Below are 57,671 nucleotides of genomic sequence, written 5' to 3'. Positions count from 1 at the left end.
CCGGCAGCGGTTGCAGGAATGCCCGCTATGGTCGCGCCACCAGTGAAATCGGTCCAGTCGCCGTCGCGCTTGAGGTCGACGCCGATGCCGCTGATTTCCGTGCTTCCCGAAGTGACCGCATCGGCCTTGATGGTGCCCGAGATCGCCGGCGCCTTGAGATAATTGGCGACGAGCGCATTGATGGCGATCGCTTTGGCCGTCACCTCGCCACGCGCGACCGACGTGCTTTTGGCATCGATGGCAATGGACGGTGCATCGCCGTCCTTGGCGAACAGGATGGTGCCGTTGATGTCGCCGGTCACCGCCTGGCCGGCGAGCGCGGCCAACTGGTCGATGGCAGGTGCGGCGAGCGTCAGCGTGCCCAGGGGCATGAACTTGTCGTCGAGCGCCAGGTCGCCTGAGACCTTGTTGTCGCCCAGCGATACCAGGAAGCCATTGATCGAACGCTTGCCCTCGCTGGTCACCAGGGCCGCCTTGATGTCGAGCGGCTGGTCGTTGACGGCGCCGGTCAGCGAGACGTTGGCGGAAGGGTTCGTTATGTCGGCCTTGCCGCTCGCGCTCAGCTTGATGGCCTTCACCGTGCGGCCCGAAGCGGTCAGGCTGTCGCTGTTGGCGGTTACGGTGAAATCCGGCGCGGTCATCGCGCCGCTTGCCGACAGCGCGAAATCGACCCCGCCGGCAACCGGCACGCCGACCGTCGGCGACAACACCGAGACATCGCCCAATTTGCCCTTGATGTCGGCCTGGATGTCAGTGCCTTGCATGCTGGCCGTACCGCTGGCGCTGAGCGATCCTGAAGTGAGTTCGATGGAATTCGCGGCGAAAGATCCCTGCGGATCGCGCGATGCCGTGGCCGAGAACTTCACCCGCCCGCCGAGTACCGAGGCGATCTGCTGGGGAAACGCGGTCGCCACGGCATCGGCATTCATTTTGAGCTGCATCGACATGTCGGCGAGTGCCACTGTCGCCGTCAGCGAGGCATTGACCGCATCGGAGCGCAGCGTACCCTGATCGATGGCAATAACGGCGTCCTTGCTGATCGAACCGGCCAGATCGACATTGACCTTGCCGGTGATCAGCGGCGCCAACGTCGCGACGTCGGTGTTCAGGCCGCCCGCCTCCAGCTTGACGGCAACCGGGCCGGCGCGGTTCTGGATATCGAAACCATCGGAATGGATTTGCGCCGCCAGATCGTCCAGCCGCGTGCCGCCGGCGACGATCGAAACGAAGGAGGCGCCGATGTCGACGATCGGCGCCTTGCCGTCGCCGAAGGCGCGCGCGGTGGCGTTCTTGATCGCGAGCGTGATCGGCTGCGCCTTGCTGCCGACGCTGATCACCACGGGCGGGCCCTTGGCAGCGAGTTCGACCGACAGGTCGCTGGCGCCGGCAGGATCGGCAATGCCGGACGCGGTGCCGTGCACCGCATCGCTCTCGATGCTGGCCCGGTCGATGCTGATGCCGCCCACCGACGTGGCGGTGCCCGCGACATCGAAGCTGGTCTTGCCGGCAAACAACGGCTTCAGGTTTTCCGGCAGGAAGCGGGCAAAATCGCCGTCGCCCTTTGCCTCGACATGATTGCCCTTGTCGGTGAGCTGGTGACGGCCGGTGAGCTGGGTGACGATCCGATGGTCGACGAGGAAGGTGCCGACACCGCTCCAGTTGGCAAGCGGCCCACTGCCCGAAACCACGATATCGACTGGTGGCGCATCCGGCAGCTTGAGCAGGTTGGCAATGATGCCGCCGGCCGGCTCCGACGCCTTGAGGTCGAGGTCCAGCTTGTTATCGGCGGGTGCGAAATGGATCTTGGCGTCGACATTGCCCTGTTTGCCGTCGTGACGGGTGACATTGAGCACCGTCTGGACCGCCAGTGGCGCGGCATCGGCCTTGAGCATTCCCTTGGCCGCGAGCTCGGCGATGCCGCTGCCGGCCAGTTGCTGGCCAAGCGCGATTTCCGGCAGCTCGATCTGCTTGATGTCGATGGAGACCGGCAGCGTCGTCGTGCCGCTCTGCGCGGGCGGCTGCGTACCGGCCACCGGCAGGCGTGCCAGTTCGACGCGATCGGCGGCGATGCGATCGGCGCTGAAGCTTTTGGACAAAAGCGCGGTCGGCGACCAGTCGACGGCCACCTTGCGCGCCACCAGCCAGGCTCCCTCACGGTCCTCAAGCACGACATGGTCGACGCTGAGATTACCCGACCAGATGCCGTCGATGCCGCTGACGGTGACCTTGCGGTCGTCGCTCGAAGCCAGCCGCGAAATGATGCCGGCGAGGTTGTCGCGCCCGCGCTCGGTCTTGGTCAGCACGACCAGCGCGCCGATCGCACCCGCGACCACGATCAGCAGCGTGTAAAGGACAATGCGAAGGATGCGCCAGACCGTTTTCATCGTCAGAACGCCTGTCCGATGCCGGCATAGATGCCGAAATGCGGATCACCTGGGTCGCGGTTGAGCGGCACGGCCGCATCGATGCGCAGCGGCCCGAACGGCGTGACGTAGCGCAGGCCGACACCGGCGCCGACCTTGACGTCGGAAAAGTTGGGAACCGACTTGGTCGACACGGTGCCGGCATCGACGAACGGCACGATGCCGATCGTGTCGGTGACGGCGATGCGCATCTCGACCGAAGTCTCGAAGAAGGACAGGCCGCCGATCGGCTGGCCGGTGAAGTCCTTCGGGCCGATGCCCTGATAGGCATAGCCGCGCACCGAACCGCCGCCGCCGGAATAAAAACGCCGGTCGGCCGGGACGTTCTGCAGCCCGGTACCGACGATCGAGCCTACCGCGACACGTTCGGCCAGCACGAACTTCGAGGCCGTGTCCAGCGATTGATAGGCCGACCCTTCGCCCTTCAGCTTGAGGAAGGCCGCACCGCTCAAAATGTCGTAGCTCGGCTCGGCATAGGCCAGCAAACGGAAGCCGGTGGTCGGATTGAGCCGGTTGTCTCTGTTGTCATAGACATACTGCAGCGGAATGCTGGCGATCAGGTATTTGTGCTTGCCGAAGGCGTCGTGAATGCGCGAATAATCGAGCGCGACCTCGGCCGACACGGTCTGCTTCTTGTCGAGTTCATAAGACAGGCCGGTGCTGCCCTTGACCGAGAAATGGTCGTAGGCGTCGGGATGTTCCAGCACCGTCTTGACGCTGGCGAAAAACTTCGACGCCGGCCCAATGACGCCGGGTTTCTCGAACATGATGCCGGCGTTGTAGTTCAGTTCGGACAGATTGTTGCTGCCGATGCCGCTGATGGCACCGTCGATGCGCAGCTTTTCGGCACGGCCAAACAGGTTGCGATGGCCCCAGTAGCCCTCCAGGCCAAGCCCCTCGGTGTTCGAGAATGTGCCGCCCAGCCCGAAATAACGCGGCTTGCGCTCGCTAACCTGGACGCCGATCGGGATGTTGCCGTCGGCGTCGAGCTTGTCGGCTTCCTTGAAGGTGACACTGTTGAATACCTCCAGCGCCAGCAGCCTGTCGCGCGCGTCGCTGATCTCCTGCGGCGAGTACTGCCTGCCGCGCTTCAGCCCGGTCATGTATTCGGTGAAGTCGCGGTCGACCTTCTCGGTGCCTTCCACCGTGGTCGCGCCATAGCCGGCTACCGGGCCGGCCGCGACCGTCAGCGTCACGTCGAGCGTCGAGGTGGCATGGTCGGCGACGATCTGCCGGCCGGTCACCTTGGCCAGCGGCCTGCCCTGCTCCTTCAGCGTCCGCACGATCAGCGCCTCGGCCTTGAGCACCGCGCCCGATCCGGCGTCGCCGCCTGATATCAGCCCATAATCGGCGCTCATCAGCCCCGCCGCGTCGCCTTCCAGCCTGATGTTGCCGAGCGTGAATTTGGGGCCGGCCGAGATGGTGATCGCCACCGGAATGGGCTGCGGCCCCTTAAATTCGGCGTCCGGCGGCAATTCGTCGAGCGGCTTGCCGTCAATGGTGACGGTGACGACGCCTTCATAACGGGCATCGGCATAAAGGGCGGCGACCAGCTGTTCACGGTCGCTGCGTGCCTTGGCCATCAGCCCGAGCGAGCCCGAAACCGGCCGGTCCTCGTCGCCTTTCAGCGCCGAGGGGTTTTCGAGCTTCTTGACCAGGTCCTTGTCGGCATCGGGCGCGGAGATGGTCACCGCATAGCGCAGGGGATCGACAATGTCGGCGTCCTCGTCGCTGGACGACCCCCACAGCTTGATGCCGAAAAGCTCGAATGCGGCCGCCGGCCTCGATTCGCAAAGCAGCGCCATCGAGCACATCATGGCCAAAAGCAGGGCGCGCGGAAGCACGCGCCCTGGCGCGATCCCTCCTGACATCTGCTCTTCATACGCCGGCATTAAGACAACCTAGTTCGTAAAACTAAAATTGGAATGAAGTTCTGAAGCGCTCGTAAAGGGGCCACAATCCAATTGTCTGAAATAGGACGGGCTTGGAATTCACACCTTCTGCGTTTCCGCAAGAAAGCGTGATCCCCTTTCCCATGGAGGTTACTGTCCGCATACCGGTCCTTGGCCGGAAAATAAACCGTTGGCAGGCGGCACCTGCCGCGTTCGCGCGTTGACAAGCCCGACTGAAGCTTGATCATGCCCGGACGTCTGCAATTGTCTGGAGGGTGTAATGGCAATGCGCGCGGCTCGTGGTCTGTCGATTCTCGTCCTTTTTTTCCTTGCCTGGGGTAGCGTCGCGCAAGCGGCCGAGGCCCGGCGGATCGCGACGACGGACAATTCCGATTATTTCGGCTTCGATCTCCGGTCCGACCAGAACGTCACGCTCGACCAGTGCAAGACGACATGCCTCGGCGATCCGGCCTGCCGCGCCTTCACCTACAACACCAAGGCAAAATGGTGCTTTCTCAAATCCGACTATAACCAGTTGAAATCCTTCACCGGCGCGGTCGCCGGCAAGGTCGTCAACATGGACGGCGATCCCGACATCGGCGCGCCGCCGGAACTCGCCTTCTTTCCCAACTGGATGGCCGACCAGGCCCAGCAATACCGCAACAAGCTGCTCGGCCCGGCCTTCGACAAGCCGACAGAGGGCATGGCGGCGCTGACCAATGCCGCCGAACAGGCCGTGTTGACCGGCGACCATCGCTCCGCCATGCAGAAATACGAGGCCGCGGTCTCGGTCATGCCTGACGATGGCCAGCTCTGGCTCAAGCTGGCGCGCGAAACGCTGGCCGTGCAGCCTGCGGCCAACACCTCCGAAGCCTCGACTTTGCCGGCAAACGGCACGTCGGCCGCCTTCAACGCCTATAAGCTGCTGCGCACCACCAAGACGCGCGCCGAAGTGCTGGCGCTGCTCGGCAACGGTCTCGACAAGCGCGATCTCTACCGGCCGGCGCTGCAGGCCTATGAGGCCAGCCTTGCGCTGGAAAGCTCGCCCGCGGTCCAGGCCGACTATGCCGATCTGAAAGCCCGCAAAGGATTCCGCGTTGTCGATCACAGCATCGATGCCGACACCAGCGCGCCGCGCATCTGCGCGCAATTCTCCGAGGAACTGGTCAAGACCGGCGTCGACTACGCGCAGTTCGTCACCGTCGACAACGCGCCGCCCAAGGGCGTCGAGGCCAAGGACAAGCAGATCTGCGTCGAGGGCCTGGAGCATGGCCAGCATTACGACGTCACCTTCCGCGCCGGCCTGCCGGCGGCGATCGGCGAAGTGACCGCCGCCCCCGTGGTGCTGTCGATCTACGTACAGGACCGCGCGCCGTCCGCCCGCTTCACCGGCGACAGCTTCGTGCTGCCGGCCGGCGCGCGCCGCGGCATCCCGGTCGTCACCGTCAACATGAACGCCGCCGAAATGAAGCTCTACCGCATCGGCGACCGTTCGCTGGCGCAGCTTCTGTCGGGCTACCAGTTCCTGCACCAGCTCGACGGCTATGACATCTCCAACATTTCCGAGCAGATGGGCGCACCGGTCTGGCAGGGCCAGCTCGACATCGGCAATGACCTCAACAAGGAAGTCACCACCTCCTTCCCGGTCGACGAAGCGCTGCCGCAGCGTAAGCCCGGCGTCTATGTGCTGACCGCCCAGCCCGTCAACGACAAGAGCGACGACTACGGTTCGCTGGCCACGCAGTGGTTCGTCGTCTCCGACATCGGCCTGTCGACCTATACCGGCCAGGACGGGCTCAATGTCTTTGCCCGTTCGCTGGGCAGCGCCAAGCCGATTGCCGGCGCCGAACTGACGCTGGTCGCCAGGAACAACGAGGTTCTCGGCACCGCGACGTCGGATGCCGACGGCCACGCCGTCTTCAACCCCGGCCTGACGCGCGGTGACGGCGGCATGGTGCCGGCCGTGCTGATGGCCAAGCAGGGCGATAATGATTTCGTCTTCCTCGACATGGCCAAGGCCGGCTTCGACCTTTCCGACCGTGGCGTCACCGGACGCGCGGCACCAGGCGCGCTCGACGTCTATGCCTGGACCGAGCGCGGCATCTACCGCGCCGGCGAGGACGTCCATGTCGCCGCCCTTGCCCGCGATGGTGCGAGCAAGGCGGTCGAGAACCTGCCGCTGACCTTCATCTTCTCGCGCCCCGATGGCGTCGAGGACCGCCGCATCGTCAGTGACGGCGCCTCGGCCGGCGGCCATGCCGTCGACCTGCCGCTCGAACCCAACGCCATGCGCGGCACATGGTCGGTGTCGATCCACACCGATCCCAAGCAGCCGGCGGTGGCCAGCCAGATGTTCCTGGTCGAGGACTTCGTGCCGGATCGCATCGAATTCGACATGAAAGCCGACAAGCAGGAGATTGCGCGGGGCGAAACCGCCAACATCGACATTGACGGCCGCTTCCTCTATGGCGCGCCGGCGGCGGGCCTTGCGCTGGAAGGGGAGTTGACGCTGTCGACCTCTCGTGACTGGGACCGCTTTCCCAACTTTTCCTTCGGCCTCGCCGACGAGCAGTCGGCGGAGCCGACGGTCACGCCGCTCACCGACCTGCCGGTGGTCGGCGATGACGGCAAGGCGACCTTCCCTGTTACCGTCGACCAGTTGCCCTCGACCACCAAGCTGGTCGACGGCAAGGTGACGGTGCGCATGCGCGAAACCGGCGGCCGCGCCATCGAGCGCTCGCTCAACATCGGCATCCGCCCGCAAGGCCATATGATCGGCATCCGACCGGACTTCGCCGATGGCGAAGTGCCGCAGGGCGGCACCGCCAAGTTCAGCCTGATCGCCGTCGATCCCAACGGCAAGCGCGAGGCGCTGAAAGGCGCGCAATGGACACTGGTCAAGGTCGAACGCAATTACCAGTGGTACCGCTCCAACAACTCCTGGAACTACGAGCCGGTCTCCTTCACCAAGTCGATTTCCAACGGCCAGGTCGACCTCGGCGCCGACGGCGACGCCACCGTCTCCGTGCCGGTCGATTGGGGCCAGTACCGGCTCGAGGTCGAGACATCCGATCCTGAGGGGCCGGCGACCAGCTACGAGTTCGACGCCGGCTGGTATGTCGCCTCGACGACCACCGAAACGCCTGATGGCCTGGAGATCGCGCTCGACAAGGACAATTACGCCGCGGGCGAAGTGGCGAAGCTGAAAATCTCGCCGCATTTTGCCGGCGAACTCCTGATCAACATCGGTTCCGACAAGCTGTTGAAGACCATAACGGCGACCGTACCGGCAGGCGGCAGCACCGTCGATATCCCCGTCGGTGACGATTGGGGTGCCGGCGCCTATGTCACGGCAACCCTGTTCCGGCCGGGCGATGCGCAGGAAACGCGCATGCCGGCCCGCGCCATCGGCGTGAAGTGGCTGACGGTCGATCCGGGCGCCAAGAAGCTCGCCATCACGCTGACGCCGCCCGACAAGACCGTACCGCGCCAGCAGCTGTCGATCCCGGTTTCCGTGGCCGGAGTGCAGCCGGGCACGAACGCCTATGTCATGGTTGCCGCCGTCGATGTCGGCATCCTCAATTTGACCAACTACAAGGCGCCGGATCCGGAGAACTGGTTCTTCGGCCAGCGCATGCTCGGCATGGAGATCCGCGACATCTACGGCCGCCTGATCGATGGCTCGCTGGGCACCACCGGCAAGCTCCGGACCGGCGGCGACGGCGCCAACATGCAGGCGCAGGGCAGCCCGCCCACCGAAAAGCTGGTCGCCTTCTTCTCCGGCATCGTCCAGCTCGATGCCGACGGCACGGCGCGGATCGACTTCGATATCCCGCAGTTCAATGGCACCGTGCGCGTCATGGCCGTCGCCTGGACCAAGGAAGCGGTCGGCCATGCCCAGGCGGACGTGATCGTGCGCGATCCCATAGTGATTACCGCCGGCCTGCCGCGCTTCCTGGCGCCTGGCGACAATGCCGTCATGCGCCTCGACGTGGCCGACACCGACGGCCCGGCCGGCGACTACGCGCTGTCGATCGATACGACGGGCGACCTGTCGACGGGCGACAAGCCCCTGCCCCAGAAGCTGACGCTCGCCCAGGGCAAGCGCCAGACGCTGACCGTGCCGCTGATCGCCAGCACGGCGGGCAATGCCTCGCTCACCATCAAGCTGGCGCACGCCGACGGCACCAAGGTCGAGCAGACGCTCTATGTGCCGGTGCGCCCGGCGCAATTGCCGGTCACCACGCGCCTTGTGGTCGACCTCAAGGGCAATGGCGGCGCGCTGCGCGTCGACAAGGAACTCTTGGCGGCCAGCCTGCTCGACGGCGCTTCGGTCAGTGTCGGCGTTTCGCAGGCGGCAGCCTTCGACGTGCCCTCGCTGCTGATGACACTTGATCGCTACCCCTATGGCTGCGCCGAGCAGACCACCAGCCGCGCCATGCCGCTTCTCTACGTCAACGAGATGGCATCCGGCGTCGGCATGGAAAGCGACCCTGACCTGCACGGCCGCGTCCAGGACGCAATCTACAAGGTCCTGAGCTACCAGTCCTCGAGCGGCAGCTTCGGCCTGTGGGGCCCGGGCTCCGGCGACCCGTGGCTCGACGCCTATGTCAGCGAATTCCTGACCAGGGCGCGGGAGCAGAAATACGACGTGCCGGCTCTGGCGATGAACCAGGCCCTCAACAACCTGCAGAACTCGCTCGGCTACGACCAGAGCGTACAGGACCGCGGCAGCGAGATCGCCTACGCCCTCTATGTGCTCGCCCGCAACAAGAAGGCCTCGATCGGCGATCTGCGCTATTACGCCGACACCCAGCTCGAAGCCTTCTCGAGCCCGATGGCCGTTGCCCAATTGGCGGCGAGCCTGGCGCTCTACGGCGACACGCAGCGTTCAGAGGCGACGTTCAAGACCGCGCTGCAGCTCGCCAAGTCGAGCACGGAGTACGACTGGTACCGCTCCGACTACGGTTCGGCGTTGCGTGACGGCGCGGCGATGCTGTCGCTGGCGGCGGAATCGAAGCCGGTATCGACCATCGTGCCCGAGCTGATCAAACTGGTGACCAGGGAACGCGCCGAAGCCCGCTGGACCAGCACCCAGGACGATTCCTGGATGCTGCTGGCGGCGCGCGCGCTGAAGGAGGGCAACGACTCCATCGCGCTCACCGTCAATGGCGCGCCGCATTCCGGCGGCTATTCCAACCAGGTCAACGGCTCCGAACTGGTCGACAGCCCGCTGGAAATCGCCAACACCGGCAAGACCCCGCTGCAGGCCGTCGTCACCACCGTGGCGTCGCCGATCCAGCCCTTGCCGGCCGGCGGTGACGGCTTCACCATCAGCCGCACCTACTACAAGCTCGACGGCACTGAAGCCAATGTGACCGAGGCAACCCAGAACGAACGCTATGTCGTCGTGCTCAAGGTCACCGAGCAGAACAGCTGGCCGTCGCGCCTGCTGGTCACCGACCTGTTGCCGGCCGGCTTCGAGATCGACAATCCAGGCCTGGTCTCCAGCGCCCAGTTGACGAACTTCTCCTGGCTGGCACAGACCGACGCCGCGCATCTGGAATTCCGCGACGATCGCTTCGTCGCGGCATTCAACCCGGCCGATGGCGACCACGACCACAATCTGACGCTTGCCTATGTCGTGCGCGCCGTGACGCCGGGCACCTACGCCCATCCGGCGGCAACGGTGGAGGACATGTACCGCCCGCAATATTCGGCCCGTACAGCTACCGGCATGATGGAGATCAAGGCACCGTAAGGTGCCTTGGCGGAAATGAACGTGAGGTTCGCGCCGCCCCTCATTGCCCTGCCGGGCATTTCTCCCCGTATAGAGACGGGGAGAAAGAAGCCTGCACCAAAGCTTTCGCCAGCTTTAAACGTCGCAGGAAAGGCGCCAATGCATGCCACAGCTCCCTTCTCCCCGTCACTAAACGGGGAGAAGGTGGCGGCAGCCGGATGAGGGGCGGCGCCATGCTTTCCAAGAAACTCCTCCGTCGCGCTGCCATCGCGGTTGCCTCCCTTGCCGCCTTCTTCACGATTGCCGCCGCCACCCTCTGGCAACTCGACCGCGCCTTCCCGCCCCCGCTTCCTGAAAGGCTCACCGTCTCCACCGAAGTCCAGGACCGCGACGGCCAGCTGTTGCGCGCCTTTGCCACGCCGGACGGCTACTGGCGGCTGGAAACCCGGCTCGACCAGGTCGACAAGCAGTTCGTCGACATGCTGGTCACCTATGAGGACAAGCGCTTCTGGGACCATGACGGGGTCGACGTGCTGGCGCTGGCGCGCGCCGCCGGCCAGTTCGCAACCAGCGGCCACATCGTCTCCGGCGGCTCGACCCTGTCGATGCAGCTTGCCCGCCTGATCGAGCCACGCGAGAGCCGCAGCCTCGGCTCCAAGCTCAAGCAGATGCTGCGCGCCGTCCAGATCGAGCGGCGGTTGTCGAAGCGCGAGATCCTCGAACGCTATCTCACACTGGCGCCCTATGGCGGCAATCTGGAGGGCGTGCGCGCCGCTTCGCTCGCCTATTTCGGCAAGGAGCCAAATCGGCTCACCGTTTCCGAAGCCGCGCTTCTGGTGGCCCTCCCGCAACTGCCGGAAAAACGCCGCCCTGACCGCAACCTGCAGATCGCCCACGCAGCTCGCGACCGTGTGCTCACCCGCATGGTCTCATCAGGCCTGATCGGCGAACGCGAGGCGGCACGCGCGGCGCTTGACGATGTGTTGGGCCTGCGCCGGCGCTTGCCGGCGCTCGCCCCGCATGCCTCTTACGCGATGCTGCCCAAGGCCGTCCCCGGCCAGCCGCTCAAGCTGACGATTCGCAAAAGCGTTCAGCAAGGACTGGAACAGGTGGCCCGCGACGCCGCCACCAGGCTCGGGCCGCGTCTGTCGGTCGCCATGGTGCTGGCCGATGCCCGCACCGGCGACATTCTGGGCGAAGTCGGCTCGGCCAATTTCTTCGATTCCAGCCGTTCCGGCTGGATCGACATGACCAAGGTCGTGCGCTCGCCCGGCTCGACGCTGAAGCCGTTCATCTATGGCCTCGCCTTCGAACAGGGACTGGTGGCGCAGGAGACGCTGATCGAGGACAGCCCGGTCGATTTCAGCGGCTACAGACCCAAGAATTTCGACATGGGCTATCAGGGCGATGTCTCGATCCGCCAGGCGCTGCAATTGTCGCTCAACGTCCCGGCGATCCGGGTGCTCGACGCGGTCGGTCCGGCGCGGCTGACGGCGCGCTTCCGCCAGGCGGGCGTCAACCCAATCCTGCCGGTCAATGAGGCGCCGGGGCTGGCCATCGGGCTTGGTGGCGTCGGCGTCACGCTGCGCGACCTCGTCCAGCTCTATACGGGGCTCGCCAATGGCGGCAAGACGCACTCGCTGCGCGACGGCACCGAACCGGCCAATGCCGTGAGTTCGACCACCACCATCCTCAGCGACCAGGCCAATTGGCAGATCATCGACATCCTCTCCGGAGTAAAACCGCCGGAAGGTGCCTTGCAGCGCGGCATCGCCTACAAGACCGGAACCTCCTACGGCTACCGCGACGCCTGGTCGGTGGGCTTCGATGGCCGCTATGTGCTGGGCGTCTGGGTCGGCAGGCCCGATGCCGGCGCGGTGCCGGGCCTCTCCGGCTATGTCTCGGCCGCCCCGATCCTGTTCGAAGGCTTTGTCCGCTCGGGCCTCGCCACCGTACCGCTGCCAGGCAAACCGCCCGGTGCCTTCACACCCAAGCGCGAGGACCTGCCTGTGACGCTCGCCCGCTTCGGCGCCGGCGCGGATGGCCTGGTGCAGGCGACGCCGACCGAACCGGCGCCGAGCATCATCTTCCCGCCGGACGGCGCCCGCGTCGATCTCTCCACCAACTCGGCCGACGCCTCGCCGCTGGTGCTGAAATTGCAAGGCGGCCGCGCCCCGTTCCGCTGGCTGGCCAATGGCAAGCCCCTCATCGGCCTCGACCGCCGCCGCACCGCGACCTGGCTGCCCGACGGCGCGGGCTATTCGACGCTCACCGTCATCGACGCCGCAGGACGGGCTGCCAGTGTGAAGGTCTTCGTCCAGTGAAAGCGATCCTTGAATAGAATGCGCCAGGCGATTCAGCGCATTGGCTTTTGTGCGCTGATGATTGCCGGCTCGGCCCTGCCGGCGCCTGCCGATCCCCTCCCCGCGGGTTTCGTTCGCCTCGCCGATGTCGCCCCATCGATCCGCCAGGACATTCGCTACGCCAACGCCGACAATTTTCTGCACCGCAAGGTGAATGGCTATGACGCGCCGGTCTGCATTTTGACCCGGGAGGCCGCCGAGGCACTTTCCAGAGTCCAGCGGGCGATCGCCACCAGGGGCCTGACGCTGGTCGTCTTCGACTGCTATCGCCCTGCCCGCGCCGTTGCCGACATGGGTGAATGGACGGCCGCGGGTGGACCGCCGGACCCGCAATGGTATCCGAAGGTCAAGCGTGGCGATCTCATCGCCAAGGGCTATGTCGGCGAACTGTCCAATCATTCGCGCGGCTCGACCGTCGATGTTGCCATCGCGCCTGTCGACAGTACGCCCGTGCCGAAACCGGCCTGCGGCGCGATCGATGCCGACACCCTCGATTTCGGCACCGGCTTCGATTGTTTCGACCCGATGAGCGAGACCGCGCGTCGCCCGCTCGGCGCCAAAGCTGCGGCAAACCGAAAGCTGCTCGTCGATGCCATGCGTGCTGGCGGGTTCAAGAACTACGCGCGCGAATGGTGGCATTTTGCGCTGGCCCGCGAGCCATTTCAAAAGCAGCGCTTCGATTTCCCGGTGACCGCCGAGTAACCTGCCCAACCAGCCTTGCCCAACCAGCCTTGCCCGGCAACCGCGCATCCCTAGATAGGCCGGATGGTGGGCCGACTCCGGCGCGGAGCGACCGCGAGGAAAATATTTCTCATAACAGCGACAAGTCGTCGAAGATTTTCTTCAGGAGAACAAAAAAGGCAACATTCAATGCATCTTATTTCTATCAATTCGCTAGATTTGGCGCGGGTTCAACGGAGGCAGAAATGACCAAACCTCATTTCAGGAAACTGCTCGGCGCACTGGTCGCCACATCTATCCAGTTCGGCACGCTCGGTTTCGCATTTGCCGACACCACCATTCTCAATGTGTCCTACGATCCGACGCGCGAGCTCTACAAGGCCTATGACGAGGCCTTCGCCGCGCATTGGAAGGCGGAGACCGGCGAGACGGTGACCATCCAGCAGTCGCATGGCGGATCGGGTGCCCAGGCCCGCGCGGTGATCGATGGCCTCGACGCCGATGTGGTGACGCTGGCGCTCGAAGGCGACATCAACGCCATCGTCTCCAAGTCAAAGAAGATCAATCCAGACTGGCGCACCAAATTCGAAAACAATTCGGCGCCCTACACTTCGACGATCATCTTCCTTGTCCGCAAGGGCAATCCCAAGGGCATCCACGACTGGAACGACCTCGTCAAGGACGGCGTCCAGGTGATCACGCCCAACCCCAAAACCTCGGGCGGCGCACGCTGGAACTATCTCGCGGCCTGGGCCTATGCCAACGCCAATGATGGCGGCGATGAAGCCAAGACCAAGGACTTCGTCGGCAAGCTCTACGCCAATGCTCCCGTGCTCGACACCGGCGCGCGCGGCTCGACCGTGACCTTCGCGCAAAAAGGCCTGGGTGACGTGCTGATCGCCTGGGAAAACGACGCCTATCTGGCGCTCGACGAGTTCGGCGCCGACAATTTCGACATCGTTTATCCGCCGACCTCCATCCTGGCCGAGCCACCGGTGGCCGTGGTCGACGCCAATGTCGACGCCAAGGGCACACGCAAGGTGGCCGAGGCCTATCTGAGCTACCTCTATTCCAAGGAAGGCCAGACCATCATCGCCAAGAACCATTATAGGCCGTCCAAGCCCGAACTGGTTCCGCCCGAGGATCTCGCCAAGCTGCCGCCGATCAAGCTGATCACCATCGACGATCCGCTTTTCGGCGGCTGGAAGAAAGCGCAGCCTTATCATTTCGGCGACGGTGGTATATTCGACCAGATCTACAAGCCGGCCCAGTGAGCTAAACCTAGATCGGGACGACATGACCACAGCACCCGCGCGGGCGGGGTGGCGGTTCAGACAGCCGAGCGTCATTCCGGGTTTCGGATTGACGCTCGGCTTCTCGCTTGCCTACCTCACCCTCATCATCCTCATCCCCCTATCCGGGCTGATCTGGCGTTCGGCCGCTCTCGGCTGGGTCGATTTCTGGGCCATCGCCACCGATCGCCGCACGATCAACGCCCTTCGAATCAGCTTCGGCACGGCGTTCATCGCGGCTGTCGTCAATGTCCTCTTCGGCACGCTCGTCGCCTGGGTGCTGGTGCGCTACCGTTTTCCCGGCCGCCGCATCGTCGACGCCATGGTCGACCTGCCCTTCGCGCTGCCGACGGCGGTGGCCGGCATCGCGCTGACCACGCTTTACGCGCCGAATGGCTGGATCGGCAAATTGCTGATGCCGCTCGGCATCAAGGTCGCCTACACGCCGCTCGGCATCGTCATTGCGCTGATCTTCATCGGCCTGCCCTTCGTCGTGCGAACCGTGCAGCCGATCATGGAAGAGATCGACAAGGAAGTGGAGGAAGCCGCCGCCACCCTCGGCGCCAGCCGCTTCCAGATCATCACCCGCGTGCTCTTTCCCGGCCTGGCGCCGGCCATCATCACGGGCTTCTCGCTGGCCTTCGCGCGCGGCGTCGGCGAATACGGCTCGGTCATCTTCATCGCCGGCAACCTGCCCTACAAATCCGAGATCGCGCCGCTTCTGATCGTCATCCGGCTCGAGGAATACAATTACCCGGCGGCGACCGCGATCGCCGCGATCATGCTGGCGCTGTCGTTCATCATGCTGTTGATCGTCAATCTGGTGCAGACATGGAGCCGCAAGCGCTATGGCTGATCCCGAGATCAAATCATACGAACCGTATCATGAGAGCCGCTCGGCGGCGGTGACCGAGAGCCGGCCGGCACGCGCCGTGCTGATGGCCATCGTCTTCGTCTTTCTCGCCGTCTTCCTGCTGCTGCCGCTGATCATCGTTTTCAAGGAAGCTTTCGCCAAAGGCGTTGGCACCTACCTGCAATCGCTAAGCGATGCCGACACGCGTTCGGCGATCCGCCTGACCTTGCTGGTGGCCGCGATCTCGGTCCCGCTCAACATCGTCTTCGGCATCTCGGCCGCCTGGGCGATCGCCAAGTTCGAGTTCAAGGGCAAGGCCTTCCTGACCACGCTGATCGACCTGCCCTTCTCGGTCTCGCCGGTCATTTCGGGTCTGGTCTACGTGCTTCTCTTCGGTGCTCAAGGGTTGCTCGGCGAGTGGCTGAAGGCACATGGCATCCAGATCCTGTTCGCCGTGCCGGGCATTGTGCTGGCCACCGTCTTTGTCACCTTCCCCTTCGTCGCCCGCGAACTTATTCCGCTCATGCAGGAACAGGGCAATGGCGACGAGGAGGCGGCGCTGTCGCTTGGCGCCAATGGCTGGCAGGCCTTCTGGTACGTGACCTTGCCTAACGTCAAATGGGGCCTGCTCTACGGCGTCCTTTTGTGCAATGCGCGCGCCATGGGCGAGTTCGGCGCGGTTTCGGTGGTGTCGGGCCACATACGCGGCCTGACCAACACCATGCCGCTGCATGTCGAAATCCTCTACAACGAGTACAACGCCGTCGGCGCCTTTGCCGTTGCTTCCTTGCTTGCCGGGCTGGCGCTCGTCACGCTGGTCTTGAAAACACTGCTCGAGATGCGCTACGGCGCCGAACTCGCCGCGACGCGCGGACATTAGAAGGTTCATTGCATGGAAGTTCGCGTTGCCAACGTGCGCAAGGAGTTCGAGCGGTTTCCGGCGCTCCACGATGTCTCGCTCGACATCAAGTCGGGCGAACTGATCGCGCTGCTCGGACCGTCCGGCTCCGGCAAGACGACGCTGCTCAGGCTGATCGCCGGACTGGAGCGCCCGACGCGTGGGAAAATCTTCTTTGGTGACGAGGACGCTTCGCAGAAATCGATCCAGGAGCGCAACGTAGGCTTCGTCTTCCAGCACTACGCGCTGTTCCGCCACATGACGGTGGCCGACAATATCCGCTTCGGCCTCAAGGTGCGGCACGGGCCGACGCGGCCGTCGACCCCCGAAATCCGCCGCCGCGCCTCCGAGCTTCTCGATCTTGTCCAGCTTTCAGGGCTGGAGAAGCGCTATCCGGCGCAGCTTTCGGGCGGCCAGCGCCAGCGTGTGGCGCTCGCCCGCGCCATGGCCATCGAACCCAAGGTGCTGCTGCTCGACGAGCCGTTCGGCGCGCTCGATGCGCAGGTGCGCCGGGAACTGCGTCGCTGGCTGCGCGAAATCCATGACCGCACCGGCCACACCACCGTCTTCGTGACCCACGACCAGGAAGAGGCTTTGGAGCTTGCCGACCGCGTCGTGGTGATGAGCCAGGGGCGCATCGAACAGGTCGGCACCGCCGACGACATCTACGACACGCCGAACTCGCCTTTCGTCTACGGCTTCATCGGTGAATCCAGCTCCCTTCCCGTCAAGGTCGAGAATGGCGAGATCTGGCTGGCCGACCGTCCGATCGGATTGTCGGCGCCGCATGCGCCCGAGGGCGACGCGATGCTCTACTTCCGGCCGCATGACGTCGAACTGCTGGACGGCTGCAGCGGCTGCATCGCCGGCACCGTGGCCGCCAGCCGCCGCGTCGCCGGCACAAGGCGCGTCGAGCTCGAGATCGGCGGCGAACGCCAGCGGGTCGAGATCGAACTGCCGGTCGATCATCCGGCGGCGCAGAAGAGCCGCGTGGCGTTCCGGCCGGGGCGCTGGAAGCTGTTTCCGGCTGCGTAGCGATAGGACCGCCGTCAATCCCTATCCCGGTCGAGGGCGGCCGCCTACCCTTTCACCAGGCCTTTCAACGACAGCACCAATGTCATGGGATTTTTCGGGGAAGCCGCAAAGCCATGGCGCTCATAAAAGGCTTTCGCTTCGTCCGATATCGCATGAACAAAAATTCCGCGTATCCCGAGGATCGTCGCGGCTTGACCGGCGCGCAGGACGGCATCTTGCAGAAGCGCTGCACCCAGTCCCTTCCCTTGCCAGCCTGTGCCCACCGCGAGACGCCCGAGCACGACCATTGGAATGGGATCCGGCATGTTGCGCCGAACAATGCCGGGCGCTTCCGCCAGGTCAAGCCCGCCCGAAGACAGGCAGTAGTAGCCGACAACGCGTATGCCTTCCGCGACCACATAAGTACGAGATGCGCCATTGACCTGGTTGGCCCGCGCGCGGCGGCGAAGCCATTGGTCGAGACTTTCCGTTCCGCTTTGGAAAGGTTCGAGATCGTGGTTCTCGGCCAGCGGCGTGGGCGCCGACAGCATCAGTCCTGCCATGGCTTGGGCACGTTCATAAGACGCGCAAAACCTTCCCCGCTTGGCGGTTCATCGAGGATGTCGAGATAGTGCCGGTAACTCTCGGCATCCACCTTGATCAGTGTTTGGTCGAGGAGCGTATCCTCGGCCGCGCGGTAGGCGGCATCGATCATGAAATCGGAACGGGTTTTCCCGCGTAGCTTCGCGGCGCGGTCAATCAGTATGCGCATATCCTCGCGAATGCGCAGATTGACAGGCTTAGCGTGAGTTTCGGCTGCGGCTTTCGCCATGGAGGGCTCCTTTCCTTCACCATAACATGCCGCATACACAATGTGTATCTATTTGTCCTTTCCATTGGGAAAAGGTTGACGTGAACCGAGCTCCAATATGATGCCGCTCAAAAGAAAAACCTAGGATCAGCCTGTCTAGGAAACGGTTTTCTAGCAACGAGTGCCAAGCCCTGAATCTATGCCTCGCCGCCCCTTTGTACCCTCGCTATGCTCGAACGATAAAACATTACATCCGGAGCCATTTCATGAAGCGATTTTTCCTCGGCGTTGCCGTCGCAGCCGGCCTCATCCTCGCATCCTCCCAGGCTTGGTCGGCCGACAAGCTGCTCAACGCCTCCTATGACGTCGGCCGCGAACTCTTCGTGCAGGTCAACAAGGCCTTTATCGCCAAGCATCCGGGCGTCAGCGTCGACCAGTCCCATGCCGGCACCTCGGCGCAGGCGCGCGCCATCGCCGAAGGCCTCGGGGCCGACGTCGTCACCTTCAACCAGGTCACCGATGTCGACTTCCTGGTCAAGAAGGGCCTCGTCTCGACCGACTGGCAGAAGGATTTTCCAGACAACGCCTCGCCCTTCTATTCGCTGCCTTCGTTTCTCGTCCGCGCGGGCAATCCAAAGCACATCAAGGACTGGAGCGACCTGGTGCGCGACGACGTGCAGGTAATCTTCCCCAATCCGAAGACGTCGGGCAATGCGCGCTACACCTATCTGGCGGCCACCGCCTACGCCAAGGAAGCCTTCAAGGGCGACGACGCCAAGGTGAAGGAGTTCATCACCAAGCTGTTCAACAACGTGCCGATCTTCGACACCGGCGGGCGCGCCGCGACAACCACCTTCGTGCAGCGCGAGATCGGCGACGTGCTGATCACCTTCGAATCCGAGACGCGCGGCATCCGCAAGGAATATGGCGACGACAAGTTCGAGCAGGTCACCCCTTCGGTCAGCCTGCTGGCGGAATTCCCGGTGGCGATCGTCGACAAGGTCGCCGACGAACACGGCACGCGCGACCTGGCCAAGAGCTATCTCGACTTCCTCTATACGCCCGAGGGCCAGGGCATCGCCGCCGAGAATGGCCTGCGCGCACGCGACGCGGCTGTCGCGGCCAAATACAAGGCCGATTTTCCGGACGTGCGCCTGCTGACGGTAGAAGACGTCTTCGGCGGGTGGGACAAGGTCCAAAAAGAGCATTTCGCCGCCGGCGGCCTGCTCGACCAAGCTTATGGCAGCCGGTAAGTCTCCACGGCCCAACAATAAGATCAAGGAAAGCCGGCCCGGGGCCGGCTTTCCTTGTTTAGGCGATAAGGCAAATCCGACGCCCTCGTGCAAAACGTTACAAACAATCAACGCGTCTGTGCCAAACATGCCTTTGCAATGGCTTGTTTTCGCGAACGGCAGCGTGTGGAAGCAATGCCGTCATCATTTGCACACAAACAGCCGCCAGATGCGGGGTGGTTGGGGCTTCAACGGGTTGACTCGGGCATGCTGACGAAAAAAGGCAAATACGGCCTCAAGGCCCTCGTTCATCTTTCCAATCTTCCGGTTGGCCAATTGGCCTTCGTCAACGACATCGCCGTCGCCAACAACATCCCGAAGAAATTCCTCGACGCCATACTCGGCGAATTGCGCAACGCCGGCTTCGTCCAGAGCCGCAAGGGCAAGGAAGGCGGCTATCGCCTCGCCCGCCCCGCTTCCGAGATCAAGATCGGCCATGTCGTGCGTGTGCTGGACGGTCCGCTGGCGCCGATACCTTGCGCCAGCCGCACGCAGTACCAGCGCTGCGAGGATTGCGACGAAGCGACCTGCCAGGTCCGGCACATGATGCTGGAAGTGCGCCAGGCGATCGCCGAGGTGCTGGACAACCGCAGCCTCGCCGCCATGCGCGATGCCGACAACGACGATTTTCCGGTCGAGTTGACATCCCAGATCTAGAGCCGGGCGAATGAGGCTGTCGAGGTTCACGAAATCCCGAAAAGTCCCCCGCAAGCCATCGGCAGCCAGCTTCCGCACCGAGATCATCGCCGACGTCTTTGTCCCCGAATATGCCGAGGACGTGCGGTTCTTCAGCCGCAAGCAGCTTAACGCCGGCAAGCTCCGCCGCTTCTCCACCAGGGATCTTCGCGAAAGCCTGGCCGCCCTCTTCTACCTGGCGGTCGCGGCGGTGCTGCCGGTGCGCTGGTGGTCGCCGATCTGCGATTGGGCGTCGCGGTTTCGCCTGAAGCGTCATATGCGCAAGGATTTCCCCGGATATGCCGCCGCAACCCGCGCGGTGCTCGGCAGCGACATCGATGCGCGCAAGCTGTTCGAGGCATTGCTCGCGGCGCGCCATCGCCGCCGCATGCAGCTTGCCGCGCATCTGGTCGCCCGTCGCTGGACGCCGGCGATCCGGCTGGAAGGGCTTGAGGACTTGCAGGCCGCTTTGCAACGCGGCCATGGCGCGATCCTCTGGTGCGATCAGTTCACCGCCCAGACAATGATCGGCAAGCGCGCCATGCATGAGGCCGGCATCGAAGCGCATCAGGTCAGCGTCAACACGCATGGCGTTTCCGAGACGGCATTCGGCCAGCGCTTTCTCAATCCGCCAATGGTTCGTGTCGAGAACCGGTTCCTGAAAAGCCGGATCGTCTTCGACCGTGACGACGCCTATCAGGTCACCATCCGCATTCAGAAGATGCTGAGGCAGAACGGCGTCGTGATGATGACCAACACAATCCACGCCGGCTCGACCTTCACCGAAACCGCGCTTGGCGAAAGCGGCTGGACGCACCTTGCCTCGGCACCGGCGAATTTCGCCGCGCGCGGCAAGACGGCCCTGTTTGCGATGTCGACCTTCGAGGTCGTTCCCTTCCGGGAATATCGCGCCGTCTTGAGCCCCGAGCTGGTGCCGGCGGTACCGGCGCTCCAGGCAGCGGACACAATCAGGGACGGAGCCAAGAACATGGCCCTGCAGGCACACTACATCCTGCTCAAACGCGACCGCCTGCTGCAGGCGCTGAAAGAGTGCCCCGAGCAGATGATGTCCTGGTCGCGCCATGAGCGGTTGACGGAAGCCCAGGACGGCATCGGCATCAGCGCCGAAGAAGGCTCATGACGGGCGTATCAAGCGCATTGCCTGGGCGACGAGTTCGTCGACCGGCCGTGTCGCGTCGAGCGTCAATGCCCGCTCGTCTTGCCCCGGCGGCTCAAGGATGGCGAACTGGCTGTCCACCAGGCTTGCCGGCATGAAATGGCCCTTGCGGTTGCCAACGCGCCGCCGCGCGGTGGCGGGATCGATCTCCAGATAGAGGAAGACGATATCAGGGCAAAAACCGCGCAGGCGCTCGCGATAACCGCGCTTCAGCGCCGAGCAGGCGGCGACCACACCTTGCCGCTTGCCGATCGATGCCTGGATCTGCTCGCCGATCGCGTCGAGCCAGCCTTCGCGCAGTTGATCGGTGAGCGGCTCGCCGCGTGCCATGCGGGCGACGTTTTCGGGCGGATGCAGCCTGTCGCCCTCGATGAAGACGGCACCGAGCGCGGTGGCCAGCGCGATGCCGACGGCTGACTTGCCGCAGCCGGCGACACCCATCACCACGATGGCCGCTGGCGCCAAACCGGAAGCGCCCGTCGGCGCCTGCGCTGCGTTTTCGTCCACCGTCAGCGGCTCGCCGGTGCGCGGCCATAAAGCAGGAGCATGGCGACGATGACGACGCCATAGATGATCTGCCGTCCCGCCTCCGGCATCTGCATGACCGAGAGGATGGATTGCAACAGCGTGATCAGGATCACGCCGGCGACGGTGCCGAGATAGGAGCCGCGCCCGCCCAGGATCGAGGTGCCGCCCAGCACCACGGCTGCGATCGACGGTAGCAGATAGGCATCGCCCATCGACTGCGCCGCCTTGGAGGCGTAGCCGGCCAGCAGCACGCCGCCGAAGGCGGAGAGCCCTCCGGAGACAGCGAAGGCGATCATCACCACGCGTCTCGTGTCGATGCCGGAGAGATAGGCGGCACGCTCGCGGTTGCCGATGCCATAGACCGCGCGGCCGAAGCCGGTGCGCGTCAGCACGAACACCATCGCGATCCCTATAAGCGCCCAGATGATGACGGCGTTGGGGACGCCCGGAATGGTGAAGCCGGTGGCCAGGTAGCGCATGGCGCCGGTCGCCGAATCCTGTGGCGAGAAGCCGCCGGTATAGACCACCATCAGCCCTTGCGCGACGGCATTGGTGGCGAGCGTGATGATCATTGAGGGAATGCGCAAATAGGCCACGCCGATGCCGTTGACGATGCCGATCAGCACGCCGCAGAAGATGCCGAACGGGATCGCCAGCACCACCCCGGCCGGACCGTAGGCGGCCGCCGCGCAGGCCATCATCGCGCCCGCCGCCACCGACCACGGCACCGACAGGTCGATCTGGCCGAGCAGGATGACCAGCATCATGCCGGTGGCGATGACGCCGAGGAACGAGGCCACCTTGAGCTGCTGCAGGAGATATTCAGGCGACAGGAAGCTGCGTGAATAAAGACTGCCGACCAACAGCAGCACCACGATGCAGGCAAAGGCGGTCAGCACCGCCGGGTCGGCGCGGCGAATGAATTTCGGCATGCGGCCGGCAATGCCGCCCAAGGTCGTCTCGCTCACAGGAACCACTCCAGCCGGTTGCGGACCCGAAACAGGGCGAAGGCGCCGAGGCTGACGGCGACCAGCAGGATAACGCCCTGGAACAGCGGCTGCCAGAGCGGATCGAAGTCGAACACGAACAACAGGTCGCCAATGGTGCGGAAGGCAAGGGCGCCGAAGATGGCGCCGATGGCGCTTCCCTTGCCGCCGAACAGCGACACACCACCCAGCACGACAGCCGCGATCGAGAACAACGTGTAGGAGTTGCCGCTCGCGTAGGCAGCCTCGCCCGTATAGGTGAAGAAGGTGAGGAACAGCCCGCCGATCGCCGCCAGCAGCCCGGCCAGCGTATAGGCGGCGAACTTGCCGCGCCGGATCGGCACGCCGGACATATAGGCCGCCGTTTCCGAAGAGCCCGCCGCGTATGCCGCGCGGCCAAGGATCGAGCGGCTGAACGGCACCCAGATCACCAGCACGATGGCGAGCAGCACCACCAGGCTCGCCGGCACAAAGCCGAACACGCGGCCGGTCAGCGCGTCGGCCAGGTCCTCATTGACCGAACCGCCCGGGAAAGGTCGCAACAACAGTCCGATGCCGTAGTAGACAGCCCCGGTGGCGATGGTGGCGACGATCGGCTGCAGCCGCCCATAGATGACGATGGCGCCGTTGACGGCGCCGCACAGAAGGCCCGCCACAAGCACGGCGATGACGCCGAGCGTGGTCTGCAACGGCGTGCCTACCACCAGCCAGGATGCCAGGCAGTTGGTGAGCAGGAAGATCATGCCCACGGACAGGTCGATGCCGGAGGTGATGACGACCAGCGTCTGCGCCATGGCGACAAAGGCAAGCAGCACGCCCTTGTTCGCCGCCGTCTGCACGACATTGGCGGTGAAGCCCGCCGGGTGGTTCGAGGTGTAGATGACGAACATGACGATGAAGATGCCGAGAGCCAGCAAGGTTCCGCGCTGCTCGGCCAGCCAGTAGCGCCAGTCTTTCACACGCTTGCTCCCAGGCCCACCGGGCTCTCCTCGCCATGGATGTTGAGCGCGCTCGCTATCAGCGCCCGCTCGGTGATCTCGCCGCCGACCAGCTCGCGCTTGACGGCGCCGTCATAGAGCACCAGGACCCGGTCGCAGCAGCCGATCAGTTCGTCATAGTCGGTCGAATAGAACAGGATCGCCGCGCCCGCATCCGCCAGCTTGCGCATCAGCTGATAGATCTCCTGTTTGGTGCCGACATCGATGCCGCGTGTCGGGTCGTTGAGCAGGATGATGCGCGGCTGGCGCATCAGCCATTTGGCGATCACCACCTTCTGCTGGTTGCCGCCCGACAGCGCGCCGACCGGAATGTCAAGGCCTGCCGTCTTGATCGCCAGCAGGCCGACCATGTCGTCGATCAGCCGCTGTTCGGTGGCGCGATCGATGATGCCGCCTTTCGACAGCCGGTCAAGCGCGGCGAAGGACAGGTTCTCGCGCACCGTCATCGGCAGCATCAGTCCTTCGGTCTTGCGGTCTTCCGGGATGAGCGCCATGCCGATGCCATCCTCGCGGGCCGCCGCCGGACTGGTGATCGTCACCGGCTTGCCGTCGATCAGCACCTCGCCGGAGAGGCCGCGCAGCACACCGAAGAAGGCGAGCAGCAGTTCGCGCTGGCCTTGGCCGTCGAGCCCGCCGAGGCCGACCACCTCGCCTGCCCTGACCGTCAGCGAGATATCGTGCAGCCGGTCGGCCCAGGATAGCCTGCGCGCCTCGAGCCGGGGGGCGGCGCCAGTGGGTGCCGCCGCCGGCTTTGGCGGAAAAATATGGCTGTATTCACGGCCGATCATCAGCTCGACCACCTCGTTGTCGCTCTTCGAGCCGGCCTCGTAGCTGGCGACATTGCGGCCGTTGCGGAACACGGTGCAATGGTCGGCCAGTTCGGCGATCTCATTCATGCGGTGCGAGATGTAGAGCAGCGCCAGCCCTTCCGAGCGCAGTCGTTTCAAGACGCCGAAGATCTTCGCGACATCCGCCGCCGTCAGCGCCGAGGTCGCTTCGTCGAGGATGAGGATGCGCGGTTTTCTGGCCAGCGCCTTGGCGATCTCCACCATCTGCCGCCGTGACAGCGGCAGGTCCTTGACCAGTGCCAGCGGATGGATGTCACCGGCACCCGCGCGCGCCAGCGCGTCCTCGGCGATGCGCCGCTGCGCCTTGCGGTCGATCATGCCGAAGCGTTTGGGCGGATCGGAAATGACGATGTTGTCGGCGACGCTGAGTTCGGGGATCAGCGACAGTTCCTGGAAAATGCAGACAATGCCGGCCTTGTTCGCCGCACCCGGCGACGCGAAGGTCACCTCGCGCCCGTCCAGCATCATGCGGCCCTCGTCGGGCGCCACGACACCGGCCATGACCTTGATCAGCGTCGATTTGCCAGCCCCGTTTTCACCGAGAATGGCGTGGATGCTGCCGGCCTCGACCGTCAGTTCGGCCTTTTCCAGCGCCCGCACGCCGCCATAGCGCTTGGAAATGCCTTCCATGCGAAAGAGTGGAGCCGCACCGTCCATCAACCCTCCCAGGGCGATTGTGGGATTGCAGGCTGGCGCCGCGGGATCAGCCGCGGCGCCAGACGATAGAAAGCGACTACTGGTTTTCCTTGGTCTGCCCCATGATTTCCTGGGCGCTGAAATTGATGCCGCAGGTCGGGAAGGAATTGCCGACGAAGAAATTGTCGGACTCCTTCGGGAAGTAATCCGTGCCTTCCTTCATGTCCGGATCCGTGGCGACGGCCAGAGGCAGCTTCACCTCCTGCGGCACCACTTCGCCTTCGAGTGCCGCGATCGCCGTCTTGATGGCGACGGCGACCTGGGCCGGGCCCGAGCCGGCGGAGGTGCACTTCAGGCCATCGGCCGAATGCGCCGCGCAGAACTTGCGGAAGCCGTTTTCGGTCTCGCCGCCGAACGGCACGAACGGATGCTTGGCGTCCATCATCGCCTGCACGATGCCGGTGTCGCCGCCCTGGCCGGTGATGCCGTCGAACGGACCGTTGGTGGCGATCGCATCGGCGGTCACTTTCTGCGCCACGCCGTCATCCCATTTGCCGGCGACTTCGGTCACATCCCACTTCTTGCCGGAGGCGTCGAACACCTCATGGATGCCGTTGTGGCGATCGGTGTCGACGGAGGTGCCGGCGACGCCGCGCACTTCCAGGATCTTGCCGCCATTCGGGATCTTGGCGACCAGCCACTTGGCCCACAGTTCGCCAAGTCCCTTCTGGTCGACATTGACGTTGATAGCGTCCTTGGTGTCGAGAATATTGTCGAAGGCGACCAGCACGATGCCGGCTTCCTTGGCGCGTTTGATGACCGGGCCGAAGGCGGTCGGGTTCTGCGCGTCGGTGACGATGGCGTCATAGCCGGAATCGATGAAGTTGTTGATCGCCGAAATCTGCGCCGGCACGTCCTCGCCCGTCGAGACGACCTTGAATTCCTTGATCTTTGCCTTCACGTCGGGCTGCGACGCATAGGCCTTGGCCGTCTGCACCATCTGGATGCGCCAGGTGTTGGCGATATAACCATTGGCGAAGGCGATGCGGAACGGACCTTCCTTCTTCGGAAATTTGAAGAACTTGGTGTTCGCGTCCCAGGGCGCGAAACAGTCGGCCTGGGCGGCGGGACCGGAGACGATCTCCGGGCCGGCGGCCATGGCCGCCGAATTGAGCATGACGAATGCGCTGGCAGCAACGATGCCGCCGACAAGTGACTTGATCATCGATAATCCTCCCGATTGCAGTTCCGATTTGTCGGTTCAGTTTTTATGCGATTTCGCACTCCCGGCTGGCACCTCCCGCCTTACCCAGTCACGCCTGCCAGATGCCGAAGACCTCCGCGATCCCACCCCTTACCGTCTCCTTCGGTTGGGAAAAAGGTATCATATTATACATAATAAACAAGCATGAGCTGTTGCTTATGTATAATAAACAGGCCCAACATTTGAGTGGCGAAGCTCTCCAATGGAAAATGGTAGCGCTACCATGACGTTGTGTAAAGCGTCATTCGCGGGTGTTCTCGAAAGCGTGTTCAGCGGGCTGTGCTCTCGCGGCGCTTGAGCTCGAAGCCAAGGTCGACGACCCGCTGCCGCGGCCTGTCACCCGATATCGCCGCAAGAGCCATGGCCACCGCGCGCCTGCCGATTTCGTAGCGATGGGTGCGGATGCTGGTGATCGAGGGAAACGCCACCTGCATCATGTCGAGATCGTTGAAGCCGACAATGCCGATGGTCTTCGGCACCTCGATCGAGGCACGATGGCATTCGAACAGCACGCCGAGCGCGATGTCGTCATTGTTGCAGAACACGCCGTCGAGCGTCGGCATCTTGGCAAGCGCATCGCGGAAGAGTTCGCGGCCTAGCGGCACGCTGGACAGCACCGGCGTGGTGGTGATCAGGCGCGGGTCCGAGAGGCCGGCCTTCTCCATCGCCACCCGGTAACCAGCCAGGCGCCGCTGCGAGCGCGGGTCCATGCGTGCACCGATGAAGCCGATCCGGCGATACCCCGCCTCTATCAGGTGCTCGGTCGCCGTCCGGCCGCCATCGAGATGCGAGAAGCCGACCATCATGTCCACCGGATCGGGTCCGGTCTCCATCACCTGAACCACCGGGCAACCGGCATTCTCCAGGAGTTTTCGCGAAGCGGGCGTCTGGTCGATGCCGGCAATGATGAGCGCGGCCGGGCGTTGCGAACCGAACAGCTGCAGCAGCCGCTCTTCCTCCAGTCCGGAATAGTGCGTGTTGCCGAGCTGGATGCGGAACGGGCTGTCCGACAGGCTGTCATAGATGCCGCGCACCACCTCGGCGAAGACGTTGTTGGTTAGCGAAGGCACCAGCACGCCGAACACTTCGGCGCGCGCCGAGGCCAATGCGCGCGCATTGGGGTCCGGCACATAGCCTAGTTCGTCGACGGCGGCCTGGATCTGACGGCGCAGCTCCTCGGAAACACGTGCCGGGTCGCGCAGCGCGCGTGAAACCGTGATGGCGCCGACGCCGGCCTTGCGTGCCACATCCGACAGGGTTGGGCGGCCACCGCCCCGGCGCGAACGCGGCTTGATCACGGCCTTGGCCCATGCGCATGGCCATCGAAGCGCGCCCGCAATGCGATCTTTCCAGCTGTCGCCATCTCACCGGCCTGTTGCCGCACCCATCCGCCTTGGCGTCGCGCAGTGACTGCCCGTTGTCAAGCCGAGCCACCGAATGGCCGCGCTTGGCCTTCCTCAGGCGGCGACGGCAGCCCTATGCCTTGCCTTCCACATGAACAGCCCGATCGCCAATATGTTCAAGAGGTTCCAGGCAATGCCGTTCAGGAATGCGGCGGCATAGGAGCCGGTCAGGTCGTAGATCCAGCCCGACATCCAACCGCCGATCGCCATGCCGAAAATCGTCGCCATCATGACGATGCCGATGCGCTGGCCGGCCTCCTTGGCGGGCAGGTATTCGCGCACGATGATCGCATAGCAAGGCACGATGCCGCCTTGCGACAAGCCGAAGACCAGCGACACGACATAGAGCGAGGCGAGCCCGTCGAACGGGATATAGAACAGCAGTGAAAGGCATTGCAGCACGGAGCCGATAAGCAAGGTTTTGACACCGCCGATGCGGTCGGCGACAAAGCCCGAGGCGAGCCGGCTGACGACGCCCGCGGCCATCATGATCGACAGCATGTCGGCGCCATGCGCCATGCCGTAGCCCAGATCCATGCAATAGGCGACGATGTGCACTTGCGGCATCGACATCGCCACGCAGCAGCCCAGTCCCGCGACGACCAGCAGCATCTGCATCGCGGCCGGAGACATTGGCCTCGGCTGCACAGACCGGCTTCCGGCCGGGCCGGCGGCTGCCGCTTCCGGAGCGCCGCGGCGCAGCAAAAGCACCAGCGGCACCATGGTGACCAGGCAAAAGACGCCGATGGCGGCATAGGTGAAGCGCCAGCCTTCCGCCTTGATCAGCGTCGGCATGATGGTCGGCCAGATCGCTCCGGCGAGGTAGTTGCCGGCCGCGGCCGCGGTGACGGCGACGCCGCGCCGGCGATTGAACCAGTGCGATATATCGGCGATCAGCGGCCCGAAGATCACCGATGTGCCGAGACCGATCAGCACGCCTTGGGCAAGGGTGAATTGCAGGATCGAGGTCGACAGCGCCGCGAGCAGAAGGCCGGCGGAGAGCGCGATCGAGGAAAACAGCGCCGGAATCCAGTAACCCATGCGGTCGATGGCGCGGCCGACCAGCACATTGCCGGCGGCAAAGCCGACCATGGTCGCGGTGTAAGGCATGGATGCCGCGGCGCGGTCGACGCCGAACTCGGCCTGTACCGCAGGCAGCACCACGACGACGGCCCACATGCCGACCGCGCCGATCGTCGCCAGCAGCATCGAGATGGCCAGGCGCATCCAGGCGTAGGAACTGTCGATACCGGGGCTGGGCCCGCTCAAGTCGGTTCGTGACAAAGGCGTTTCCTGTCGGCGGCCTCAACCGCTGCTGTTTTGGCCACTATCGACGCATTCTCGGCGCACAGCAGCGCCACGGCGGCCAAATCCGTGGCTCCAGGGAGGTACGAGCGCGGGAACCGGCGCCTGCATCTGGAGTTTCCGATCAATAACACGCAAAGGAGTCCAGCCATGACCGCCACCAAGCAGAAATGGTCGGCCGAGGTGACCGAGCACAGCGATGCGATGGATCTCGAGGACCACGTGTTCGAATCCGACGACGCCAAGAAGATCGCCGCCTCGCTCAAGCGTTCGGCCGAACACAGCCACCGCCGCAAGGCCGAGCCCTTCCAGTCCGCCATGTCGATGCTGAATTTCTATATCAACAGAGCCGGAAAAAACCTGCCCGCGGCTCGCAAGAAGATCCTCGAGGACGCCAAGGACGAATTGCGTGCGGCATTCGGGCGGCCAAAGGAGGATTAGGCCTTCGCCGCCAATGGCTCCTCAAGCTTGTTCCTCACCCCATCAAAAACGAGGTGAGGAACCCGTTTATTACCGCTATCCAGCCGGTAGGCGCCCTATTGTCTGATCTCGGGTTCGACAAGCTTGGCCAGGTTCCGCAGCGACTCCTGCCAGCCGAGATAGCAGGCTTCGGCGGGAATGGCGTCTGGAATGCCGGCTTGTGTGATGTTCACTTCGGTGCCCACGGACACTTTCTTCAGCGTCACGGTCACCTGGATCTCGCCGGGCAGGTTGGGATCGTCGAACCTGTCGGTGTAGCGCAGGAGTTCGCCCGCGACGAGCTCGACATACTCACCGCCAAACGAATGACTGTCGCCAGTGGTGAAGTTGCGGAACGACATCTTGAAGGTACCGCCGACCTTGCCCTCGAAGTGATGAACCGTGCAGGTGAAGCCGTTCGGCGGAAGCCATTTGGCAAGCGCATCGGCCTCGAGGAACGCGCGGTAGACCTTCTCCGGGCTGGTGGTCAGGACGCGGTGCAGACGTACGGTGCTGGGCATGTCGATACTCCTTCGTGGTCTCTGTTCGATGCCCCAAGGACGGGTACCACACTGCCGATCCGACACAGGCTTTTGAATTTTTTGCGGTGCGGCCCCGAATTGCTTCGAGTTCCAAGGCGCGAACACCCGCGCCGAACGGCCGTGTCGCGGAAATCTATCGCGAACGGATGACCTTGTCGGTATTGGCCAGCAGCTTGCGCACGGCATTGCGCGCCGCATCCGGCCGCTGGAGGCGGATGTTCTTTTCGATTGCCTCGTGCATCTTCTGGGCGAGCTGCAAATCGTCGAGCTCCCGGGTCGTGTAGGCAAACAGGTGATCGAAGGCGGATTCGATCAGCACGCCGAGCGGCACCAGCAGATCATTGCCCGAGGCACGCAATATGGCGAGGTGGAAGCGGGTGTCGGCACGGGTCCGTTCCTGCAAGCTTTTCGCCTCTCCCATCTCCCGGCAGGCCTGGCTGATCTCGGCCATCTGCTCGTCGGTGCGCCGCATGGCGGCGAATGCGGTCGCTTCCGGCTCGATGATGTGGCGGAATTCCTGCACCGTCTTCAGGAAAACCTCGCGGTCGGGCGACGTCGCGTACCAGGCGAGCACATCGCGGTCGAGCAGGTTCCAGCGTTCCCTGGGTTCGACCCAGCTGCCGATCTTGGGGCGCGATGCGAGCAGGCTCTTGGCCATCAGCATCTTGATCGCCTCGCGCACCGCCGAGCGGCTGACGCTGAACGTCTCCGACCATTTGGCCTCATTGGGCAGGATGGTGCCGGGCGGATAATCGCCGCGCACGATCCTGAGCCCAATCTCGCTGGCCAGTGATGTGTGCACGCTGGAGCCCGGAATACGTGCCGCGTCGGCTCGCCGAACACCGGCCGGACGATCGGCGGCTACAGCCTTTTTCGGCGATTTTTCCCTGTTCGGCTTCGCGTCCCGCATGCAGTCCAGAAAGGCCGGTTTAGGGAGGCTGTCAAGCGTGGTGCGGGCGCGGGGCCGCAAAGCCGGCCTCTATGCACAACCCAGCCGTGATTCGAGCTCGCTTAGGCGGTCTTGACGTATTTGCGCCAGCTGTGCTCCGGGCGGAAGCCGAGCATGTCGCGCGCCTTGCGGTTCGACAGCAGCGTCTCGTATTCACCGAGTTCGCCCTTGACCGGCACGTCGGGATAGAACCGCTTCAGGAGTTCGGCGGTCGGCAGATCGGACGAGGTGTCGTCATTGGCGGCATTGAACACCTGGTAGCCCAACCCATCCTTCTCGACGGCACGCAGCGTGATCTGGCCAAGGTCCCGGGCATCGATGTAGCTCCAGGCGATACGCTTGCGAAAACCAGGATCGGCGAACCATTTCGGAAACAGCGAATACTCATGCGGCTCGATGACGTTGCCGATGCGCAACGCATAGATATCCGTGCCATTGCGCTGCGCGAAAGCGCGCGCGGTCTTCTCGTTGACGATCTTTGACAGCGCATAGCTGTCCATCGGGTCGACGTCATAGTCCTCGTCGAGCGGGAAATACGCGGGATCGCGCGGCTCGTTGGCGAACACCAGGCCGTAGGTCGTCTCGCTGGAAGCGATGATCACCTTGCGGATGCCGAGCTTCACCGCCGCCTCGATGATGTTGTAGGTGCCCATTGCATTGATGCGGAACACCTCGTTGTCGGGCGTGATCATGATGCGTGGAATGGCAGCAAAATGCACCACGGCGTCCACTGGCTGCGGGCGTAGCGAGGGGTCGAATTCGTGCAGCCCCATATAGCTAGACAGCGCGTTGAACACCTGGCCGCTGTCGGTGATGTCGGTGATCAGCGTGCGCACCTTGGGATTGTCGAGCGGCCTGGTGTCGATGTTGAGCACCTGGCAACCCTGCTCCACCAGATATTGCACGACGTGGCGCCCAGCCTTGCCGCTGCCGCCGGTGAACATGATCCGCTTCGTCATTTCTGGTCTCCACGAAAGTCCTGGGATTTACGTGTATTGTCAGACAATATTGCTTTCTGCAACCGTCTATGGCTAAAACAGCGGCGACATTATCGATAATCACGGAACAGGACAGACAGCATGAACACGACCGCTACGGGTGAGAAGATCGGCTTTGTCGGCCTTGGATTGATGGGGCACGGCATCGCCAAGAACATCGTCGACAAGGGATATTCCCTGACCTTCCTCGGCCGCAAGAACCGCAAACCAGCGGAGGATCTTCTCGGCCGAGGCGCTCGTGAGGCATCGACTTCCCGCGATGTGGCGGCGGCATCCGATATCGTCTTCATCTGCGTCACCGGTTCGCGCGAGGTCGAGGCTATCATTCGCGGTCCCGATGGCCTCAAGGAGGGTTTGAAGAAGGGGGCGGTCGTCGTCGACTGCTCGACATCGGATCCGGTCTCGACCGTGGCACTTGCCGCGGAACTCAAGGCGCTCGGCGTCGACTATGTCGACGCGCCGCTCAGCCGCACGCCGAAGGAAGCCTGGGAAGGCACGCTCGACGCCATGGTCGGCGCGCCCGACGCCGTCTTTGCCAGGGTCAAGCCGGTGATCGACACCTGGGCCGGCCGCATCGTGCATATCGGCGATACCGGAGACGGCCACCGCATGAAGCTGCTCAACAATTTCATCTCGCTGGGCTACGCCGCCCTCTATTCCGAGGCCTTGGCACTGGCGGAGAAGGTCGGCATCTCGCCGCCGCGTTTCGACAGCGTCATTCGCAACGGCCGCATGGATTGCGGGTTCTATCAGACCTTCATGCGCTGGACGCTGGAAGGCGACCGCGACGCCCACAAATTCACCATCGCCAATGCCTTCAAGGACCTGACCTATCTGGAATCGATGGCGGGGGCGGCCGGCATCGCCAATCCGCTCGGCAACGCCACCAAGAACGCCTTCGCCGGCGCTCACGCAACCGGCCCGGCCGAGCAGTTCGTGCCGATGCTGGCCACGCACATCGCCAAGGTCAATGGCATCGACCTGATGCCGACGAAGGATGGAAAGAAGCAGACGATCTGAAACCCGGACGTTCGGCTGGCCTCAGCGCCGGCCTCTTCCGATCCCCTCATCGGTGTCGGCGAGCAGCTTGTGCACGGCGTTGCGCGCAGCGGCTGGCCGCTGCAGGCGGATGCTCTTTTCGATCGCCTCGTGCAGTTTCTGTGCCCGCCGCTGATCGCCGACCTGGCGCGTGGTGAAGATGAAGAGATGGTCGAGCGCCGATTCGATCAACACGCCGAGCGGCACCAGAAGGTCGTTGCCCGAGGCCCGCAGGATGGCGAGGTGGAAGCGCGTGTCGGCACGGATGCGCTCGGGCAGGTTGGCCGCCTCGCCCATCTCGCGGCAGGCCAGGCTGATCTCGGCCATCTGTTCGTCGCTGCGCCGTATGGCGGCAAAGGCGGATGCTTCCGGTTCGATGATGTGGCGGAACTCCTGCACGGTGCGAAGGAACGCTTCGCGATCCGGCGCGGTCGCGTACCAGGCCAGCACGTCGCGGTCGAGCAGGTTCCAGCGCTCCTTCGGCTCGACCCAACTGCCGATCTTTGGCCGCGACGCCAGAAGGCTCTTGGCCATCAGCATCTTGATCGCCTCGCGCACCGCCGAACGGCTGACATTGAAGGTTTCGGCCCATTTGGCCTCATTGGGCAGGATGCTGCCAGGCGGATAGTCGCCGCGCACGATCCTGAGGCCAATCTCGCTGGCGAGCGAGGCATGGACGCTGGACCCGGGAAAGTGCGCCGCATCCACCCTGCGCATGGCTGCCGGGTCGTGGCTGGCTTGCGCCTTGGCCCGGCCGGCTTTTTTCTTTGCCTTCTCGTCCGGCATTCACGTTCCAATAGGTCGGCCCCAGTCACCCGGATTGATCCAAACCCGCGCGGCGCACCGATCCCGTTGCCGAAAATCCAAACCACTGACGCGTCAAAGCCGGGCCCCGATTGCCCCAACCAAGGCGTCCTGTTGAAGAATTGGAGGAAACGGGGCGCTCGTTGACGAGCGCCCCGAAATCGCGGCCTATTTCTGGATGCAGGTGTCGACCGTATCCTTGGTGCATTCGTCGAGACCGGTGAAGACCGGATCGTCAACCTTCTTGCCTTCGACCAGGTCGATCATCACCGATGGTGCCTTGTAGCCCATTTCGAAGGGCCGCTGGCCGACCAGCGCGGTGACAAGGCCGTCCCTGGCGATGGCCACCTCGTCGCCGATCGTGTCGGCGGCGCCGATGACGAAGTCGTTCTTGGCCAGCCGGTCCTTGAGCGGTCCGACCAGGTCGCGGTAGGGCTGCGGCGCGCCGAACAGCGGCCAGCCACCCATGATGCCGAACGCGTCGAGCTTGGGATTGGCAGCGAGGATGTCGGTCATCGCCTGAACGCCCTTGGCTCCGTCGTCATTGGTGAACACCGGGCAGCCGGCGACTTCCGTCCAGCCGCCTTCGCCGGCAAGTGCCGTGAGGCCTTCCTTGCCCGTCAGCGCGTCGCGCATGCCTTGCGCACGACGCAAGATGTTGTCGGCCGCCGGATTGCCCTCGATGGTGCAGATCGTGCCACCATTCGGCTTGGCCTTCTTGATGTACTCGCCGATCTTCTTGCCCATCAGGTAGTTGTCGGTGCCGAGATAGGTCTTGCGCAGTGCCGCGTCTTCCTTGGCGAGGTCGGCGTCGACGGTCATGATCGGGATCGACGGATTGGCGCTCTTGATCGTTTGTGCGATCAGTGGCGCGTTGGACGGCGAGATCGCCATCGCCACCGTGTCGGCCTTGCTCAGCATATCCTGCACGATCTGCGCCTCGCCGGCTTCGTCGGAAGTCGATGCCGGGCCGGTGTAGAAGCATTCATATTCCGAGCTGGCGTTTTCCTTGTTCCATTTCTCGCAGCCCTGGTGGATGGCTTCGAAGAACGGATTGTCGAGACCTTTCACCACGATGACGAGCTGCTTCTTGGCCAAAGCCGGCCCGGCGCCCAACGCCATGGCGGCGACGGCGGCGAGCAATACTGTTTTCCTCATGTCAGTCCTCCCTTTGCAACCAGACGGACACGGCGTGCCCGCCACACAAACCAGCCAGGATGCGAGATGACTGAGACGCGTGCGCCCATTCAATCCGGCCAGGCCGATAAGCATTTTCAGATGCGACCCTCCCAGCGACGACGCTGCACGATCGCCAAAACCTTCTTGCCGTTGGCGCCGCCGATGGCGTCGTCAAAGCCGGCATGTCTTCCTCCGACGCTCAACTAATAACGGCTTGCCGCCAACGTCAATGCTATTTGTCCTACAAAACGGATTTTTCAAAATCCGCATGGCACTATTCGTCTGACAATTGCCTGTTCGACAATTGACGCCCGCGATGCCATTCGCGTAAATGACCGCATCGCTGCCCCCGGGAGGAGCTGGGGAAAGCCAATGGAAGCTGTCGCTTGTCCGCGTGCGGATGGGCCAGGCATGGGAGGCAAAGACTGGTGGCGGTTCTCGAACTCACCAACATCTCGAAGCATTTCGGCGCCATCCAGGCGGTCAACGACGTGTCGCTGTCGATCGAGCCTGGAGAGGTCGTCGGCCTGATGGGCGACAACGGCGCCGGCAAGTCGACGCTGGTCAAGATGATCGCCGGCAATTTCCGCCCGAGCCATGGCACGATGCGCATGGACGACAAGGAACTCATCCTGCACAAGCCGGTCGAGGCGCGCCAGCACGGCATCGAGATCGTCCACCAGGACCTGGCGCTCTGCAACAATCTGACGGCGGCGGCCAATGTCTATCTCGGCCGCGAACTGCGTCGTGGCGTCGGCCCGTTCCGCATCCTTGACTATGCGGCGATGTACAAGCGCGCCGGCCATATCTTCGCCGAGCTGAAATCCGAGACGCGCCCGCGCGATCTCGTCAAGCAGATGTCGGGCGGACAGCGCCAGGCCGTGGCGATCGCCCGCACCATGCTGTCGCAGGCCAAGATCGTGCTGATGGACGAGCCGACGGCGGCGATCTCGGTGCGGCAGGTCGCCGAAGTGCTCAACCTCATCCGCAATTTGCGTAACCAGGGCATCGCCGTGGTGCTGATCAGCCACCGCATGCCCGACGTCTTCGACGTCGCGGACCGCGTCATCGTGATGCGGCGCGGCAGGAAGGTCGCCGACAAGGCGATCGCGTCGAGCTCGCCCGAGGAAGTCACCGGGCTGATTACCGGCGCCATCGAGCAGGCGGCGTGAGAGCGATAAAACCGGGTTTCATTGCGCTGGCGCGTTTCGCTACCGGCAGGAAAGGTCGATAATGGCAGTCACCCTTGACCAGACGATTGCGCAGAAGCAGCACACTTTCCTGTCGCGCCTGTTCTCAAGCCAGACTTTCTGGGTGGTGGTCGCCGTCATCCTGGCCTGCATCTTCCTGTCCTTCGCCACCGATGCCTTCGCCACCTCGAAGAACCTCTACAACATCACCCGCAACATCACCTTCGTCGCCATCGTGGCGCTCGGCATGACCTTCGTCATCATCACCGGTGGCATCGACCTGTCGGTCGGCTCGGTGCTGTGCCTGTGCTCGATGGTGCTGGCCGTCACCATGCATGCAGGCTATTCGATCGAGATCGGCATTCTGGCCTCGATCGCCACCGCGCTCGTCATCGGCGCCTTCAACGGCATTTTTATCGCCTATCTGGGCTTTCCGCCCTTCGTGGTGACGCTCGGCATGCTGTCGATCGCCCGCAGCCTCGCCATGGTCGCCTCCAACAACACCGTCGTCTTCCAGTTCGGCCCGGACCACGACAAGCTGCTGGCACTCGGCGGCGGCGCCTGGGTGTTCGGCATCGCCAACCCGGTGCTCTACACGATCCTGCTGGCCCTGATCACCGGCTTCGTCCTGCGCTGGACGAAGTTCGGCCGGCATATCTTCGCCATTGGCGGCAACGAGCACGCCGCGACGCTGACCGGCGTGCCGGTGCGCCAGATCAAGGTCGCCGTCTACATGATCTCGGCGCTGTCGGCCGGCATTGCCGGCATCATCGAAACCGGCTGGCTCGGCGCTGTCACCACCAATCTCGGCAACGGCATGGAACTGCAAGTGATCGCCGCCACCGTCATCGGCGGCGCCAATTTGGCCGGCGGCGTCGGCACCGCCTTTGGCGCCATCGTCGGTGCCGCCCTCATCGAGGTGATCCGCAACAGCCTTGGCTTGCTCGGCATCAACGCCTTCTGGCAAGGCACCTTCATCGGCGGCGCCATCCTGCTCGCGGTTCTGTTCGACCGTATCCGCAATTTCAGGCGCAGCGACTGAGAGCTCTTCGCTGTCGAAGCGCCATTCATTCTGGTTCCTATCGCTCAGTCTGAAAATCGGCTGAAGCCGACCTCCATTGGTAGCGGCCAACAGCCGATGCCTTGACGGATGCCGAAAACCGGCCGCACAATCCTCCCTGCAAGCGAAGGGAGGCCAGTCGCTTGCGGGAGGATATGCCATGACGGAAGCGATCAGGCTCTACTGGGGCCGGTTCGGACATGTTTCTGTCCTGAATGTCGCGAGCGACTTCGTCACCCATGCCCATGTCGAGGCACATCTGATCATCTGGCTCGAAGGCACCGCCGGCGAGATGACCATCGGCCGCGAGACGGTCCGCCTCGGCCCTCGCACCGCCGCCGGCATCAATTCCTTCCAGCCCCACAGCCACGTCCTCTCGCAAAACGGGACGCCCGGTCTGTTTCTCGCCTTCTACATCGATCCCGACTGGGCCCGCCGCCGGCGCGACCTGCCATCCAGCGCGCCGCTGTTTTCGCGGGCGGCGATCGCGCTCGAGCCTTGGCTGCACCAGGCGGCCGCCAGCCTGCTCGACCATCTCACCGACAATGAGAGCGTCGACGATGTCGCCAATTACGAGATCGAGCGCTTCATCGACTCGGTGCTCGATGCCGCCGACGCGTCGGCGCCGCAGGAAGCGCGCGGCCGCATAAACACCGTGCAGGATTTCCGCGTTCGCAAGGCGATCCAGCTGATGAAGGCCAATGTCTGCGAACGCATCTCCTTCGACGACGTTGCCCGCGCCGTTGGCCTTTCGCGGCCGCATTTCTTCGCCTTGTTCAAGGAACAGACCAACCTGACGCCCAATGTCTATTGGAACACGCTGCGCATGGAGGAAGCGGTGCGGCAGTTGCAATGGTCGCGCGAGCCGCTGATCTCGGTCGCCTGCAATCTCGGCTTCACCACGCAAGGCAATTTCTCGCGCTTCTTCCGTGACCATGTCGGCGTGCCGCCGACGCTCTACCGCGAGGCCGCGCGGGCAATGGCCTGAGCCGGCAGCCATCTGTTTTTCAGACTGGTTGATAGATGCTCAAGACGCATTGATAAGCGCTGTGCGCGCTAGCGCCCTACCCTTGCCGCAACGAAATTCGCAAGGGAACATCTTATGCCCAAAGTCACCATTTCCAGCGTGATCGACGCACCGGTCGAAAAGGTTTGGGCGCGCATACGCGACTTCAACGGGTTGCCGGATTGGCATCCACGCATGGTCGAGAGCCATATCGAAGACGGCAAGGATGCCAGCACGATCGGCTGCGTGCGCAACTTCCAGCTGGCCAGCGGTGCCCGCCTGCGCGAAAAACTGCTCGACTTCTCCGATGACAATTTCCTCGTCAGCTATTCCATCCTGGAAACGCCGCAGCCCCTCACCAACCACAAGGCGACGCTGCAGCTCAGGCGCGTCACCGACGGCGACCGCACCTATGCCGAATGGACCGCCAGCTTCGACGCAGCACCCGAAGAAGCCGACAAGCTGGCCGAGGGCATGGGCGCCAATGTCTTCCAGGGCGGCTTCAACGCCCTGAAGAGCCATTTCGCCGGCCAGAGTTGAGGAGCGGGCCATGGCGCTGGCATTGCAGAGTTTTGCAACGGTGAAAGACGCCAGCGCGGCGCTGAAAGCCGCCGGCACGCGCTATCTCGGCGGCGGCACGCTTGTCGTACGCGCCGCCAATGAAGGCGATGTCTCGGTCTCCAGCCTTGTCAGGTCGACCGACCCGGCCCTGTCGGCAATCGCGGTCTCCGGCGGCACGGTCCGCATCGGCGCTTCGGTGACCATGGCGGCGATCGCCCGCCATCGCGAGCTCGGCCAGCTTGCCAAGGCCGCGCGCGCTGTCGGCGGCCCGGCGATCCGCAACATGGCCACCGTCGGCGGCAACCTGTTTGCGCCAAGCCCCTATGGCGATTTCGCCGTCGCCTTGCTGGCGCTCGACGCCCTGGTCAGCACCGGCGACAGCGAAATGCCTATCGAGACCTTCCTGACGGGGCGAGACGATAATCGTTCCATCGTCACGTCAGTCAGTTTCGCGCTTCCGAAGGCCGACAGCTTCCGCTTCCTCAAAGTGTCGCGGATCAAACCCAAGGGCGTCTCGGTGCTGAGCATTGCCGCCCTGCTGGAGCAGGCTGCCGACGGCACCGTCTCTTCTGCGCGCATCGCACTTGGTTGCATGGCCGACCGGCCGGTGCGCGCCGAGGCGGCGGAGAAGGCGCTAATCGGCAAAAGGCTTGACCATGACGGCATCGCGCCAGCACTGGCCGCCGCCAGCGAAGGCACCGCGCCGATCACCGACTCGATCGCAAGCGCATGGTATCGCGCCGAAGTTCTGCCGGTCCATCTCGGTCGGCTGCTGCTCGGCTAATCACAATCGGGGGGGCGCGCTTTCCCTACGGGGCAGGCGCGCAAGGAGGAAGAATGGCAAAGATTCCCGTCCAGTTCACGCTCAATGGATCTGAGAAGGCCGAATTCGTCGAAAGCGGCACCACGCTGCTCAACGCCTTGCGCGACAAGATCGGCGACACCTCGCCTAAGGGCGGCTGCCATCAGGGCACTTGCGGGGCCTGCTCGGTGATTATCGACGGCGAACTCCGGCTGTCCTGCCTGACGCTGGCCGAGACCTGCAATGGCGCCATCATCACCACCACATCGGGTCTCGCCGACGGCGGTGTGCTGCATCCGCTGCAGCATGCCTTCCTCGACGCCTTCGCCACGCAATGCGGCTTCTGCACGCCGGGCATGATCATGGCGGCCAAGGTGCTGCTCGACCACTCGCCCAATCCCAGCCGCGACGATGTCGTCGAAGCGCTGTCGGGCAACATCTGCCGCTGCACCGGCTACGAGCCGATCATCCAGGCGGTGCTCACCGCCGCGCGCGCCAACTCGCAGAACGCGGCCTGAGGGAAACAAGATGGAACTGCGCAAAAGCTATTTCTCGGACGTTCGCAAGGATGACCTCAACGAGATCGGTCAACCGCGGCCACGCTCGGATTCGCCAGGCCACGTCACCGGCAAGACCGCCTATTTCGCCGACCGCAACTTTCCCGGCATGCTGCATTTGAAGATGGTGCGCAGCCCTCATCACCATGCCCGCATCCGCTCGATCGACACGTCGGAGGCCGAAAAACATCCGGGCGTGGTCAAGGTGCTGACGGCCAGGGACGTGCCGCACAATGTCTACACGATCCTGATCCTGATCCAGGTCGGACCGGAAGACGAGACGGTCCTGGCCGACGGCAAGGTGCGCTGGAAGGGCGAGGCCGTGGTGGCGGTGTTGGCCGAAACCGAGCGTGCCGCCCAGGAGGCCGCCGCCAAGGTCAAGGTCGATTATGAAGTGCTGCTCGCCGTGTTCGACATGGAGGAAGCGCTGAAGCCCGGCGCGCCCATCGTCAACGAATATCACGGCCAGAACCATTACCTCTATGACAGCGGCGCGTGCCGCAAGGTGCGCTTCGGCGATGTCGAGGCGGGCTTTGCCGAGGCCGATCACGTGCTGGAGCAAAGCTATCAGTCCTCGCCCATCGAGCACGCGCCGACCGAGACCACCGGTTGCGTGGTGGCGCCCGAGGGCAATGACCGCTTCACCTGCTACACCAACACACAGGCGATGTTCTTCACCCTCGACAACACCTCGATCATCCTGCAGATGCCGGGCAGCAAGCTGCATTTTGTCGGCGGCACGGTCGGCGGCGGTTTCGGCGGCAAGGTCGATGTCATCGTCGAGCCGATTGCCATCCTCGGCGCAAAACTAACCGGGCGACCAGTCTGTTTTATCTACAGCCGCGAGGAGGAGATGCAGATCTCCTCGCCCCGCGCGGCCGAAAAAGTCGTCATCAAGGACGGCGTCATGAACGATGGCCGCATCGTCGCACGGAAGGTCACCGGCTACACCGATGCCGGTGCCTACTCCCGCCACTCGCCCTATGGCGCGCAGAAGGGCGCCGGGCACTATCCCGGTCCCTACACCATCCCCAACGTCTGGATCGACACCTACTGCGTCTATACCAATCGCACGCCGTCGTCGGCCATGCGCGGCTTCGGCGTCACCATCGGCGATTTCGCGCTGGAGGTGCAGATGGACAAGCTGGCGCGGCTGATCGGCATGGATCCACTCGAGTTCCGCTTCGTCAACGCCTATCGCGACGGCGACATGAAGGCGCATCGCCAGCCGACCGAGGGCGCGGCACTCATCGAATGCATGCAGGAAGCCTCGCGCGCCGCCCACTGGCCGGTGGCGGAGAAATACATGGCGATGTCCTCCTACAAGAACGGAGCTTGAGATGGCGATCAGGCGTGGGCGCGGCGTCGCCGCGATCAACTATCCCACCGGCATGAACCTTGGCGGCGACCCGACCCAGGCGCTGGTGCATTCGACCCCGACCGGCAATTTCATGGTCACGCTGTCCTCGGTCGATCTCGGCCAGGGCATGAAGCAGATCATGGCGCAGATCTGCGCCGAGACGATCGGCGTGCCGACCGACCGCGTCGTCGTCGACACCGCCGACACCGACACCGGCCCGCACTGCATGGGCACGTTTGCCTCGCGCGGCACCCACCGCGCCGGCAACGCGGTTATCCAGGCCGCCAGGGAAGCCCGCCAGGTGATGCTTGAAGTGGCGGCCGAGGAACTGGAAGTGAATGCCTCGGACCTCGAAACCGACGGCCAGGGCAACATACTGGTCAAGGGCGCGCCGCAGAGATCGATCTCGATCTTCGATGTCGCCCTGTCGGCGCATTTCAAGCGCGGCCGCTCGATCTCAGGCCGTGGCATGTTTTTGATCCCGCGCTCCTATCCGGAGAAGGAGACCGGCGCGATGAAGCCGTCGACCTGCTACGCGCATGCCTGCACGGTGGCCGAGGTGGAAGTCGACGACGAAACCGGCGAGGTCACGGTGCTGACGGTCAAGAACGTCTTCGAGATCGGCCGCGCGTTGAATCCTAAAATGGTCGAGCAGCAACTGGTCGGCGGCTCGTGGATGGGCATCAGCCATGCGCTCTACGAGACGACCGAGCCCTACTACCCCAACCGCGACCATGGCGGCACCGACTTCAACCAGTATCTGATGCCTGGTCCCGGCGACCTCGCCGAAACCGAAATCATCGTGCTGGAGCGGCCTTCGGCAGATGGTCCCTACGGCGCCAAGGGGCCGGGCGAAATGTGCGCCAACCCGCAAATACCGGCGGTCGCCAACGCCGTCTTCGACGCGGTCGGCGTGCGTATCGACACGCTGCCGATCACGCCGGAACGCATTTTGCGCGCGCTCAAGGCGCAAGCCGCGAACTGAGGACCGACATGCCCGAGGTAAACGCCGAAACGCTCGCGACCTCGCCGGAGGCGGTGGCCGAGCGCCTCGCCGCCTCGCGCTATCTGGCCGACGACAGCCTCGCCACCGCCATCTTTCTGGCTATCCGGCTCGGCAAGCCGCTGCTGCTCGAAGGCGCGCCGGGCGTCGGCAAGACGGAAGCCGCCAAGGCGATCGCCGAGCTGCTCGGCCGCGATCTGGTGCGCCTGCAATGCTATGAAGGCATCGACGCGGCGCATGCGCTCTATGAGTGGAACTACCAGCGCCAACTGCTCGCCATCCGCCATGCCGGCGAGCACGAGATCGACATCTATGATGACCGTTTCCTGATTGCCCGGCCGCTGCTGCAGGTGTTGAAGGCGCCGCGGCAGCGTATTTTGCTGGTCGACGAGATCGATCGCTCGGATCATGAATTCGAGGCGCTGCTGCTGGAATTCCTGTCCGACTTCCAGATCAGCATCCCCGAGCGCGGCACCATCCGTGCCGCCGCTCAGCCGATCGTCATCCTGACTTCGAACCGCACCCGTGAACTCGCCGAGGCGCTGCGCCGCCGCTGCGTCTATCACTGGATCGGCTACCCCGACGCCGAACGCGAGGCCGCCATCATCATGCTGCGTGCTGGCGATGTCGCGGAGGCTACCGCGCGCGCGGTGGCGGCCGCCGTGCAGACCATCCGCGCCCGTCCGCTCGCCAAGCCGCCCGGCATCGCCGAGGCCGTCGAATGGGCCAATGCCGCGACGATCCTGGAAAAGGGCGGCAGCCCGTGGCCGGAAGCCTTCCGCCGCGCCATCGGCGTATTGATCAAGGACGAGGAAGACCTTTCCTACATCGCCCCCGAGCTTGGCCGCATCGTCGAGGAGGCACTGGCGTGAGCCGGGACGTCAACGATCCCTTCTCTCCGTTCACGGGGAGAAGGTGCCCCGAAGGGGCGGATGAGGGGCGGCGCCACGATGGCCAGAAGTCGGCGCTGCCCCTCACCTGCCTGCCGGCATCCTCTCCCCGTAAACGGGGCGAGGAGAGCGTACCTCCCGCCGCCACGCCCTTCCTTGGCTTCGGCCACTTGCTGCGCCGCTACGGCTTTATAATCGCCCCCGAACAAGTCGCCGGCTTCATGCAGGCGGTAACCTTGCTTGGCCCCCGTTCGATGGCCGACATACGCGAGGCAGCGCTGGCCACCCTGGCGCCGCCACCTGACCGCCGTGACGAATTCGAGGCGCATTTCCAAAGCCATTTTTACGGCAACACATCAGCCTTGGTGGAAGGCGACAGCAACGAGGAAACCCGCGTCAAGGATGATGGCGGCGCCGACGACGAGCGGATCGAAGCCGAGCAGCGACGGGAAGGCGGCGAGCTATCCTCGGCGATCGAACAGTTGAGCAGCCGCGCCTTCCAGCGCGACGACGACAGGCTGACTTTCTTTCGCCGCCAACTTTCGAGCGCCCTGCCCGCGCGCCGCTCCTTCCGCACGGTGCGCACGCCTTCGCGCGGCAAGCTCGACCTGCGCCGCTCGCTCAGGGAAATCGTCAGCGCCGATGGCGATATCCCCTCACCCTTGTTGCGCCGCCGCCAGACCGTGCCGCGCAAACTGCTGATCCTGATCGACGTGTCCGGCTCGATGAAGCTGCACACGTCTGATTATTTGAAGCTCGCGCATGCCGCCGTGCAAGGCGCTGACCGGGCAGAAATCTTCACCTTCGGCACGCGCCTAAACCGCATTACGTCAGCGCTGCGGATCCGCGACAGGGACCAGGCGTTGGCCCGCGCGGCAGCCCAGGTCGACGACTGGGACGGCGGCACCCGCATGGGGCCAACGCTGCGTGCCTTCCTCTCCGTGCCGCGTTTTTCCGCCTTCGCACGTGGTGCGGCAGTGATCATCCTGTCCGACGCGCTGGAGCGCGGCGACCATGCCGAACTGGAGACGGCGATGCGCCGGCTGAGCGCCCGCGCGTTCCGGTTGTCGCTGGCGACACCTTTGGCCGGCGACCCGCGCTTCCAGCCGGCAACGGCCGCGCTGCGGGCCATCCTGCCTGATCTCGACGATCTGGTCGACGGCTCGTCGCTCGCCGGCCTCACCGATTTCATCCTGTCGCTCGCCCGCCCTGCTCCACGGGCGGCGACAATCTGGAAAAGGGTATCGTGATGCAGAAAGCCATCGACGCGCATTTCCACATCTGGCGCCAGCAGGACCAGCCCTGGCTGGTCGGGCCGATGGTGCCGCGCATCTTCGGCCCCTACGAGCCGATCCGCCGGGACTATCCGATCGAGGAGTTTCTCGCCGACCAGCAAGGTTCCGGCGTCGAGAAAGCGGTCTACGTCCAGACCAACTGGGCGAAGGAGGATTTCGAGAAGGAAGTCGCCTTCCTGCAGAAAACGGCTGATGAAACCGGCTGGCCGCACGCCATCGTCGGCTACACCGACATGACGGTGGACGATATCAGACCCCAGATCGACCGCTTGAAAAAATATCCGCTGCTGCGCGGCGTGCGCATGCAGTTGCATTGGCACGAGACCCCGGCCTTCCGCTTCGCCACTGGCCCCGATCAGGTGATCGATCCCAGGGTACGAGCCAATGTGGCGCGGCTGAAGGATTATGACCTGTCCTTCGACCTGCAGCTCTTTCCCGCCCAGATGAAAGACGGGTTGACGCTGGTCGGAGAAAATCCAGAGACCAATTTCATCCTCACCCACGCCGGCATGCTGACCGGCATGGATCAGGAAACCACCGAAGACTGGAAGGCTGGGCTGCGCACGCTGTCGGCGCCGAACGTCTACGCAAAGCTCTCCGGTCTCGGCACTTTCGTCCACCGCAACGACCCCGGGCTGATCGCCTATATCGTCGACAACGCGATCGAGATATTGGGCGCGGATCACCTGATGTTCGGTTCCAACTTCCCCATCGAGAAGTTGTGGACGAGCCACGCCGAACTGATCAAGGCCCACCGCGCGGCTGTAGCGAAGCACGGTCCGGCGGCCGAGGCTGATATCTTCTGGAATACGGCGGAGCGGATCTACCGGCCGGCTTGACCGCCAGGGAGTTCGCCGCGCCATTGCAGCGGCGATGCCCTGGCAAGTCCTTACTGCGTCGGCAGCATGCCTTCCACGTCGCTTGCCGCATCGGTGAGCGCTTCCTTGGGCGTCGCCGACTGGTCGACGATCCGCGACAGATTGTCGACGATGGTCTGCGTCACCTTCACGCCGTTGGTGCCCGGAAAGGCATACCACGGAACCATCAGCGGCATCTGGCTGAGCCCGGCCTGGAACAGCGGGTTCTTCTTGTAGAAATCGCCGAGATAGTCGGAAGACTTTGCCGCGAGCTCATTGTTGGGCACATAGCCGGTGCCGGGCACGACGACCGACGCGCCATAAGGGCCGGCGGCGAATTTCGCGAATTTCCAGGCGGCGTCCTGCTTGGCGGCATCCTTGGTCAGGATGACCACGGCATTGCCGCCGGTCGGCAGATGGCCGTTGGCCGGATCGATCAGCGGGATCTTGGCCGTCCGCAGCGTGAACTTGTCGCCGACGTTCTTGATGGTGTTGACCAGCGCGCCGGTGGTCTGGAACTCGAAGCCAACCTTGCCGGCCGCGAAGGCCTGCTCGCCAGCCGGCTTGGTGAAGACCGGCATGCCGCCCTCCTTCACCATCCGCTGCAGGATCTCGACTGCCTTCTCGCCTTCCGGCCCGTTGAAGGCGACCTTGCTTTCGTCCTCGTTCAGCATCTTGCCGCCGGCGCCGAACAGCAGCGCCGAAAACATCCAGTCGTCGCCCTGCCAGCGGAAGTCGATGCCGTCGACGCCATTGCCGAGCGCCTTGATCTTGCCGCCGAGCGCGATGACCTCGTCCCAGGTCTTGGGCGGATTGTCCGGATCGCCGCCGGCGGCCTTCATCAGGTCGGCGTTGTAATACATGATCGGGTTCGAGGTGGCGAAGGCGAGGCCGACCTGCTTGCCGTTGACCTGCGCCAGCTTCAGGATCGTGTCGGAGAAGCCGAGCTCAGCCATGTTGCCTTCCTTCTTGACCAGCGGGCCAAGATCGACGGCAACGTCGCGTTCGTTGAGCATGCGCAGACGGTTGAGACCGATGAAGGTGATGTCGGGCATTTCGTCGGTGCCGGCCTGGCGAAGGATGGTCTGGATGCCTTCCTCATAGGTGGCGGACGGGCTGGCGAACTGGATCTTGATGTCGGGATTTTCTTCCATGAACTTCTTCGAGATCGTGTCCATCACGTTCTTGAAGAAGCCGGGCATCGGATAATGGACCGTCAGCGTCGTGTCGGCATAGGCCGGAAGGGCTGTCGCCAGCGACACCGCCGCCGCGGCAAAAATCCTGGAGATATGCTTCATTGCCTCGTTGCTCCTTGTTGGCCCGGTCAGCCTTTGAGACCGGTCATGGTGATGCCTTCGACGAAGCGCTTCTGTGCGAACAGGAAGGCAACGACGAGTGGAAGGGTGATGATCAGCGTGGCGGCCATGAGCGCGCCGTAGTCGTCGCCGGCCTCGGCGGCGCGGAAATACATCAGGCCGAGTGGCGGCGTGGCGTAGGCCTGCTTGCTGACGACGATCAGCGGCCAGTAGAGATCGTTCCAGTGGGCGACCACCGAGAAGATCGCGAAGGCAGTGACCGCCGGCCACGCATTGGGGACGATGACGCGCGCGACGATCCCGAGCTCGGACATGCCATCGAGCCTTGCCGCGTGGATGAGATCGTCGGGCATGGCGCGGAAGAACTGCAGGAACATGAAGATCGCGAACACCGATATCGTGAACGGCGCCACCAGCGAGGTGTAGCTGTTGAGCAGCGACATCCGGTCGAAGGCGACATAGAGCGGCAGCGCCGTGGCATGGATCGGCACCAGCAGGCCGAGCATGACCAGCACCATCATCAGCCGCGCGGCACGGAATTTCAGCTTGGCCATGGCGTAGGCGCAGGGAATCGCGACCAGCACCTGGAAGAAGAAGATCAGGCCGCACACGACGACGCCGTTCCACAGCAGTGTTGTCATCGGCACCTTGCTCAGCGCCTTGGCGAAATTCTCGGCGAAGTAGAAATGCTGGGGGACGAGCGACAGCGACGAGGTAAAGATGTCGCTCTGCGTCTTGCCGGCGGTCGAGATCATGAAGATGTAAGGCGCGAGGATCATCAACGCGCCCAGCGAAAGCAGCGCGAAACGGATGGTGCGGCCGGCAGGCAGGCTGGTCATGTGTAATGCACCCGCCGGTCGAGTACGCGGTATTGGAGAAGCATCAGCACGACCAGGATCGCCAGGAAGACCACGGTCATTGCCGAGGCATAGCCAACGCGCAGGTAGACGAAGCCTTCCTGGTAGATGGTGAACAGCAGCACTTCGGAGGCTTTGTTGGGCCCGCCATCGGTCAGCATCTTCACGGTTTCGAAGACCTTCACCGCATTGGTGATGCTGATCGTGACGACGAACAGCGTCGTCGGCCCGAGCATCGGCCAGGTGACCAGGAAAAACCGGTCGAGCGCCGATTTCGCGCCGTCGACGTGAGCAGCGGCGTAGAGCTCGCGCGGGATCGCCGTCAGGCCAGCCAGGAACAGCACCATGTTGAAGCCGACCGACTGCCAGACGCCGATGATCGACAGGCTGTAGAGCACGGTGCTGGAGGCGCCGAGCCAGTTCGGGCCAGGAATGCCGACCAGCGCAAGCAGCGCGTTGAGTGGCCCGATGGTCGGGTGGAAGAGATATTGCCAGACTGTCGCCATGGCGACGATCAGCGATGCGACCGGCAGGAAATAGACGGTGCGGAAGAAACCGCGAGCCCGAGGTTCGCCTTCGATCAGCAAGGCGACACCAAGGCCAAGCACGATCGAGACCGGTGCGACGATCGCCGTATAGACCGATGTGTTCCACAGCGATTTGCGGAAGGTGCGGTCGGTCAGGAGATGCGCGTAATTCTCGAAGCCGACCAGGCGGAATTTGCCATAACCGAGTTCGAAATCGGTGAAGCCGAGGAAGATGACGGCGACCACCGGCAGCAGCACGAACAGCAGCAAGAGCACGATCGCCGGGGCCGCCAGCAGCCAGGCGGTGCGGTCCTCGCTGCGCCTGTGGAGGGCCGCGGCGCTCGGGATATTGCCAGCCAGCGCGACGCTAGACATAGGCCGGCTCCTGGCGTGCGGGCGCGGCGCTCGCCGTGCGCAGCCGCTTTCCCTCCGGCCCGAAGACCATGGCATGCTCGGGTGGAAGGAGGATACCCACCGGCATTCCCGCAATCAGGTCCCTCGCCTCGTGCGGCGCCAGCTTGGCGATGACGATGTCGCCGGTCGCGTCGAGCCGGCAATGGGCAATGACTTCCGAGCCGAGGAATTCCAGACGCTCGATCCGTCCGGCAAGGCCGCTCCGCCCGCTGGGAGACAGTTTGACGAGTTCGGGCCGGATGCCGAGGCTCACCGAACCATTCGCCACCTTTTCCAGCAGGGCCAGCCGGATGCCCAGGAAGTCGACCCGGCCATTTTCGGCAAGTGCCGGTATGATGTTGATCCTGGGCTGGCCGACGAAACGGGCGACCTCGATATGGGCCGGATCGTTGTAGATCGCCTCGGGCGCGGCGAGTTGCAGCAGATTGCCGCCGATCATCACCGCCATCCGGTCGGCCATCGAAAGCGCCTCGGCCTGGTCATGCGTCACATAGAGGGTCGGCACGCCGGCGCGGCGGTGCAGTTCGACGATCTCGCCACGGGCGTGCACCCGCAGATTGGCGTCGAGGTTGGAAAGCGGCTCGTCCATCAGGAAAATCGAGGGGCGCCGCACCATGGCGCGCGCCAGGGCGACACGCTGCCGCTGCCCGCCCGACATCTGACCAGGCTTGCGGTCGAGCAGATGATCGATCTTGAGTACCGTCGCCATCTCGCGGACATCCCGCGAAATGCCAGCGCGGATTTCTTTCTGGCCCGGCAATGCGGAGCCGACCAGCGGCAGGCGCTGCGTCCGGCTCAGCCGCTTCATGGCCAAGGGAACCGCGATGTTCTGGCCGGCCGTCAGATGCGGGTAGAGCGCGTAGGACTGGAACACCATGGCGATGTTGCGATCGGCCGCGGCGACCGCCGACATGTCCTTGCCAGCAACGAATATCTCGCCGCTGTCGGCATGATCAAGCCCGGCAAGAATGCGCAGCAAGGTGCTCTTGCCGCAGCCCGAGGGGCCGACCAGGGCGATGAACTCGCCCGCTTTGACATCGAGGCTGACGCCGTTCAGGACGGCATTGCCGCCAAAGGACTTGTTCAAGCCGCGGAGCGAGAGCGCACTCATGACGCGACCTTCCTGCGGACCTTGTGCGCCTCGTGCGGGTAGACCTCGGCAACCACGTCATCCAAATAGTGGACGGTCATACCGGGTATGGCGACGATCTCGCTGGCGACCGTGTCGTCGAATTCATGCACGACGGCGCCGAGCAGCCGCTCGCCCGGCATGTCGCGCTCCATGTCGCCGACGACAAAGGCGGCCGACGGACCCCAGACCAGCGCGGTGTTTTCGTATTTGCCTTGCCATGCCCGGTGCAGGTGACCGCTGGCGAAAAGCGCCACATCATTGGCACCGATGAGATCGTAGAGACGCTGCCGCTGTGCCGGGCGGACGCTCCAGTAACCGGTGTCACCTTCGCCGGGCGCGTCGATGAACAGCGGCTTGTGGGCGAAGAGCGCGACACGCCGGCCGCCACGGCTTTCCAGCGCCGCACGCAGCCATTCGAACTGGGCCTCTTCCTCGGCATCATCAAAGCCCATCAGCAGGCTGTCGAGACCGATAAATCGCCAGTTTCCGGCGTCCTCCGTCCAATAATCAGGACCAACCAGCCGGCGCCAGCGGTCCAGGCGTTCCGCATTGACCGGCTGCAACGAACCGGGGAGATGGCCGACATCGTGATTGCCGGGCACCAGCAGCATCGGGACCGAGATTTCCCGCATCAGCTCCATGCAGAAGCCGATGTCGTCGTCCTTGTCGGCGCCGTCGACGCTGAGATCGCCGGTGTGGATGACGAGATCGGCGCCGCTTTGCGCGATCCAGGCGGCCAGCGGCTCCCAATTGCCGTTGAAATGCGGCTTGGTCGGGCTGAAATGGGTATCGGTGATCTGGACGATTTTCATGCCGGCTCCACTGCGAGAGCCGGCTGCCGGGAACCCACCGGCGCGACTTCGCGTGGGTCTCCTTAGTGCCGTTACATGTCACTTCCTTAACAGGCTGGGGACAAATGTTCCCCGCCATCCCGATAGGCTGGCTGAGGCTAGCTTTTCACCTCGAATTGCGGATCGACCGGGATCTGCATGGCCGTGACCAGATGATTGGTCTGCCCGGCGAGCCCGATGATCGACACCAACTCGCCGTGCTGCGCGTCTGTCATGCCCTTGGCGCGCGCCGCCGCCGTGTGCGAATGCACGCAGTAGGAGCAGCCATTGGCGGTCGAAACCGCGATGTAGATCATCTCCTTGGTCAGCGGATCGATGGCGCTGTCGGCGACCATCACGACCTTCAACTGCTCCCAGATCCGCTTCAGCGCCGCCGGATCATTGGCCAGCCCGCGCCAGAAATTGTTGACGAAATCGGATTTGCGCGTCGCCCTGATGTCGTCGAACACGGCCTTCGCCGCCGGGATTTTTTCCACCTCGGCATCGCTCAGGAGTTTTGTGGTGGCCATGGCGTTTCCTTTCGTTGGCTCGGTGGATCAGGTCGTTGAATCAGGTCTCGAGCAAAGGCGGCTAACCGGCCCTTCTAATTCAGCTTTCGATGCCGATTTGAGCAGAACATTGATGGTTAGCCGAGCCCCCTCGGCATCGTCATCCCAGGGCGAAGCAGGCGCGAAGCGCCGTCGCGGAGACCCTGGGATCCATGCCGTGACGCCAGCCGTGGAGTGCAGCGAAGCAGAATTCTGCACCGCTGCAACGCCTGAAAGTCCCGGCTTGGATCCTCGGGTCTGCGCCGCGTCGCTACGCTCCTTGCTCCGCCCGTGGATGACGAATGGATGGGCGTCCCGGCCAATTGTCGACGTGCGCACCAGCCAGTATCCCTAATGCACCGCCGCGTACATGATCTTCTCCTCCGTGGCCTCCGCTGGCGAAAACTCTTCCACGATGCGGCCCTGACGGCAGACCAGGATGCGATCGGATAAATTCATGATCTCCGGCAAATAGGACGAGATCACCACCACGGCCAATCCCTCGTCGGCCAGCCGGTTGATGATCTGGTGGATCTCCGCGATGGCGCCGACATCGACGCCGCGCGTCGGTTCGTCGAAAATGACGATGCGCGGCTGCTGCACCAGCCCCTTGCCGATCACCACCTTCTGCTGGTTGCCACCGGAGAGTTCGACCACGCGAGCATTGTCGTTGATCGCCTTGATGTTGAGCGTCTTCGTCCACTCGGCCGATAGCGCGTGCATCTCCTGCTGGTTGATCACCCAGGCCTTTTCACGGCCGGCCGCCAGCAGGCCCCCAAACAGGTTCTCGGCGATGCTCATCGTCTCGAAGATGCCTTCGCTCTTGCGGTCCTCGGTGACATAGACGATGCCGTCCGCCACCGCTTCGCTCGGCACGAGATAGCGCACCGGCCTGTCGTCGAGTTCGATTGTACCGCCGCGCAAAAAATCGCGCTTGTAGATGCCCGACACGATCTTGAAGGTCTCGGTGCGGCCGGAGCCGATCAGGCCGAACACGCCGGTGATCTGGCCCTCGAAGATCGAGAAGGAGTTGTTGCGCACGACATTGCTCATCGAAATGTCCTGCACCGACAGCACTTTCCGGCCCGCCTTGCGCAGCTTGGCTTCGTCGCGCTGGCGGTAGATCTGCCCCGACAAAGTGCGCCCGACCATGGCGGCGACAATTCTGTCGCGGTCGAAGGCCGGCGTGTCGTCGGTGACCACCAGCTCACCGTCGCGCAGAATGGTGATGCGGTCGGCAATCATCAATGCCTCTTCCAGCGCGTGGCTGATGAAGACGATCGAGACACCGTTCGCCTTCAGCCGCCGGATCAGCGCGAAGAAATGGCGTTTCTCCTCCGGCGTCAGGGTCGCCGTCGGCTCGTCGAAGATGATGATCTCGGCCTTGTGGTGCACGGCGCGCGCGATCTCGACCATCTGCCGCTTGGCCGCGCCCAGCGTCGCCACCATGGCGTTCGGATCGACCGGAAAATTCAGCGACTGCAGGAATTGCTGTGCTGAAATATACGTGCCGCGCAGCCGGTTGAGGAATTTTTCAGTACCGAGATAGAGGTTCTGCGCCACCGTCATCGACGGCACCAGGCTGGTCTCCTGGAACACCATGGCAATGCCGGCCTCTAGCGCGGCATGCGGCGAAGCGTAGGCGATCTCCCGGCCCTTGTGGAACATCCTGCCGGACGTGGCGTCGACGACACCGGCGATGATCTTGGTTAGTGTCGATTTACCCGCGCCGTTCTCGCCGAGCAGTGCGTGGATTTCGCCTTTGCGCAGTTCGAAGCTGACGTTCTTGACTGCCGGAACGCCCCGATAATTCTTGGTGACGTTTTCGAGGCGAATAATTGGTTCCATCAGAAACCTCCCGAGGCGAGGTCGACGGCCAGCACGCAATCGCCACCCCTGGAAGCAATGAACAGTTGGCCGCCCTTTTCCACCACGCTGCAAATGCCGTGGCGCGTGCCGTTGGCGCGGCTGTGCAGGCTGAATTGCGGCTGCATGTTTTGATCGAGCTTGACCACCAGCCCGTAGGAACGGCTCGGCGACCACGGCTTGTGGATGCCCATGGTTCTGATGCCGCCGCATTGCAGCGGTTCGAGGAAGCTGCGGCTGGATGCCATCGCCGGCGCGATCCAGTAAGCCGGCGGCACCTGGTCGATCATGTCCTGGCGGTAGTGCGTTTCCTGCAGCACGAATTCAATCAGCCGGTTGCGTGGCGCGAACAAGGTCAGCCACGCCCCGCCATCGCCGGCCGGCGACAGCCGAGCGGGATAGCCGGGAAGATGCGTCATCACGGTCGAACGGTTGCCGGTCGCACCGTCGAAGCGGACAAGCTGATGGCGCCAGCTTTCGCTGACCAGCACATCGCCGCCGATGGGGCGGAGCCCGTAGGGAAAGGCGAGGTCGCCGGCTATCTTGCGGAACTCGCCGCCTGCCGCGTTTCGCTTCCAAAGCGAACCGGATGCGCCCTTCTTCATCAGATCGGCGGCCCATTGCGATGGCGCATGCTCGGTCGACCCGTTGGCCAACCACAAAGTGCCGTCCTCGGCATAGGCAAGAGCGGTGATGCAGCTGACACCGGCCGGCAGCGACACTTCCTTGCCCGATATCAGCAGCCTGCCCCTTTCGAGCCCCACCGTCAGTTGGCCCGATGGCGACAGAGCCAGCGCCGTGATTGGGGAAGGAAAGGTCTCGACTACCTTCGGCTCAGTTCCGGCGGCAAGCGAATAGATGGCGTTGCCGCTGGAGGCCAGCAGCCCGCCATCGGCAACCAGCAGATTGTCCGGTTCGGTCAATCCGACAAAAGCCGGCGCCTCATCCAGCCGCGTATTCGGGCGAAAGGCGCCGTCGAGCGGCGGGATCGTCACCGCCTTGCCGCGAAACATATCCAGGATTGGGTCGAGGATCATGGCTGCGCTCCCCAATACGAGGCGGAGCTGGTCCAGTTCGGGTCGGCGCCGGAAACCTTGTAGCGGCCGATGCGGTTGTTGAGGATGCCGCCGACGAAGAGATATCCCTTGTGCTCGCGCATCGAGGTGACCATCGGGTGCGCGCCGCCCGTCAAGTCGCCCATCGCCTCCACGATGCCGCCCTTCTCGTTGAATTTCACCACGCCGCCGGTGTTGATGTTGGGGAACAGCCATTCGTCCTGCGGCAGCCGGCGCGTCATGCGCTTGCGCATGTCGGGGTGGCGCAGCGACAGGTCGAAGCTCGGCGTGCGCATGCCCAGCCACGCCATCCAGTAATTGCCGTCCGACGCGCGGTTGATGTTGTCGGGATAGCCCGGCATGTCGCGAATGACGCATTCGGCGGTGCCCGACTTCGGCCCTTCCAGCCAATAGCGATGCACCCGGCAGGCCCAGCTTTCGGCGAAGAACAGCGACTTGCCGTCATGCGCCATGCAGACACCATTGGTGTAACGGTAGCCGTCGAGCAGCGTCCTTGTCGACCCATCCCTGGGATCGTAGACCAGGAGGCGGCCGGTGGCGCGGTTCTCGATCGAGTCCAGCGCCCAGTCATGCGCGTCATAGCGCTTGGTCGAGTCCGTAAAATAGATGCGGCCGTCCGGCGCGATATCGCAATCATTGGGATCGCGCAGCCGCGCGTCGTCGACGATCGAGGTCCAGGAGCGCGACGTCTCGGCCGACAGCCTTTTGACCGCGCGATCCGGAGAGACGGAATAGAGCCCCATCGCGCCGACGCAGCTGATCAGATTGCCCCCTTTGTCAAAGGCCAAGCCCAGCGGAAAACCGCCAATATGGGCAAACACCTCCGACCTGACATAATCCGGCGCGAAGAAGCGAACGATCTCGCCATGGCGCGTGCCGCAATAGAGATTGTCGTCGCGGTCGAGGATGACGTCTTCCGGCCCTTCCAGTTCGCCGAGCCCGATATGGTCGGCCGCCGACAGCCGGTTGTCGAGCGCGTAAGGCGTGCCCGAGCCCGGCACCGCGGACTGGGTTTCGCCCATCCTGAGATAAACCGGCGCGACATAGACCTCGTTCAGCACCTTGTGGCGGTTCTTGAGCCAGCGAATGTCGATGGTCACCGCCACCGCCAGCATGATGCCGAGCACCATCTGGTTGGTACCGGTGCCATAGCCCAGCCGGATCAGCCCGTTGGTCATGGTCAGCACGATGATGGCGCCCATCAGCCCCTTGATCACCGAGCCGCGCCCGCCGCCGAGGCTGACGCCGCCGACCACCGCCGCCGTCAGCGCCATGATCTCGAGGTTGAGGCCGGTGCCTGGCCCCGCCCCGCTCAGGCGGCAGGCGATGAGAAAGCCGCCGATCGAGGCGCAGAAGCCGGAAAAGACATAGGTCATGAACACGGTACGGCGCACCCGGATGCCGGCATTGTGCGCCGAACGCCGGGAGCCGCCGACCGCCAGCACGTGCCAGCCCGGCCGCGAGCGCGTCAGCGCGATATGGGTGACGATGGCGAGGATGATCGCCAGCCACACCGAGACGGACAGGCCCCAGAAAGTGCTGTCGCCGATGAAATCGAGCACGTCTGATGTAGCGGTCGAAAGCTGCACATCGGCGGCATAGGTGGTGACCAGAATGTCGAACAGCGCCCGCCCGAAGATGAAGGTCACCAGCGTGGTGAGGAAGGCCCGCAGCCTGAGATAGCCGACAAGATAGCCGTTGATCGCGCCGAACACCAACCCGGTGGCGAGCGAGGCGGCCAGCGCCAGCCAGATCGACTGTTCGAGGATAAAGAAGACATAGACGGCGGAAAAGCAGGACAGCGCGAAGATCGAACCGACCGAGAGATCGATGCCGCCGCCCAGCATCACCACCGTCATGCCGGTGACGACCATCGAAAACTCGCCGAGCTGGCGGGTCGATTCCTGCAGGGAAGAGAGCTTGAAGAAGCCTGGAATGATCGAGCCGAAAGTCGCCAATGTCACCACCAGCGCCAGGAAGGGAATGGCGTTGTCGGTCCAGCGCTTGGTCAGGATCTCGCCGACAAGATGGTCGGGCACGAGATTGTAGCGCCAGGACTGGAGGCGTTCGCGAAAGCTCATCGGGTCACTGCTGCCAAGTCTGGGGCCACAAGAGAAAGAGGTGGTCGGACAATCCGGCCACCTCGTCGATATCGGTTGCAGACGATCAGCTTACTTCGCCGCTGCTTCGGCCTGCAGCGCCTTCAGGTCCCAGCAGCTGTCGGGCTTGAGGTCGGCCTTGGTCGTCGCCTTCTCCAGCGTGTAGATGTAGGTGTGGGAGGTGCCGGCCGGCTGGCCGCTCTGCAGCAGGAATTTGATGATGGCGTTCATGTCGCCCGATTGGCGGGCAAGATCGGTCATCACCACGGCGCCGTAGGTGCCGTCGTTCAGCTTGTCGCAATCGGCCGCCTTTTCGCCGCCGCCTGTGGTGACCAAAAACACCTTGCCGTCGAGCTTGGCGTCGCGGATCGCGGCCGACGCGCCGGTGGCATCGCCATCCCAGAAGTCGATGATCGAGCAGATGTCCGGGTTCTGCTGCAGCATGGTAGTGGTCACATTGCGCGAGGTCGTCGCATCCCAGTTGGAATCGGGCTTGGCCACGACCTTGAAGTCGGGATGCTTGTCCAGCACCTTCATGATGCCGGCATATTGGTAAAGGCTGGAGGAGTTGGCCTGGTCGCCCTGCACCAGCCCGATCTTCTTGGACGAGTTCTCGCCGCAGCCCTTGATCGCGGCTTCCGCCTCGAGCTGGCCGAGCCGGTCCCAGTCGCTGCCGACGAAAGCATCGGCGGGAAAATTCGCCGGATTGTCGACCAGGATCACATAGGTGCCGGCGGCCTGCGCCTTCTTCATAAGCTTGGAATAGGAGTTGAGGTCCGGCGCATGGATGATCAGCACATCAGGTCTGGTGTCGGACGAGATCGCGTCGGTGATCGCCTGCGCGCCGGCATCGACGACCCAGTTGGGATCGCGCGTTTCGAACGTGCCGCCCCAGGCTTCGACTTCCTTCTTCAGATAATGCGCCCAGCCCTGCGCCAGGTCGAAGCCCATCGCCAGCGGCACCAGCATGACGCGCTTGCCTTTCAGCGCTTGTGCATAGGCAGCGGGGCCTGGATCGTCGGCGGCGAAGGTCGGCGCCACGAAGGTGGTGACGGCCAGCGCCGTGGCCGCCGCCATGAGTGTTCTGATCAGTTTCATGTCTCATCCTCTGGTTCGGTTTTCATTGCCGGCCGATCGTCGCGATCGCACCGGGTACCCCAGAGCAAGATGGGCTAGCCCATCTGCTCTAAATGTCACCTTGTTGCGCGGTCTGTTCGTCGCGCGGATTGATGATGCCGTCGACGATGATGGCGCCGAGCAGGATCGCCGCCTTGATCAGGTTCTGGTAGAGCAGCGGAATGTCGATGATGGTCATGGCGTTGAGCAGGATGCCGATCAGCGCGGCTCCGACCAGCACATTGCGCACCCCGCCCCGCC

Annotated in this window: 49 protein-coding genes and 1 pseudogene (1 of these 50 running past the window's edge); 23 read left to right on the top strand and 27 right to left on the bottom strand. The window is 63.9% G+C overall.

Annotated elements, in window-relative coordinates; all coding sequences use genetic code 11:
- Positions 1 to 2,384, bottom strand: the start of a protein-coding gene (locus tag FJ943_RS25390) for a translocation/assembly module TamB domain-containing protein (protein ID WP_140726007.1). It extends 3,673 nt beyond the left edge of the window; the window shows 2,384 of its 6,057 coding nt (coding positions 1–2,384); the start codon lies at positions 2,382 to 2,384; its stop codon lies off the left edge, out of view.
- Positions 2,385 to 2,386: 2 nt separating this feature from the next.
- Entirely contained in the window at positions 2,387 to 4,315 is a 1,929-nt protein-coding gene (locus FJ943_RS25385; RefSeq protein WP_140726004.1) for an autotransporter assembly complex family protein, read from the bottom strand.
- Positions 4,316 to 4,595: 280 nt separating this feature from the next.
- On the opposite strand from FJ943_RS25385, the gene FJ943_RS25380 reads away from it, so the two are divergent.
- The 7 genes from FJ943_RS25380 to FJ943_RS25345 all read left to right on the top strand — a co-directional run bounded on the left by FJ943_RS25380 (position 4,596) and on the right by FJ943_RS25345 (position 17,177).
- Complete coding sequence (locus tag FJ943_RS25380; RefSeq protein ID WP_140726001.1) at positions 4,596 to 10,076, top strand: alpha-2-macroglobulin family protein; 5,481 nt, start codon at positions 4,596 to 4,598, stop codon at positions 10,074 to 10,076.
- Positions 10,077 to 10,288: 212 nt separating this feature from the next.
- Positions 10,289 to 12,379 carry a penicillin-binding protein 1C gene (pbpC, locus tag FJ943_RS25370; RefSeq protein WP_246671938.1) on the top strand — a complete coding sequence of 697 codons (2,091 nt, stop codon included), beginning with the start codon at positions 10,289 to 10,291 and terminating at the stop codon, positions 12,377 to 12,379.
- Positions 12,380 to 12,397: 18 nt separating this feature from the next.
- A complete protein-coding gene (locus tag FJ943_RS25365) occupies positions 12,398 to 13,120 on the top strand; it encodes a M15 family metallopeptidase (RefSeq protein ID WP_140725998.1) in 723 nt (240 codons plus the stop codon).
- 224 nt (positions 13,121 to 13,344) lie between these two features.
- Entirely contained in the window at positions 13,345 to 14,373 is a 1,029-nt protein-coding gene (locus FJ943_RS25360) for a sulfate ABC transporter substrate-binding protein (protein ID WP_015317128.1), read from the top strand.
- A 22-nt stretch (positions 14,374 to 14,395) separates the two neighbouring features.
- Positions 14,396 to 15,247, top strand: coding sequence for a sulfate ABC transporter permease subunit CysT (gene cysT, locus FJ943_RS25355; RefSeq protein WP_140725995.1), 852 nt, complete (start codon positions 14,396 to 14,398; stop codon positions 15,245 to 15,247).
- Positions 15,240 to 16,124 carry a sulfate ABC transporter permease subunit CysW gene (gene cysW / locus FJ943_RS25350; protein ID WP_015317126.1) on the top strand — a complete coding sequence of 295 codons (885 nt, stop codon included), beginning with the start codon at positions 15,240 to 15,242 and terminating at the stop codon, positions 16,122 to 16,124. The genes cysT and cysW overlap by 8 nt, the downstream gene beginning before the upstream one ends.
- 12 nt (positions 16,125 to 16,136) lie before the next feature.
- Positions 16,137 to 17,177, top strand: coding sequence for a sulfate/molybdate ABC transporter ATP-binding protein (locus FJ943_RS25345; protein ID WP_140725993.1), 1,041 nt, complete (start codon positions 16,137 to 16,139; stop codon positions 17,175 to 17,177).
- 44 nt (positions 17,178 to 17,221) lie between these two features.
- Here the strand turns inward: FJ943_RS25345 and FJ943_RS25340 are convergent, their stop codons facing one another.
- Both FJ943_RS25340 and FJ943_RS25335 read right to left on the bottom strand, forming a co-directional pair.
- The gene (locus FJ943_RS25340) at positions 17,222 to 17,707 is read right to left on the bottom strand and encodes a GNAT family N-acetyltransferase (protein ID WP_140726208.1); all 486 of its coding nucleotides are present in this window, start codon (positions 17,705 to 17,707) and stop codon (positions 17,222 to 17,224) included.
- Positions 17,707 to 17,988: a DUF1778 domain-containing protein gene (locus FJ943_RS25335; protein WP_140714495.1), complete on the bottom strand. Its 282-nt coding sequence runs from the start codon at positions 17,986 to 17,988 to the stop codon at positions 17,707 to 17,709. Before FJ943_RS25335 ends, FJ943_RS25340 begins: the two co-directional genes overlap by 1 nt.
- A 245-nt stretch (positions 17,989 to 18,233) precedes the next feature.
- Between FJ943_RS25335 and FJ943_RS25330 the strand changes: the two genes are divergently transcribed.
- From FJ943_RS25330 to FJ943_RS25320, 3 genes are all read left to right on the top strand, one after another.
- On the top strand, positions 18,234 to 19,220 hold the full coding sequence (locus FJ943_RS25330) for a sulfate ABC transporter substrate-binding protein (RefSeq protein ID WP_140725990.1): 987 nt from the start codon (positions 18,234 to 18,236) through the stop codon (positions 19,218 to 19,220).
- Positions 19,221 to 19,466: 246 nt separating this feature from the next.
- Positions 19,467 to 19,916, top strand: a complete 450-nt coding sequence (locus FJ943_RS25325; protein WP_023769580.1) for an Rrf2 family transcriptional regulator — start codon at positions 19,467 to 19,469, stop codon at positions 19,914 to 19,916.
- A gap of 10 nt (positions 19,917 to 19,926) precedes the next feature.
- A complete protein-coding gene (locus FJ943_RS25320) occupies positions 19,927 to 21,075 on the top strand; it encodes a hypothetical protein (protein ID WP_140725988.1) in 1,149 nt (382 codons plus the stop codon).
- Here FJ943_RS25320 and FJ943_RS25315 read toward each other — a convergent pair.
- The 7 genes from FJ943_RS25315 to FJ943_RS25285 all read right to left on the bottom strand — a co-directional run bounded on the left by FJ943_RS25315 (position 21,070) and on the right by FJ943_RS25285 (position 29,058).
- Positions 21,070 to 21,618: a gluconokinase gene (locus FJ943_RS25315; protein ID WP_140714487.1), complete on the bottom strand. Its 549-nt coding sequence runs from the start codon at positions 21,616 to 21,618 to the stop codon at positions 21,070 to 21,072. The two genes, FJ943_RS25320 and FJ943_RS25315, sit on opposite strands and share 6 nt — an antisense overlap.
- A 2-nt stretch (positions 21,619 to 21,620) precedes the next feature.
- Positions 21,621 to 22,607, bottom strand: a complete 987-nt coding sequence (locus tag FJ943_RS25310) for an ABC transporter permease (protein ID WP_015317118.1) — start codon at positions 22,605 to 22,607, stop codon at positions 21,621 to 21,623.
- Positions 22,604 to 23,584, bottom strand: coding sequence for an ABC transporter permease (locus tag FJ943_RS25305; protein ID WP_015317117.1), 981 nt, complete (start codon positions 23,582 to 23,584; stop codon positions 22,604 to 22,606). Before FJ943_RS25305 ends, FJ943_RS25310 begins: the two co-directional genes overlap by 4 nt.
- Positions 23,581 to 25,128 carry a sugar ABC transporter ATP-binding protein gene (locus tag FJ943_RS25300; protein WP_140725985.1) on the bottom strand — a complete coding sequence of 516 codons (1,548 nt, stop codon included), beginning with the start codon at positions 25,126 to 25,128 and terminating at the stop codon, positions 23,581 to 23,583. Before FJ943_RS25300 ends, FJ943_RS25305 begins: the two co-directional genes overlap by 4 nt.
- Before the next feature lie 76 nt (positions 25,129 to 25,204).
- Positions 25,205 to 26,332, bottom strand: coding sequence for a sugar ABC transporter substrate-binding protein (locus FJ943_RS25295; protein ID WP_015317115.1), 1,128 nt, complete (start codon positions 26,330 to 26,332; stop codon positions 25,205 to 25,207).
- 308 nt (positions 26,333 to 26,640) lie between these two features.
- On the bottom strand, positions 26,641 to 27,669 hold the full coding sequence (locus FJ943_RS25290) for a LacI family DNA-binding transcriptional regulator (RefSeq protein WP_140665368.1): 1,029 nt from the start codon (positions 27,667 to 27,669) through the stop codon (positions 26,641 to 26,643).
- A 159-nt stretch (positions 27,670 to 27,828) separates the two neighbouring features.
- Positions 27,829 to 29,058, bottom strand: a complete 1,230-nt coding sequence (locus FJ943_RS25285) for an MFS transporter (protein WP_140725983.1) — start codon at positions 29,056 to 29,058, stop codon at positions 27,829 to 27,831.
- A gap of 171 nt (positions 29,059 to 29,229) precedes the next feature.
- Here FJ943_RS25285 and FJ943_RS25280 point away from each other — a divergent pair, with 171 nt between their 5' ends.
- The gene (locus FJ943_RS25280; protein ID WP_015317112.1) at positions 29,230 to 29,520 is read left to right on the top strand and encodes a DUF3175 domain-containing protein; all 291 of its coding nucleotides are present in this window, start codon (positions 29,230 to 29,232) and stop codon (positions 29,518 to 29,520) included.
- Between the two features lie 95 nt (positions 29,521 to 29,615).
- Here the strand turns inward: FJ943_RS25280 and FJ943_RS25275 are convergent, their stop codons facing one another.
- The 3 genes from FJ943_RS25275 to FJ943_RS25265 all read right to left on the bottom strand — a co-directional run bounded on the left by FJ943_RS25275 (position 29,616) and on the right by FJ943_RS25265 (position 31,988).
- Positions 29,616 to 30,059 (bottom strand): SRPBCC family protein, encoded by a 444-nt coding sequence (locus tag FJ943_RS25275; RefSeq protein ID WP_023769571.1) that lies wholly within the window; start codon positions 30,057 to 30,059, stop codon positions 29,616 to 29,618.
- Between the two features lie 154 nt (positions 30,060 to 30,213).
- Positions 30,214 to 30,990, bottom strand: coding sequence for a FadR/GntR family transcriptional regulator (locus tag FJ943_RS25270; RefSeq protein ID WP_140725980.1), 777 nt, complete (start codon positions 30,988 to 30,990; stop codon positions 30,214 to 30,216).
- Between the two features lie 101 nt (positions 30,991 to 31,091).
- Positions 31,092 to 31,988, bottom strand: a complete 897-nt coding sequence (locus FJ943_RS25265) for an NAD(P)-dependent oxidoreductase (protein ID WP_015317109.1) — start codon at positions 31,986 to 31,988, stop codon at positions 31,092 to 31,094.
- Between the two features lie 120 nt (positions 31,989 to 32,108).
- Between FJ943_RS25265 and FJ943_RS25260 the strand changes: the two genes are divergently transcribed.
- Positions 32,109 to 33,047, top strand: a complete 939-nt coding sequence (locus tag FJ943_RS25260) for an NAD(P)-dependent oxidoreductase (RefSeq protein WP_140725977.1) — start codon at positions 32,109 to 32,111, stop codon at positions 33,045 to 33,047.
- Positions 33,048 to 33,068: 21 nt separating this feature from the next.
- Here FJ943_RS25260 and FJ943_RS25255 read toward each other — a convergent pair whose 3' ends face one another.
- Positions 33,069 to 33,851: a FadR/GntR family transcriptional regulator gene (locus FJ943_RS25255; protein ID WP_140615498.1), complete on the bottom strand. Its 783-nt coding sequence runs from the start codon at positions 33,849 to 33,851 to the stop codon at positions 33,069 to 33,071.
- 186 nt (positions 33,852 to 34,037) lie between these two features.
- A complete protein-coding gene (locus FJ943_RS25250; protein ID WP_140615496.1) occupies positions 34,038 to 35,027 on the bottom strand; it encodes a sugar-binding protein in 990 nt (329 codons plus the stop codon).
- A 449-nt stretch (positions 35,028 to 35,476) separates the two neighbouring features.
- On the opposite strand from FJ943_RS25250, the gene FJ943_RS25245 reads away from it, so the two are divergent.
- The 11 genes from FJ943_RS25245 to FJ943_RS25195 all read left to right on the top strand — a co-directional run bounded on the left by FJ943_RS25245 (position 35,477) and on the right by FJ943_RS25195 (position 45,611).
- Positions 35,477 to 36,220, top strand: coding sequence for an ATP-binding cassette domain-containing protein (locus FJ943_RS25245; protein ID WP_140615494.1), 744 nt, complete (start codon positions 35,477 to 35,479; stop codon positions 36,218 to 36,220).
- A gap of 61 nt (positions 36,221 to 36,281) precedes the next feature.
- A complete protein-coding gene (locus FJ943_RS25240; RefSeq protein ID WP_015317104.1) occupies positions 36,282 to 37,280 on the top strand; it encodes an ABC transporter permease in 999 nt (332 codons plus the stop codon).
- 178 nt (positions 37,281 to 37,458) lie between these two features.
- Positions 37,459 to 38,286, top strand: a complete 828-nt coding sequence (locus FJ943_RS25235) for an AraC family transcriptional regulator (protein ID WP_015317103.1) — start codon at positions 37,459 to 37,461, stop codon at positions 38,284 to 38,286.
- 114 nt (positions 38,287 to 38,400) lie between these two features.
- Entirely contained in the window at positions 38,401 to 38,844 is a 444-nt protein-coding gene (locus FJ943_RS25230) for an SRPBCC family protein (RefSeq protein WP_140714475.1), read from the top strand.
- Between the two features lie 10 nt (positions 38,845 to 38,854).
- The gene (locus FJ943_RS25225) at positions 38,855 to 39,649 is read left to right on the top strand and encodes an FAD binding domain-containing protein (RefSeq protein ID WP_140714473.1); all 795 of its coding nucleotides are present in this window, start codon (positions 38,855 to 38,857) and stop codon (positions 39,647 to 39,649) included.
- A 53-nt stretch (positions 39,650 to 39,702) separates the two neighbouring features.
- Complete coding sequence (locus FJ943_RS25220; protein WP_140714471.1) at positions 39,703 to 40,185, top strand: (2Fe-2S)-binding protein; 483 nt, start codon at positions 39,703 to 39,705, stop codon at positions 40,183 to 40,185.
- Between the two features lie 10 nt (positions 40,186 to 40,195).
- The gene (locus tag FJ943_RS30205) at positions 40,196 to 41,563 is read left to right on the top strand and encodes a xanthine dehydrogenase family protein molybdopterin-binding subunit (protein WP_140725975.1); all 1,368 of its coding nucleotides are present in this window, start codon (positions 40,196 to 40,198) and stop codon (positions 41,561 to 41,563) included.
- Position 41,564: 1 nt separating this feature from the next.
- Positions 41,565 to 42,569: a molybdopterin cofactor-binding domain-containing protein gene (locus tag FJ943_RS30200; RefSeq protein WP_015317098.1), complete on the top strand. Its 1,005-nt coding sequence runs from the start codon at positions 41,565 to 41,567 to the stop codon at positions 42,567 to 42,569.
- 8 nt (positions 42,570 to 42,577) lie between these two features.
- Positions 42,578 to 43,459, top strand: coding sequence for a MoxR family ATPase (locus tag FJ943_RS25205; protein WP_015317097.1), 882 nt, complete (start codon positions 42,578 to 42,580; stop codon positions 43,457 to 43,459).
- Complete coding sequence (locus tag FJ943_RS25200) at positions 43,456 to 44,727, top strand: VWA domain-containing protein (protein ID WP_246671937.1); 1,272 nt, start codon at positions 43,456 to 43,458, stop codon at positions 44,725 to 44,727. The genes FJ943_RS25205 and FJ943_RS25200 overlap by 4 nt, the downstream gene beginning before the upstream one ends.
- Positions 44,727 to 45,611 carry an amidohydrolase gene (locus FJ943_RS25195; protein WP_181174637.1) on the top strand — a complete coding sequence of 295 codons (885 nt, stop codon included), beginning with the start codon at positions 44,727 to 44,729 and terminating at the stop codon, positions 45,609 to 45,611. The genes FJ943_RS25200 and FJ943_RS25195 overlap by 1 nt, the downstream gene beginning before the upstream one ends.
- A gap of 50 nt (positions 45,612 to 45,661) precedes the next feature.
- Here FJ943_RS25195 and FJ943_RS25190 read toward each other — a convergent pair whose 3' ends face one another.
- From FJ943_RS25190 to FJ943_RS25140, 11 genes and pseudogenes are all read right to left on the bottom strand, one after another.
- A complete protein-coding gene (locus FJ943_RS25190; RefSeq protein WP_140714461.1) occupies positions 45,662 to 46,927 on the bottom strand; it encodes an ABC transporter substrate-binding protein in 1,266 nt (421 codons plus the stop codon).
- Positions 46,928 to 46,953: 26 nt separating this feature from the next.
- Complete coding sequence (locus tag FJ943_RS25185) at positions 46,954 to 47,784, bottom strand: carbohydrate ABC transporter permease (RefSeq protein ID WP_140725969.1); 831 nt, start codon at positions 47,782 to 47,784, stop codon at positions 46,954 to 46,956.
- Complete coding sequence (locus FJ943_RS25180) at positions 47,781 to 48,704, bottom strand: sugar ABC transporter permease (RefSeq protein ID WP_015317092.1); 924 nt, start codon at positions 48,702 to 48,704, stop codon at positions 47,781 to 47,783. The genes FJ943_RS25185 and FJ943_RS25180 overlap by 4 nt, the downstream gene beginning before the upstream one ends.
- A complete protein-coding gene (locus FJ943_RS25175) occupies positions 48,697 to 49,854 on the bottom strand; it encodes an ABC transporter ATP-binding protein (RefSeq protein ID WP_140725966.1) in 1,158 nt (385 codons plus the stop codon). The genes FJ943_RS25180 and FJ943_RS25175 overlap by 8 nt, the downstream gene beginning before the upstream one ends.
- Positions 49,851 to 50,687: a metallophosphoesterase gene (locus FJ943_RS25170; RefSeq protein WP_140725963.1), complete on the bottom strand. Its 837-nt coding sequence runs from the start codon at positions 50,685 to 50,687 to the stop codon at positions 49,851 to 49,853. The genes FJ943_RS25175 and FJ943_RS25170 overlap by 4 nt, the downstream gene beginning before the upstream one ends.
- 137 nt (positions 50,688 to 50,824) lie before the next feature.
- On the bottom strand, positions 50,825 to 51,235 hold the full coding sequence (locus tag FJ943_RS25165) for a carboxymuconolactone decarboxylase family protein (protein WP_140725960.1): 411 nt from the start codon (positions 51,233 to 51,235) through the stop codon (positions 50,825 to 50,827).
- Positions 51,236 to 51,604: 369 nt separating this feature from the next.
- Complete coding sequence (locus FJ943_RS25160; protein WP_140725957.1) at positions 51,605 to 53,101, bottom strand: sugar ABC transporter ATP-binding protein; 1,497 nt, start codon at positions 53,099 to 53,101, stop codon at positions 51,605 to 51,607.
- Complete coding sequence (locus FJ943_RS25155) at positions 53,101 to 54,156, bottom strand: hypothetical protein (RefSeq protein WP_140725954.1); 1,056 nt, start codon at positions 54,154 to 54,156, stop codon at positions 53,101 to 53,103. Before FJ943_RS25155 ends, FJ943_RS25160 begins: the two co-directional genes overlap by 1 nt.
- Positions 54,153 to 56,276 (bottom strand): SMP-30/gluconolactonase/LRE family protein, encoded by a 2,124-nt coding sequence (locus FJ943_RS25150; RefSeq protein ID WP_140725951.1) that lies wholly within the window; start codon positions 56,274 to 56,276, stop codon positions 54,153 to 54,155. The genes FJ943_RS25155 and FJ943_RS25150 overlap by 4 nt, the downstream gene beginning before the upstream one ends.
- Before the next feature lie 90 nt (positions 56,277 to 56,366).
- On the bottom strand, positions 56,367 to 57,392 hold the full coding sequence (locus tag FJ943_RS25145; RefSeq protein WP_140725948.1) for a sugar ABC transporter substrate-binding protein: 1,026 nt from the start codon (positions 57,390 to 57,392) through the stop codon (positions 56,367 to 56,369).
- A gap of 88 nt (positions 57,393 to 57,480) precedes the next feature.
- Positions 57,481 to 57,671, bottom strand: a pseudogene (locus tag FJ943_RS25140) (ABC transporter permease); the annotation flags it as partial.

Source organism: Mesorhizobium sp. B2-3-10, assembly GCF_006442275.1.
GTDB classification, from domain to species: Bacteria; Pseudomonadota; Alphaproteobacteria; order Rhizobiales; family Rhizobiaceae; genus Mesorhizobium; species Mesorhizobium australicum.
Note: the sequence above shows the minus strand (reverse complement) of the source record. Positions and strands in the feature narration are given on the sequence as shown.

Excerpts from the sequence above, each read along its gene's own strand:
- FJ943_RS25385 (WP_140726004.1), bottom strand. The coding sequence starts at position 4,315 with ATGCCGGCGTATGAAGAGCAGATGTCAGGAGGGATCGCGCCAGGGCGC.
- FJ943_RS25380 (WP_140726001.1), top strand. The coding sequence starts at position 4,596 with ATGGCAATGCGCGCGGCTCGTGGTCTGTCGATTCTCGTCCTTTTTTTC.
- pbpC (WP_246671938.1), top strand. The coding sequence starts at position 10,289 with ATGCTTTCCAAGAAACTCCTCCGTCGCGCTGCCATCGCGGTTGCCTCC.
- FJ943_RS25365 (WP_140725998.1), top strand. The coding sequence starts at position 12,398 with ATGCGCCAGGCGATTCAGCGCATTGGCTTTTGTGCGCTGATGATTGCC.
- FJ943_RS25360 (WP_015317128.1), top strand. The coding sequence starts at position 13,345 with ATGACCAAACCTCATTTCAGGAAACTGCTCGGCGCACTGGTCGCCACA.
- cysT (WP_140725995.1), top strand. The coding sequence starts at position 14,396 with ATGACCACAGCACCCGCGCGGGCGGGGTGGCGGTTCAGACAGCCGAGC.
- cysW (WP_015317126.1), top strand. The coding sequence starts at position 15,240 with ATGGCTGATCCCGAGATCAAATCATACGAACCGTATCATGAGAGCCGC.
- FJ943_RS25345 (WP_140725993.1), top strand. The coding sequence starts at position 16,137 with ATGGAAGTTCGCGTTGCCAACGTGCGCAAGGAGTTCGAGCGGTTTCCG.
- FJ943_RS25340 (WP_140726208.1), bottom strand. The coding sequence starts at position 17,707 with ATGCTGTCGGCGCCCACGCCGCTGGCCGAGAACCACGATCTCGAACCT.
- FJ943_RS25335 (WP_140714495.1), bottom strand. The coding sequence starts at position 17,988 with ATGGCGAAAGCCGCAGCCGAAACTCACGCTAAGCCTGTCAATCTGCGC.
- FJ943_RS25330 (WP_140725990.1), top strand. The coding sequence starts at position 18,234 with ATGAAGCGATTTTTCCTCGGCGTTGCCGTCGCAGCCGGCCTCATCCTC.
- FJ943_RS25325 (WP_023769580.1), top strand. The coding sequence starts at position 19,467 with ATGCTGACGAAAAAAGGCAAATACGGCCTCAAGGCCCTCGTTCATCTT.
- FJ943_RS25320 (WP_140725988.1), top strand. The coding sequence starts at position 19,927 with ATGAGGCTGTCGAGGTTCACGAAATCCCGAAAAGTCCCCCGCAAGCCA.
- FJ943_RS25300 (WP_140725985.1), bottom strand. The coding sequence starts at position 25,128 with ATGGACGGTGCGGCTCCACTCTTTCGCATGGAAGGCATTTCCAAGCGC.
- FJ943_RS25295 (WP_015317115.1), bottom strand. The coding sequence starts at position 26,332 with ATGATCAAGTCACTTGTCGGCGGCATCGTTGCTGCCAGCGCATTCGTC.
- FJ943_RS25280 (WP_015317112.1), top strand. The coding sequence starts at position 29,230 with ATGACCGCCACCAAGCAGAAATGGTCGGCCGAGGTGACCGAGCACAGC.
- FJ943_RS25275 (WP_023769571.1), bottom strand. The coding sequence starts at position 30,059 with ATGCCCAGCACCGTACGTCTGCACCGCGTCCTGACCACCAGCCCGGAG.
- FJ943_RS25270 (WP_140725980.1), bottom strand. The coding sequence starts at position 30,990 with ATGCGGGACGCGAAGCCGAACAGGGAAAAATCGCCGAAAAAGGCTGTA.
- FJ943_RS25265 (WP_015317109.1), bottom strand. The coding sequence starts at position 31,988 with ATGACGAAGCGGATCATGTTCACCGGCGGCAGCGGCAAGGCTGGGCGC.
- FJ943_RS25260 (WP_140725977.1), top strand. The coding sequence starts at position 32,109 with ATGAACACGACCGCTACGGGTGAGAAGATCGGCTTTGTCGGCCTTGGA.
- FJ943_RS25255 (WP_140615498.1), bottom strand. The coding sequence starts at position 33,851 with ATGCCGGACGAGAAGGCAAAGAAAAAAGCCGGCCGGGCCAAGGCGCAA.
- FJ943_RS25250 (WP_140615496.1), bottom strand. The coding sequence starts at position 35,027 with ATGAGGAAAACAGTATTGCTCGCCGCCGTCGCCGCCATGGCGTTGGGC.
- FJ943_RS25240 (WP_015317104.1), top strand. The coding sequence starts at position 36,282 with ATGGCAGTCACCCTTGACCAGACGATTGCGCAGAAGCAGCACACTTTC.
- FJ943_RS25235 (WP_015317103.1), top strand. The coding sequence starts at position 37,459 with ATGACGGAAGCGATCAGGCTCTACTGGGGCCGGTTCGGACATGTTTCT.
- FJ943_RS25230 (WP_140714475.1), top strand. The coding sequence starts at position 38,401 with ATGCCCAAAGTCACCATTTCCAGCGTGATCGACGCACCGGTCGAAAAG.
- FJ943_RS25225 (WP_140714473.1), top strand. The coding sequence starts at position 38,855 with ATGGCGCTGGCATTGCAGAGTTTTGCAACGGTGAAAGACGCCAGCGCG.
- FJ943_RS25220 (WP_140714471.1), top strand. The coding sequence starts at position 39,703 with ATGGCAAAGATTCCCGTCCAGTTCACGCTCAATGGATCTGAGAAGGCC.
- FJ943_RS30205 (WP_140725975.1), top strand. The coding sequence starts at position 40,196 with ATGGAACTGCGCAAAAGCTATTTCTCGGACGTTCGCAAGGATGACCTC.
- FJ943_RS30200 (WP_015317098.1), top strand. The coding sequence starts at position 41,565 with ATGGCGATCAGGCGTGGGCGCGGCGTCGCCGCGATCAACTATCCCACC.
- FJ943_RS25205 (WP_015317097.1), top strand. The coding sequence starts at position 42,578 with ATGCCCGAGGTAAACGCCGAAACGCTCGCGACCTCGCCGGAGGCGGTG.
- FJ943_RS25195 (WP_181174637.1), top strand. The coding sequence starts at position 44,727 with ATGCAGAAAGCCATCGACGCGCATTTCCACATCTGGCGCCAGCAGGAC.
- FJ943_RS25190 (WP_140714461.1), bottom strand. The coding sequence starts at position 46,927 with ATGAAGCATATCTCCAGGATTTTTGCCGCGGCGGCGGTGTCGCTGGCG.
- FJ943_RS25185 (WP_140725969.1), bottom strand. The coding sequence starts at position 47,784 with ATGACCAGCCTGCCTGCCGGCCGCACCATCCGTTTCGCGCTGCTTTCG.
- FJ943_RS25180 (WP_015317092.1), bottom strand. The coding sequence starts at position 48,704 with ATGTCTAGCGTCGCGCTGGCTGGCAATATCCCGAGCGCCGCGGCCCTC.
- FJ943_RS25175 (WP_140725966.1), bottom strand. The coding sequence starts at position 49,854 with ATGAGTGCGCTCTCGCTCCGCGGCTTGAACAAGTCCTTTGGCGGCAAT.
- FJ943_RS25170 (WP_140725963.1), bottom strand. The coding sequence starts at position 50,687 with ATGAAAATCGTCCAGATCACCGATACCCATTTCAGCCCGACCAAGCCG.
- FJ943_RS25165 (WP_140725960.1), bottom strand. The coding sequence starts at position 51,235 with ATGGCCACCACAAAACTCCTGAGCGATGCCGAGGTGGAAAAAATCCCG.
- FJ943_RS25160 (WP_140725957.1), bottom strand. The coding sequence starts at position 53,101 with ATGGAACCAATTATTCGCCTCGAAAACGTCACCAAGAATTATCGGGGC.
- FJ943_RS25155 (WP_140725954.1), bottom strand. The coding sequence starts at position 54,156 with ATGATCCTCGACCCAATCCTGGATATGTTTCGCGGCAAGGCGGTGACG.
- FJ943_RS25150 (WP_140725951.1), bottom strand. The coding sequence starts at position 56,276 with ATGAGCTTTCGCGAACGCCTCCAGTCCTGGCGCTACAATCTCGTGCCC.
- FJ943_RS25145 (WP_140725948.1), bottom strand. The coding sequence starts at position 57,392 with ATGAAACTGATCAGAACACTCATGGCGGCGGCCACGGCGCTGGCCGTC.